Origin of the sequence: Lacticaseibacillus zhaodongensis (assembly GCF_009687905.1) — a bacterium.
GTDB lineage: Bacteria > Bacillota > Bacilli > Lactobacillales > Lactobacillaceae > Lacticaseibacillus > Lacticaseibacillus zhaodongensis.
Genome location: NZ_BLBG01000013.1, coordinates 1 through 56,930 on the forward strand (window position 1 = coordinate 1; position 56,930 = coordinate 56,930).

Annotated in this window: 63 protein-coding genes and 9 tRNA genes (1 of these 72 running past the window's edge); 65 read left to right on the forward strand and 7 right to left on the reverse strand. The window is 52.6% G+C overall.

Translation table 11 applies throughout. The annotated features are described in order from the left end of the window. The first annotated feature begins 85 nt into the window (after positions 1-85). The 13 genes from GN107_RS08700 to rpoC all read left to right on the forward strand — a co-directional run bounded on the left by GN107_RS08700 (position 86) and on the right by rpoC (position 11,714). A tRNA-Val gene (locus GN107_RS08700) sits at positions 86-158 on the forward strand. Between the two features lie 2 nt (positions 159-160). Then, a tRNA-Lys gene (locus tag GN107_RS08705) sits at positions 161-233 on the forward strand. 22 nt (positions 234-255) lie between these two features. Beyond that, positions 256-338: transfer RNA gene (locus tag GN107_RS08710), tRNA-Leu, on the forward strand. A 25-nt stretch (positions 339-363) separates the two neighbouring features. Continuing rightward, positions 364-436 (forward strand) — tRNA-Thr (locus GN107_RS08715). 16 nt (positions 437-452) lie between these two features. Beyond that, a tRNA-Gly gene (locus tag GN107_RS08720) sits at positions 453-524 on the forward strand. A gap of 39 nt (positions 525-563) precedes the next feature. Further along, positions 564-637 (forward strand) — tRNA-Arg (locus GN107_RS08725). Positions 638-642: 5 nt separating this feature from the next. After that, positions 643-716: transfer RNA gene (locus GN107_RS08730), tRNA-Pro, on the forward strand. A gap of 14 nt (positions 717-730) precedes the next feature. Continuing rightward, a tRNA-Gly gene (locus tag GN107_RS08735) sits at positions 731-802 on the forward strand. Positions 803-816: 14 nt separating this feature from the next. Then, positions 817-890: transfer RNA gene (locus tag GN107_RS08740), tRNA-Pro, on the forward strand. A 189-nt stretch (positions 891-1,079) separates the two neighbouring features. Then, positions 1,080-1,544 (forward strand): CtsR family transcriptional regulator, encoded by a 465-nt coding sequence (locus GN107_RS08745; RefSeq protein ID WP_155287486.1) that lies wholly within the window; start codon positions 1,080-1,082, stop codon positions 1,542-1,544. Positions 1,545-1,675: 131 nt separating this feature from the next. Continuing rightward, positions 1,676-4,162: an ATP-dependent Clp protease ATP-binding subunit gene (locus tag GN107_RS08750; RefSeq protein WP_155287485.1), complete on the forward strand. Its 2,487-nt coding sequence runs from the start codon at positions 1,676-1,678 to the stop codon at positions 4,160-4,162. Between the two features lie 275 nt (positions 4,163-4,437). After that, positions 4,438-8,046: a DNA-directed RNA polymerase subunit beta gene (rpoB, locus tag GN107_RS08755; protein WP_155287484.1), complete on the forward strand. Its 3,609-nt coding sequence runs from the start codon at positions 4,438-4,440 to the stop codon at positions 8,044-8,046. Between the two features lie 11 nt (positions 8,047-8,057). Then, entirely contained in the window at positions 8,058-11,714 is a 3,657-nt protein-coding gene (gene rpoC, locus GN107_RS08760) for a DNA-directed RNA polymerase subunit beta' (protein WP_155287483.1), read from the forward strand. Positions 11,715-11,792: 78 nt separating this feature from the next. Here the strand turns inward: rpoC and GN107_RS08765 are convergent, their stop codons facing one another. Beyond that, positions 11,793-12,188 (reverse strand): prepilin peptidase, encoded by a 396-nt coding sequence (locus tag GN107_RS08765; protein ID WP_155287482.1) that lies wholly within the window; start codon positions 12,186-12,188, stop codon positions 11,793-11,795. Between the two features lie 363 nt (positions 12,189-12,551). Between GN107_RS08765 and rpsL the strand changes: the two genes are divergently transcribed. The 3 genes from rpsL to fusA all read left to right on the forward strand — a co-directional run bounded on the left by rpsL (position 12,552) and on the right by fusA (position 15,713). Beyond that, the gene (gene rpsL / locus GN107_RS08770) at positions 12,552-12,965 is read left to right on the forward strand and encodes a 30S ribosomal protein S12 (protein ID WP_155287481.1); all 414 of its coding nucleotides are present in this window, start codon (positions 12,552-12,554) and stop codon (positions 12,963-12,965) included. Between the two features lie 57 nt (positions 12,966-13,022). Continuing rightward, positions 13,023-13,493 (forward strand): 30S ribosomal protein S7, encoded by a 471-nt coding sequence (gene rpsG / locus GN107_RS08775; protein ID WP_155287480.1) that lies wholly within the window; start codon positions 13,023-13,025, stop codon positions 13,491-13,493. 129 nt (positions 13,494-13,622) lie between these two features. Then, a complete protein-coding gene (gene fusA / locus GN107_RS08780; protein ID WP_155287479.1) occupies positions 13,623-15,713 on the forward strand; it encodes an elongation factor G in 2,091 nt (696 codons plus the stop codon). A 363-nt stretch (positions 15,714-16,076) separates the two neighbouring features. On the opposite strand, the gene GN107_RS08785 is transcribed toward fusA, so the two are convergent. Continuing rightward, a complete protein-coding gene (locus GN107_RS08785) occupies positions 16,077-16,631 on the reverse strand; it encodes a cysteine hydrolase family protein (protein ID WP_155287487.1) in 555 nt (184 codons plus the stop codon). Positions 16,632-16,972: 341 nt separating this feature from the next. Between GN107_RS08785 and rpsJ the strand changes: the two genes are divergently transcribed. From rpsJ to GN107_RS08975, 38 genes are all read left to right on the forward strand, one after another. After that, the gene (gene rpsJ, locus GN107_RS08790) at positions 16,973-17,281 is read left to right on the forward strand and encodes a 30S ribosomal protein S10 (protein WP_155287478.1); all 309 of its coding nucleotides are present in this window, start codon (positions 16,973-16,975) and stop codon (positions 17,279-17,281) included. Between the two features lie 26 nt (positions 17,282-17,307). Next, entirely contained in the window at positions 17,308-17,943 is a 636-nt protein-coding gene (gene rplC / locus GN107_RS08795) for a 50S ribosomal protein L3 (protein WP_155287477.1), read from the forward strand. A 23-nt stretch (positions 17,944-17,966) separates the two neighbouring features. Next, positions 17,967-18,590: a 50S ribosomal protein L4 gene (rplD, locus tag GN107_RS08800; protein WP_155287476.1), complete on the forward strand. Its 624-nt coding sequence runs from the start codon at positions 17,967-17,969 to the stop codon at positions 18,588-18,590. Then, positions 18,590-18,874, forward strand: a complete 285-nt coding sequence (gene rplW, locus GN107_RS08805; RefSeq protein WP_155287475.1) for a 50S ribosomal protein L23 — start codon at positions 18,590-18,592, stop codon at positions 18,872-18,874. Before rplD ends, rplW begins: the two co-directional genes overlap by 1 nt. A gap of 29 nt (positions 18,875-18,903) precedes the next feature. After that, complete coding sequence (rplB, locus tag GN107_RS08810; protein ID WP_155287474.1) at positions 18,904-19,743, forward strand: 50S ribosomal protein L2; 840 nt, start codon at positions 18,904-18,906, stop codon at positions 19,741-19,743. A gap of 26 nt (positions 19,744-19,769) precedes the next feature. Then, complete coding sequence (rpsS, locus tag GN107_RS08815; protein ID WP_155287473.1) at positions 19,770-20,051, forward strand: 30S ribosomal protein S19; 282 nt, start codon at positions 19,770-19,772, stop codon at positions 20,049-20,051. A gap of 17 nt (positions 20,052-20,068) precedes the next feature. Further along, entirely contained in the window at positions 20,069-20,422 is a 354-nt protein-coding gene (rplV, locus tag GN107_RS08820; protein WP_155287472.1) for a 50S ribosomal protein L22, read from the forward strand. Positions 20,423-20,435: 13 nt separating this feature from the next. Continuing rightward, a complete protein-coding gene (rpsC, locus tag GN107_RS08825; RefSeq protein ID WP_155287471.1) occupies positions 20,436-21,092 on the forward strand; it encodes a 30S ribosomal protein S3 in 657 nt (218 codons plus the stop codon). Positions 21,093-21,095: 3 nt separating this feature from the next. Then, positions 21,096-21,530, forward strand: a complete 435-nt coding sequence (gene rplP / locus GN107_RS08830; protein WP_155287470.1) for a 50S ribosomal protein L16 — start codon at positions 21,096-21,098, stop codon at positions 21,528-21,530. After that, positions 21,520-21,714, forward strand: coding sequence for a 50S ribosomal protein L29 (gene rpmC, locus GN107_RS08835; RefSeq protein ID WP_155287469.1), 195 nt, complete (start codon positions 21,520-21,522; stop codon positions 21,712-21,714). Before rplP ends, rpmC begins: the two co-directional genes overlap by 11 nt. A 16-nt stretch (positions 21,715-21,730) precedes the next feature. Beyond that, positions 21,731-21,994 carry a 30S ribosomal protein S17 gene (gene rpsQ, locus GN107_RS08840; protein ID WP_155287468.1) on the forward strand — a complete coding sequence of 88 codons (264 nt, stop codon included), beginning with the start codon at positions 21,731-21,733 and terminating at the stop codon, positions 21,992-21,994. A 31-nt stretch (positions 21,995-22,025) separates the two neighbouring features. Then, positions 22,026-22,394 (forward strand): 50S ribosomal protein L14, encoded by a 369-nt coding sequence (gene rplN, locus GN107_RS08845; protein WP_155287467.1) that lies wholly within the window; start codon positions 22,026-22,028, stop codon positions 22,392-22,394. 26 nt (positions 22,395-22,420) lie between these two features. Further along, positions 22,421-22,732, forward strand: a complete 312-nt coding sequence (gene rplX / locus GN107_RS08850; RefSeq protein WP_155287466.1) for a 50S ribosomal protein L24 — start codon at positions 22,421-22,423, stop codon at positions 22,730-22,732. 23 nt (positions 22,733-22,755) lie between these two features. Then, positions 22,756-23,298: a 50S ribosomal protein L5 gene (rplE, locus tag GN107_RS08855; protein ID WP_155287465.1), complete on the forward strand. Its 543-nt coding sequence runs from the start codon at positions 22,756-22,758 to the stop codon at positions 23,296-23,298. A gap of 14 nt (positions 23,299-23,312) precedes the next feature. Next, on the forward strand, positions 23,313-23,498 hold the full coding sequence (locus tag GN107_RS08860; protein WP_155287464.1) for a type Z 30S ribosomal protein S14: 186 nt from the start codon (positions 23,313-23,315) through the stop codon (positions 23,496-23,498). Positions 23,499-23,527: 29 nt separating this feature from the next. After that, entirely contained in the window at positions 23,528-23,926 is a 399-nt protein-coding gene (gene rpsH / locus GN107_RS08865; RefSeq protein WP_155287463.1) for a 30S ribosomal protein S8, read from the forward strand. A gap of 29 nt (positions 23,927-23,955) precedes the next feature. Next, complete coding sequence (gene rplF / locus GN107_RS08870) at positions 23,956-24,486, forward strand: 50S ribosomal protein L6 (RefSeq protein WP_155287462.1); 531 nt, start codon at positions 23,956-23,958, stop codon at positions 24,484-24,486. Between the two features lie 45 nt (positions 24,487-24,531). Beyond that, positions 24,532-24,891 (forward strand): 50S ribosomal protein L18, encoded by a 360-nt coding sequence (rplR, locus tag GN107_RS08875; protein ID WP_155287461.1) that lies wholly within the window; start codon positions 24,532-24,534, stop codon positions 24,889-24,891. 21 nt (positions 24,892-24,912) lie between these two features. Then, the gene (gene rpsE / locus GN107_RS08880; protein WP_155287460.1) at positions 24,913-25,416 is read left to right on the forward strand and encodes a 30S ribosomal protein S5; all 504 of its coding nucleotides are present in this window, start codon (positions 24,913-24,915) and stop codon (positions 25,414-25,416) included. Positions 25,417-25,429: 13 nt separating this feature from the next. Beyond that, on the forward strand, positions 25,430-25,615 hold the full coding sequence (rpmD, locus tag GN107_RS08885) for a 50S ribosomal protein L30 (RefSeq protein ID WP_155287459.1): 186 nt from the start codon (positions 25,430-25,432) through the stop codon (positions 25,613-25,615). A 33-nt stretch (positions 25,616-25,648) separates the two neighbouring features. After that, positions 25,649-26,089 carry a 50S ribosomal protein L15 gene (gene rplO, locus GN107_RS08890; protein ID WP_155287458.1) on the forward strand — a complete coding sequence of 147 codons (441 nt, stop codon included), beginning with the start codon at positions 25,649-25,651 and terminating at the stop codon, positions 26,087-26,089. Continuing rightward, positions 26,089-27,402 (forward strand): preprotein translocase subunit SecY, encoded by a 1,314-nt coding sequence (gene secY / locus GN107_RS08895; RefSeq protein WP_155287457.1) that lies wholly within the window; start codon positions 26,089-26,091, stop codon positions 27,400-27,402. The genes rplO and secY overlap by 1 nt, the downstream gene beginning before the upstream one ends. A gap of 21 nt (positions 27,403-27,423) precedes the next feature. Beyond that, complete coding sequence (locus GN107_RS08900; RefSeq protein ID WP_155287456.1) at positions 27,424-28,077, forward strand: adenylate kinase; 654 nt, start codon at positions 27,424-27,426, stop codon at positions 28,075-28,077. Positions 28,078-28,228: 151 nt separating this feature from the next. Beyond that, positions 28,229-28,447 (forward strand): translation initiation factor IF-1, encoded by a 219-nt coding sequence (infA, locus tag GN107_RS08905; RefSeq protein ID WP_125570993.1) that lies wholly within the window; start codon positions 28,229-28,231, stop codon positions 28,445-28,447. A gap of 25 nt (positions 28,448-28,472) precedes the next feature. After that, positions 28,473-28,589 (forward strand): 50S ribosomal protein L36, encoded by a 117-nt coding sequence (gene rpmJ / locus GN107_RS08910; RefSeq protein ID WP_003567518.1) that lies wholly within the window; start codon positions 28,473-28,475, stop codon positions 28,587-28,589. Between the two features lie 32 nt (positions 28,590-28,621). Next, positions 28,622-28,999: a 30S ribosomal protein S13 gene (gene rpsM / locus GN107_RS08915; protein WP_155287455.1), complete on the forward strand. Its 378-nt coding sequence runs from the start codon at positions 28,622-28,624 to the stop codon at positions 28,997-28,999. 27 nt (positions 29,000-29,026) lie between these two features. Next, positions 29,027-29,416, forward strand: a complete 390-nt coding sequence (gene rpsK, locus GN107_RS08920) for a 30S ribosomal protein S11 (protein ID WP_155287454.1) — start codon at positions 29,027-29,029, stop codon at positions 29,414-29,416. A 75-nt stretch (positions 29,417-29,491) separates the two neighbouring features. Further along, positions 29,492-30,430: a DNA-directed RNA polymerase subunit alpha gene (locus GN107_RS08925; RefSeq protein WP_155287453.1), complete on the forward strand. Its 939-nt coding sequence runs from the start codon at positions 29,492-29,494 to the stop codon at positions 30,428-30,430. A gap of 22 nt (positions 30,431-30,452) precedes the next feature. Beyond that, complete coding sequence (gene rplQ, locus GN107_RS08930; protein WP_155287452.1) at positions 30,453-30,833, forward strand: 50S ribosomal protein L17; 381 nt, start codon at positions 30,453-30,455, stop codon at positions 30,831-30,833. Between the two features lie 444 nt (positions 30,834-31,277). Continuing rightward, entirely contained in the window at positions 31,278-32,114 is an 837-nt protein-coding gene (locus GN107_RS08935; protein ID WP_155287451.1) for an energy-coupling factor ABC transporter ATP-binding protein, read from the forward strand. Beyond that, the gene (locus tag GN107_RS08940; protein ID WP_155287450.1) at positions 32,090-32,953 is read left to right on the forward strand and encodes an energy-coupling factor ABC transporter ATP-binding protein; all 864 of its coding nucleotides are present in this window, start codon (positions 32,090-32,092) and stop codon (positions 32,951-32,953) included. Before GN107_RS08935 ends, GN107_RS08940 begins: the two co-directional genes overlap by 25 nt. Beyond that, the gene (locus GN107_RS08945) at positions 32,946-33,740 is read left to right on the forward strand and encodes an energy-coupling factor transporter transmembrane component T family protein (RefSeq protein WP_155287449.1); all 795 of its coding nucleotides are present in this window, start codon (positions 32,946-32,948) and stop codon (positions 33,738-33,740) included. Before GN107_RS08940 ends, GN107_RS08945 begins: the two co-directional genes overlap by 8 nt. Before the next feature lie 17 nt (positions 33,741-33,757). Beyond that, positions 33,758-34,498: a tRNA pseudouridine(38-40) synthase TruA gene (gene truA / locus GN107_RS08950; protein WP_155287448.1), complete on the forward strand. Its 741-nt coding sequence runs from the start codon at positions 33,758-33,760 to the stop codon at positions 34,496-34,498. Positions 34,499-34,810: 312 nt separating this feature from the next. Then, positions 34,811-36,346 (forward strand): multicopper oxidase family protein, encoded by a 1,536-nt coding sequence (locus GN107_RS08955; protein ID WP_155287447.1) that lies wholly within the window; start codon positions 34,811-34,813, stop codon positions 36,344-36,346. Between the two features lie 6 nt (positions 36,347-36,352). After that, entirely contained in the window at positions 36,353-37,723 is a 1,371-nt protein-coding gene (locus GN107_RS08960; RefSeq protein WP_155287446.1) for an MFS transporter, read from the forward strand. 199 nt (positions 37,724-37,922) lie between these two features. Then, entirely contained in the window at positions 37,923-38,369 is a 447-nt protein-coding gene (gene rplM, locus GN107_RS08965; protein ID WP_155287445.1) for a 50S ribosomal protein L13, read from the forward strand. Positions 38,370-38,380: 11 nt separating this feature from the next. Beyond that, a complete protein-coding gene (rpsI, locus tag GN107_RS08970; protein WP_155287444.1) occupies positions 38,381-38,776 on the forward strand; it encodes a 30S ribosomal protein S9 in 396 nt (131 codons plus the stop codon). A 133-nt stretch (positions 38,777-38,909) separates the two neighbouring features. After that, positions 38,910-39,266, forward strand: coding sequence for a bacteriocin immunity protein (locus tag GN107_RS08975; protein WP_155287443.1), 357 nt, complete (start codon positions 38,910-38,912; stop codon positions 39,264-39,266). Between the two features lie 149 nt (positions 39,267-39,415). Here the strand turns inward: GN107_RS08975 and GN107_RS08980 are convergent, their stop codons facing one another. Together GN107_RS08980 and GN107_RS08985 are read right to left on the reverse strand one after the other, a co-directional pair. Then, the gene (locus tag GN107_RS08980) at positions 39,416-40,651 is read right to left on the reverse strand and encodes an ABC transporter permease (protein WP_155287442.1); all 1,236 of its coding nucleotides are present in this window, start codon (positions 40,649-40,651) and stop codon (positions 39,416-39,418) included. Continuing rightward, a complete protein-coding gene (locus GN107_RS08985; protein ID WP_155287441.1) occupies positions 40,644-41,543 on the reverse strand; it encodes an ABC transporter ATP-binding protein in 900 nt (299 codons plus the stop codon). The genes GN107_RS08980 and GN107_RS08985 overlap by 8 nt, the downstream gene beginning before the upstream one ends. Before the next feature lie 316 nt (positions 41,544-41,859). Between GN107_RS08985 and GN107_RS08990 the strand changes: the two genes are divergently transcribed. Further along, positions 41,860-43,017 (forward strand): cation:proton antiporter, encoded by a 1,158-nt coding sequence (locus GN107_RS08990; RefSeq protein ID WP_155287440.1) that lies wholly within the window; start codon positions 41,860-41,862, stop codon positions 43,015-43,017. Between the two features lie 67 nt (positions 43,018-43,084). Beyond that, entirely contained in the window at positions 43,085-44,005 is a 921-nt protein-coding gene (locus GN107_RS08995) for an aldo/keto reductase (RefSeq protein WP_155287439.1), read from the forward strand. A 60-nt stretch (positions 44,006-44,065) separates the two neighbouring features. Here the strand turns inward: GN107_RS08995 and GN107_RS09000 are convergent, their stop codons facing one another. Beyond that, positions 44,066-45,250: an amidohydrolase gene (locus GN107_RS09000; protein WP_155287438.1), complete on the reverse strand. Its 1,185-nt coding sequence runs from the start codon at positions 45,248-45,250 to the stop codon at positions 44,066-44,068. A gap of 269 nt (positions 45,251-45,519) precedes the next feature. Here GN107_RS09000 and GN107_RS09005 point away from each other — a divergent pair, with 269 nt between their 5' ends. Continuing rightward, on the forward strand, positions 45,520-46,380 hold the full coding sequence (locus GN107_RS09005; RefSeq protein WP_155287437.1) for a fructosamine kinase family protein: 861 nt from the start codon (positions 45,520-45,522) through the stop codon (positions 46,378-46,380). 63 nt (positions 46,381-46,443) lie between these two features. Here the strand turns inward: GN107_RS09005 and GN107_RS09010 are convergent, their stop codons facing one another. Then, positions 46,444-46,965, reverse strand: a complete 522-nt coding sequence (locus GN107_RS09010) for a GNAT family N-acetyltransferase (protein WP_155287436.1) — start codon at positions 46,963-46,965, stop codon at positions 46,444-46,446. Between the two features lie 203 nt (positions 46,966-47,168). On the opposite strand from GN107_RS09010, the gene GN107_RS09015 reads away from it, so the two are divergent. Together GN107_RS09015 and GN107_RS09020 are read left to right on the forward strand one after the other, a co-directional pair. Then, complete coding sequence (locus GN107_RS09015; protein WP_155287435.1) at positions 47,169-48,188, forward strand: DUF4767 domain-containing protein; 1,020 nt, start codon at positions 47,169-47,171, stop codon at positions 48,186-48,188. Between the two features lie 114 nt (positions 48,189-48,302). Next, positions 48,303-48,809, forward strand: coding sequence for a protein-tyrosine phosphatase family protein (locus GN107_RS09020; protein ID WP_155287434.1), 507 nt, complete (start codon positions 48,303-48,305; stop codon positions 48,807-48,809). A 91-nt stretch (positions 48,810-48,900) separates the two neighbouring features. On the opposite strand, the gene GN107_RS09025 is transcribed toward GN107_RS09020, so the two are convergent. Then, positions 48,901-49,632 (reverse strand): SDR family oxidoreductase, encoded by a 732-nt coding sequence (locus tag GN107_RS09025; RefSeq protein ID WP_155287433.1) that lies wholly within the window; start codon positions 49,630-49,632, stop codon positions 48,901-48,903. Between the two features lie 113 nt (positions 49,633-49,745). Between GN107_RS09025 and GN107_RS09030 the strand changes: the two genes are divergently transcribed. From GN107_RS09030 to GN107_RS09055, 6 genes are all read left to right on the forward strand, one after another. Beyond that, positions 49,746-50,216 carry a MerR family transcriptional regulator gene (locus GN107_RS09030; protein ID WP_155287432.1) on the forward strand — a complete coding sequence of 157 codons (471 nt, stop codon included), beginning with the start codon at positions 49,746-49,748 and terminating at the stop codon, positions 50,214-50,216. A 440-nt stretch (positions 50,217-50,656) separates the two neighbouring features. Beyond that, entirely contained in the window at positions 50,657-51,793 is a 1,137-nt protein-coding gene (locus tag GN107_RS09035) for a glycosyl hydrolase family 8 (protein WP_155287431.1), read from the forward strand. Continuing rightward, complete coding sequence (gene wsfD / locus GN107_RS09040) at positions 51,790-53,286, forward strand: glycan biosynthesis hexose transferase WsfD (RefSeq protein ID WP_155287430.1); 1,497 nt, start codon at positions 51,790-51,792, stop codon at positions 53,284-53,286. Before GN107_RS09035 ends, wsfD begins: the two co-directional genes overlap by 4 nt. Beyond that, positions 53,283-54,845: a hypothetical protein gene (locus tag GN107_RS09045; RefSeq protein WP_155287429.1), complete on the forward strand. Its 1,563-nt coding sequence runs from the start codon at positions 53,283-53,285 to the stop codon at positions 54,843-54,845. Before wsfD ends, GN107_RS09045 begins: the two co-directional genes overlap by 4 nt. A 4-nt stretch (positions 54,846-54,849) precedes the next feature. Further along, complete coding sequence (locus GN107_RS09050) at positions 54,850-56,118, forward strand: glycosyltransferase family 2 protein (protein ID WP_155287428.1); 1,269 nt, start codon at positions 54,850-54,852, stop codon at positions 56,116-56,118. Further along, positions 56,063-56,930, forward strand: partial view of a cellulose biosynthesis cyclic di-GMP-binding regulatory protein BcsB gene (locus GN107_RS09055; protein ID WP_308779533.1) — the beginning only. Its footprint extends 1,268 nt past the window's final position; the window shows 868 of its 2,136 coding nt (coding positions 1-868); the start codon lies at positions 56,063-56,065; its stop codon lies off the right edge, out of view. The genes GN107_RS09050 and GN107_RS09055 overlap by 56 nt, the downstream gene beginning before the upstream one ends.

Below are 56,930 nucleotides of genomic sequence, written 5' to 3' on the forward strand. Positions count from 1 at the left end.
GAACACAGAAGTTAAGCTTCTCTACGCTGATAGTAGTTGGTGGGAAACTGCCTGCGAGGGTAAGAAGTCGCCGCGCTCATTATATGGAGGATTAGCTCAGTTGGGAGAGCGTCTGCCTTACAAGCAGAGGGTCACAGGTTCGAGCCCTGTATCCTCCATTGAGCCGTTAGCTCAGTTGGTAGAGCAACGGACTTTTAATCCGTGGGTCGACAGTTCGAGCCTGTCACGGCTCATCCCAGTAGATACACAAGCCATGCGGGTGTGGCGGAACTGGCAGACGCGCTAGATTTAGGTTCTAGTGGTTAATTACCGTGGGGGTTCGAGTCCCTTCACCCGCAGTTTAGGCCTTATTGGCATAAATATGCCGACTTAGCTCAGTTGGTAGAGCACCTGATTTGTAATCAGGGGGTCGGGCGTTCGAATCGTCTAGTCGGCAGTAATCAAATAGTTATGCGGAAGTAGTTCAGTGGTAGAACATCACCTTGCCATGGTGGGGGTCGCGGGTTCGAATCCCGTCTTCCGCTTTTCTGTTGTTTAAATGATTACTAACAGTTTAATATCTTGCACCCATAGCGCAACTGGATAGAGTGTCTGACTACGAATCAGAAGGTTGTAGGTTCGATCCCTACTGGGTGCATTTAACGGGAAATAGCTCAGCTTGGTAGAGCACCTGGTTTGGGACCAGGGGGTCGCAGGTTCGAATCCTGTTTTCCCGACTTTTCATAATAATGCGGAAGTAGTTCAGTGGTAGAACATCACCTTGCCATGGTGGGGGTCGCGGGTTCGAATCCCGTCTTCCGCTTTTTTAATACTTTTCGGGAAGTAGCTCAGCTTGGTAGAGCACTACGTTCGGGACGTAGGGGTCGCAAGTTCGAATCTTGTTTTCCCGATAATACGATTGTTTACATATGCGCCTAGTCAGCGCTTTTTTTGTCCGCTAAAATGATTCTGAAAATACGGTCCATTGCAAAATGTTAGTTAGTAAAGTCACGCCCTAGCGACGTGGCTTTTTGCATTCGTGATGAAAGCCTGTATAATGAAAGTCAAGATTAGTCAAAGTATCGAACGGAGGTGGCGTCGTGCAGGCACAAAATATGTCTGATATAATCGAATCTTATTTGAAAACGATCTTAGAACAACAACGGCAGGTCGAAATCAGACGGGCCGAGATTGCAGAACGCTTTAATTGTGTGCCATCACAGATCAATTACGTGATCAATACGCGCTTCACCCCGCAACGCGGCTACGTTGTGGAGAGTAAGCGCGGTGGTGGTGGCTACATTCGCATTGTGAAGGCGCAACTGCGTGATGACCAGACGTCATTATCGGTAATGCGGGCTAATGTTCCCAGTCGTTTGCGCGAACGTGATGCGCAGGCGATGACGCAGCAACTGTTTGACGCTCAAATCATCAGTCAAGAAACTGGGAATGCAATGCTGAGTGCCATGAGTCACCGGACCTTGAACTTAGCCGATACTCGGCTGGAAGAAATGCTGCGGGCGCGGATGTTTAGAGCCCTGTTAGACAGTCTCCGTTTTGAATAAATAATAGTAATACCGACGGGGTTATTAAGTTGCTCCGTTTTTGAATTAGTTTTGATGACCATATCTGACTGCGATTCGTCAAGATTGCGGCCAGGTACGTGCAGGTGAGCTTACACCGAGGAGGACTTAGCATGGATAACTTATTTACGATTAGCGCCAAGAATGTACTTTCGATTGCGCAGAAACAAGCGCGGGTGTTCCATCACCATGCGGTTGGAACTGAGCACCTCCTGCTCGCCTTGACCATTGAGTCTGAAGGCATTGCCGGCAAAACCTTGCGGCAGCTTGGCGTCACCGAGGCGCTTGTCCACGATGATGTTGAGAGCTACACAGGTTACGGGGCATTGCCTAATAGTGCTACCGGAGCGGATGCTTACCTTCCATATTCACCCAAGGGTAAGGAAGTACTGGCTGGCGCAGGAGACGAGGCTAAGCGCTTTGGTGCTGCCAAAATTGGTACGGAACACATCCTGCTCAGTTTACTAACGGATGAAGATTCCATCGCCAGTCGCATTTTGGCAAGCAGCTTCTCACTCAACGCTAAAAAGCTGCGGAAGCTGGTCTTGAAGCGGATGGGCGTCAGCGAGAGCACGAGCAAAGCCAAGGCACCCCGGAGCAATGCCAACGCGCCGACTCCGACCTTGGATGACTTAGCGCGGGACTTGACCCAACTTGCACGGGAAGACCGGATTGACCCCGTCGTCGGCAGAGACGCCGAGGTCCGGCGGTTGATTCAGATCCTAGCGCGGCGGACCAAGAACAACCCCGTACTGATCGGGGAGCCTGGGGTCGGCAAAACGGCGATTGCTGAGGGTTTTGCCGAACGGATCGTCCAGGGCAAAGTGCCAATGGAGATGCGAACCAAACGCGTTATGATGCTCGACATGGGCTCACTGGTTGCCGGGACTAAGTATCGTGGTGAGTTCGAAGACCGCCTGAAGAAGATCATCGACGAAATCTACAAGAACGGTGAAGTCATTCTCTTCATTGATGAACTGCACACCCTGATCGGTGCCGGTGGTGCCGAGGGGGCTATTGACGCCTCAAACATTTTGAAGCCAGCCCTCGCACGGGGTGAACTGCAACTCATCGGGGCAACGACCTTGGACGAGTACCAAAAGTACATCGAAAAGGATGCTGCTTTGGAGCGGCGGTTTGCGACCGTTATGGTCAAGGAGCCAACGCAGGAACAAGCCGAAGAGATTCTGCGCGGTTTACGGCCCCGTTATGAGGAGCACCACGGTGTAACGATTAGTGATGCGGCACTGCACGCAGCGGTCGAGCTGTCGAACCGGTACATCACGACCCGCTTCTTGCCGGACAAGGCAATCGACCTGATCGATGAGTCAGCTGCCAAAGTGCGGCTTGATAACAGTGACCGGCCGAGTCCCGCTAGCAAGCTCGAAGACCAGTTGCGCAAGCTGGTCGAGGAGAAGGAGGCCGCAATCGGGGCGCAAGACTTCGAAAACGCCGCCCAGCTGCGGGAGCAGGAACAAGATCTCCGGGCCAAAATTGCCACGGAGCAGGCTAAGGCACCAAGTGATGGTGTGCGTAAGGACATTGTCGTTGGTGAGGAAGACGTTGCCGATGTCGTTGGTCAGTGGACCGGGATTCCGGTTACCCAGCTGACTAAGAAGGAAAGCGAACGGCTACTGCACCTCGAAAAGGTTCTTCACGAACGGGTCGTTGGTCAGGATGAGGCCGTTACGGCTGTGGCCCGGGCAATCCGCCGGGCCCGTAGCGGTCTGAAGGCACCTAACCGCCCAATCGGCAGTTTCATGTTCCTCGGCCCAACTGGGGTCGGTAAAACTGAGCTGGCCAAAACGCTCGCGGAGGCCATGTTTGGTAGCGAAGACGCCATGATCCGGGTCGACATGTCCGAATACATGGAGAAGTACAGTACCAGTCGCCTGATTGGGGCCGCACCTGGCTATGTTGGCTATGAAGAGGGCGGTCAGCTTACCGAAAAGGTCCGCAACAAGCCATACTCCGTTGTGCTTTTGGATGAGGTCGAGAAGGCCCACCCAGACGTCTTTAACCTTTTGCTGCAAGTGCTCGATGATGGGTACTTGCGGGATGCAAAGGGCCGGTCGGTCGACTTCCGGAACACTATTTTGATCATGACTTCGAACCTTGGTGCCAGCAGCATCAACCTCGACAAGAGCGTTGGCTTCGGTGCGAAGGCGGCTACTGATGATTATGGGGTCATGAAGGAACGCATCAACGGTGAATTGAAGCGCTACTTCCGCCCAGAATTCCTGAACCGGATCGACGAAACGATCGTCTTCCACAGTCTGGGCAAGCCGGAGCTGCGGACCATCGTCAAAATCATGGCGAAGTCCTTGCTCGACCGTGTGCGTGACCAGGGCATTGAGGTCTCAATGACCCCAGCAGCCGTTGATGCGGTTGCTAAGGCCGGCTACGACCCTGAATACGGTGCGCGGCCACTGCGCCGGGCACTGCAGCGGGACGTGGAGGATCAGCTCAGTGAGCTTTTGCTCGCGGGGACCGCTAAGGCTGGCGATACCATCGTGATTGGGGCCCACAAGGGGAAGATTACCTTTAAGGTCAAGAACCCTAAGCAGACCGAAGAACACGAACCGGTCAGCTCTAAATAATTTAATATTGACAACGGAGCGCAAGCGTGCTTGACAGAAGTTTTCCGGACTGTTAAGCTGTCTACAGTTGTGTTTCGTTACAGACAAGGTACCGCCGTGATCTATTGTCCATGGCTGGTACGAGAAGAGGTCAAAAGTAGCAGCAAGTGTCGCGCTACTTTTGTCTTTTTTTTGCCTAAAATGTCGTCACTTTTGGCGATGTAATCAAAATGTAATGTGCACAGTCCGCTTCTGGATTCTAATGCTAACCGCAATTTTATAGAGGGGTGAATAACTTGGCAGGACATTTAGTCAACTACGGTAAACACCGCACACGACGTTCCTACTCGCGAATCAAAGAAGTTCTTGAACTTCCAAACCTGATTGAAATTCAGACTAATTCGTACCAGTGGTTCCTGGACGAAGGCTTGAAAGAAATGTTCGACGACATCATGCCTATTTCAGACTTCCAGGGCAACCTGAGTTTGGAATACGTTGATTATCAGTTGCTCGAACCAAAGTACACGGTGGAGGAAGCTCGGCAGCATGATGCTAACTACTCCGCACCATTGCACGTAACACTGCGTCTGACCAACCACGAAACCGGTGAAATCAAGTCCCAGGACGTCTTCTTTGGTGACTTCCCACTGATGACCGAGCAAGGTACCTTCATTATTAATGGTGCTGAACGGGTTATCGTTTCCCAATTGGTCCGCTCACCTGGTGTCTACTTCAACAGTACTGTTGATAAGAACAGCCGCACCACATACGGTACGACCGTGATCCCTAACCGGGGTGCTTGGCTTGAATTTGAAACTGACGCCAAGGACATCTCCTACGTTCGGATCGACCGGACCCGGAAGATCCCAATGACCGAACTCGTGCGGGCCCTTGGTTTCGGTTCCGACCAGGACATCATCGACCTTTTCGGTGACAACGATTCCCTGATGCTCACCTTGGAAAAGGATGTGCACAAGGAAGAGAGCGACTCCCGGACTGATGAAGCCCTGAAGGATATCTACGAACGACTACGCCCAGGCGAACCTAAGACTGCTGACTCTAGTCGCTCACTGCTTTACGCACGTTTCTTCGATCCAAAGCGTTACGACCTCGCCAAGGTTGGTCGTTACAAGGTCAACAAGAAGCTTGCGCTCAAGAACCGGCTGCTCGGTGAGACCCTTGCAGAAACGCTGGCTGACCCTGACACCGGTGAAGTACTTGCCAAGAAGGGTGACAAGGTCGACCGTCAGCTCATGGACACCTTGACCCCTTACCTCGAACGCGACGACTTCAAGACGATCACCTTGCAGCCTAACTCCGATGGTGTTTTGCAGGACCCAGTTGAACTCCAGAGCATCAAGGTCTACTCCCACGTCACTCCTGACAAGGAAGTTAACCTGATCGGTAACGGCAACATCGATCCTAAGCTGAAGCACATCACCCCAGCCGACATCATGTCCGCAATGAACTACTTCCTGAACCTGCAGGAAGGCATTGGGAACACTGATGATATCGACCACTTGGGTAACCGCCGGATTCGTTCTGTTGGTGAACTGCTGCAGAATCAGTTCCGCATCGGTCTTTCCCGGATGGAACGGGTCGTGCGCGAACGGATGTCCATTCAGGACGTTACCACCGTTACGCCACAGCAATTAATCAACATTCGGCCAGTTGTTGCCTCCATTAAGGAATTCTTTGGTTCATCCCAGCTGTCACAATTCATGGACCAGACCAACCCACTCGGGGAACTGACGCACAAGCGTCGTCTCTCCGCCCTTGGACCTGGTGGTTTGACTCGTGACCGGGCTGGATATGAAGTTCGAGACGTGCACTACACCCACTACGGTCGCATGTGCCCAATCGAAACTCCTGAAGGTCCTAACATCGGGCTGATTAACAGTCTGGCAACCTACGCTGTTGTTAACCCTTACGGCTTCATCGAAACCCCATACCGGCGTGTTTCCTGGACCGACCACAAGGTTACCGACAAAATTGACTACCTGACTGCTGATGAAGAAGATAACTACATCGTTGCGCAAGCTAACTCCCCATTGAACGATGACGGCTCATTTGTTGACGACACCGTTCTGGCCCGGCACAAGGATGACAACATCGAAGTTTCACCAGAAAAAGTCGACTACATGGACGTTTCGCCTAAGCAAGTAGTTGCTGTCGCTACTGCCTGCATTCCTTTCTTGGAAAACGATGACAGTAACCGTGCCCTCATGGGTGCGAACATGCAGCGGCAAGCTGTTCCTTTGATTCGTCCCCACGCACCACTTGTTGGTACCGGGATGGAATACAAGGCGGCACATGACTCCGGGACTGCGATTCAGGCTAAGTTTGCTGGTACCGTTAGCTACGTTGACGCCAAGACCATCAAGATCCGGCGCGAAGACCAGGCTGAAGACACCTACACCCTGATGAAGTTCCGGCGTAGTAACGCTGGTAAGAACTACAACCAGACACCAATCGTGCGCCTCGGCGACCACGTTGATGTTGGTGAAATCATTGCTGATGGCCCAGCCATGGACAATGGTGAGCTGGCTCTGGGTCAGAACCCAGTTGTCGCCTTCATGACTTGGAACATGTACAACTATGAAGACGCGATCGTTCTGTCCGAGAAGCTGGTCCGTGAAGATGCTTACACCTCAATTCACATTGAGGAGATGGAATCTGAAGCGCGGGACACCAAGCTCGGACCTGAAGAAGTTACCCGCGAAATTCCTAACGTTGGGGATGACGCACTGAAGGACCTTGATGAGTACGGGATTGTGCGCATCGGTGCCGAAGTTCATGACGGTGACATTTTGGTTGGTAAGGTTACGCCTAAGGGTGTTACCGAACTGTCTGCTGAAGAGCGTTTGCTCCACGCTATCTTCGGTGAGAAGGCGCGTGAAGTTCGCGACACCTCACTGCGGGTACCTCATGGTGGTGACGGGATCGTGCAGGACGTCAAAATCTTCACCCGTGAAGCTGGCGACGAACTCTCTCCTGGTGTCAACATGATGGTTCGTGTTTACGTTACCCAGAAGCGGAAGATTCAGGTCGGGGACAAGATGTCCGGTCGTCATGGTAACAAGGGGACTGTTTCCGTTGTTGTCCCTGAAGAAGACATGCCGTACCTGCCAGATGGGACCCCAGTTGACATTTGCCTGTCACCAATGGGTGTGCCGTCACGTATGAACATTGGGCAAGTCCTCGAACTCCACTTGGGGATGGCCGCAAAGAAGCTTGGCATTCACATCGCAACCCCAGTCTTTGATGGTGCGCGTGAATCTGATGTTTGGGACACCGTTAAGGAAGCCGGCATGGCCTCTGATGGTAAGACGATCGTTTACGATGGCCGGACCGGTGAACCATTCGAAAACCGGGTTTCAGTCGGGGTTATGTACTACCTGAAGCTCAGTCACATGGTCGACGACAAAATCCATGCCCGTTCAATTGGACCTTACTCCCTCGTTACGCAGCAGCCTCTCGGTGGTAAAGCACAGTTTGGTGGCCAACGTTTCGGTGAAATGGAAGTTTGGGCCCTTGAAGCTTATGGTGCTGCCTACACCCTGCAAGAAATTCTGACCTACAAGTCAGATGACGTTGTGGGCCGGGTCAAGACCTACGAAGCGATTGTTAAGGGTGAACCAATTCCACAACCTGGTGTTCCTGAAAGTTTCCGGGTTCTGGTCAAGGAACTGCAGGCACTCGGTCTGGACATGAAGGTCCTTGACGCTGCCAAGCAGGAAATCGAACTGCGTGATATGGACGATGACGACGATGATGTTGTTAGCGTCGATGCGCTTGCTAAGTTTGCTAAGGAGCAGGAGGAGAAGAAGGCTAAGGACGAAAGTGCCCAAGCTGCTTCTGCCGAAAGCAAGTCTGCAGATAGCAAGACTCAAGATAAGGAATAGGAGGTTACCCTGTGATAGACGTCAACAAGTTTGAAAGCATGCAGATCGGTCTGGCTTCACCAGACAAGATCCGTAGCTGGTCTTACGGGGAGGTTAAGAAGCCGGAAACCATCAACTACCGGACACTCAAGCCAGAGCGTGACGGACTGTTTGATGAACGGATTTTTGGCCCGACCAAGGACTGGGAATGTGCCTGTGGTAAGTACAAGCGCATTCGCTATAAGGGAATTGTCTGTGACCGTTGTGGTGTTGAAGTAACGCGTTCTAAGGTTCGCCGTGAGCGGATGGGCCACATCGAACTCGCTGCTCCTGTTTCCCACATCTGGTACTTCAAGGGTATTCCTAGCCGCATGGGGCTTGTCCTCGACATGTCCCCACGTTCCCTGGAAGAAATCATCTACTTCGCTTCTTACGTTGTTATCGATCCTGGTGACACGCCACTGGCTAAGAAGCAGCTGCTCACCGAGCGTGAGTACCGCGACAAGCGCGAAGAATATGGCAACACGTTCAACGCCAAAATCGGGGCTGAAGCCGTTAAGGAACTGCTTGACGACGTTGACCTTGCGACCGAAGTTAAGGACCTGAAGGAAGAACTCAAGTCAGCTCAGGGTCAGAAGCGCACCCGTGCGATTCGCCGTCTGGACATTTTGGACTCCTTCCTGCAGTCCGGTAACAACCCGGCCTGGATGGTTATGGATGCAATTCCAGTTATGCCACCAGATCTGCGGCCAATGGTTCAACTCGAAGGTGGCCGTTTCGCTACTTCCGACCTGAACGATTTGTACCGGCGGGTTATTAACCGTAACAACCGGCTCAAGCGTTTGCTCGACCTGAACGCTCCTAACATCATCGTGCAGAACGAAAAGCGGATGTTGCAAGAAGCTGTCGATGCACTTATCGACAACGGTCGTCGTGGCCGGCCAGTTACCGGTCCTGGTAACCGCCCACTCAAGAGCCTGTCCCACTTGCTGAAAGGTAAGCAGGGCCGGTTCCGTCAGAACTTGCTTGGTAAGCGTGTCGATTACTCTGGCCGTTCGGTCATTGATGTCGGCCCTACCCTCAAGTTCTACCAGTGTGGTCTCCCCCGGAGCATGGCACTAGAGCTCTTCAAGCCATTCGTAATGCACGAATTGGTTAAGCGGAACCTCGCCAGCAACATCAAGAACGCCCGCCGGAAGATCGACCGCCAGGATGACGACATCTGGGATGTTCTGGAAGACGTCATCAAGGAACGGCCAGTTCTCCTGAACCGTGCACCTACACTGCACCGTCTGGGGATTCAAGCTTTCGAACCAGTGCTGGTTGATGGTAAGTCCATCCGTCTGCACCCAATCGTTTGTGAAGCTTACAACGCCGACTTTGATGGTGACCAAATGGCTATTCACGTGCCACTGTCTGACGAAGCTCAGGCGGAAGCACGTCTGCTCATGCTGGCTGCACACCACATTTTGACGCCTCGTGATGGGACCCCAATCGTTACCCCATCTCAAGATATCGTTCTTGGTAACTACTACCTGACGATGGAAGATGTTGGCCGGGTCGGCGAAGGTATGATCTTCAAGGACGCCAACGAAGTTCTGCTCGCACTGCAAAATCACGATGTGCACCTGCACACCCGGATCGGTTTGGCGGTCAGCTCCATGCCTGACAAGCCGTTCACTGATGAACAGCGGAGCAAGATCATGGTTACCAGTGTTGGTAAGGTTATCTTCAACGAAATCATGCCCCACGGTCTGCCATACCTGAACGAACCTTCAACCGACAATATCGTCAATGGTGTGAATGACAAGTACTTCCTTGCCAAGGGTGAGGACATCATGGACTACCTGCAGAACGCGCCAGTTATTCTGCCGTTTAAGAAGGGCTTCCTGTCCGACATCATTGCTGAGGTCTTCAAGACTTACAAGGTGCAGCGGACTTCTGACCTGCTGGACGACATGAAGACACTTGGTTACACGCAGGCTACTAATTCCGGCCTGACCGTCGGGATTGCCGATGTTCCGCACGTTCCCGAAAAGCAGGAAATTGTTGATGAGGCCCACAAACAGGTCGCAACCGTTTCTAAGCAGTTCCGTCGTGGTCTTATCACCGATGACGAACGGCACGAACGGGTTATCAGCATCTGGAACGCTGCGAAGGATGACATCCAGCAGAAGCTGGTTGATAACTTCGACCCGAAGAACCCTATCTCAATGATGAGTGATTCAGGTGCCCGTGGTAACATTTCTAACTTTACCCAGCTTGCCGGGATGCGTGGTCTGATGGCCGCTCCTAACGGTGGGATGATGGAAGTTCCAGTTATCTCTAACTTCCGTGAAGGTCTGACCGTTCTGGAAATGTTCATGAGTACTCACGGTGCCCGTAAAGGGATGACCGATACCGCTCTGAAGACCGCTGACTCTGGTTACCTGACTCGTCGTCTTGTCGATGTTGCCCAGGATGTCATTGTCCGGGAAGAAGATTGTGGTACCGACCGTGGTCTCGACGTTACTGACATTACTGATGGCAACGAAATGATCGAACCACTCGCCGACCGGATTCTCGGCCGTTACGCGCAGAAGTCAGTTCTTGACCCTAAGACCGGTGCTGTTATCGCCGCTAAGGGGACACTACTTGACGAGGACCTCGTTGCGCGGATCGTTGACGCCGGCGTTGAGAAGGTTACTATCCGTTCCGTCTTCACCTGCAACACCAAGCATGGTGTTTGCCAGAAGTGCTACGGTCGTAACCTTGCAACCGGTCTGCAGGTTGAAGTTGGTGAAGCGGTTGGTACAATCGCTGCCCAGTCAATCGGTGAACCTGGTACTCAGCTGACCATGCGTAACTTCCATACCGGTGGTGTTGCCGGTGGTGAAGATATCACGCAAGGGCTGCCTCGTATTCAGGAAATTTTTGAAGCACGTAATCCTAAGGGGCTTGCGGTTATCTCTGAAGTTGCCGGTACTGTTACCGCCATCGAAGAGAACCCCGCTGAGCACTCCCGGAAGATTACTGTTGAAGGGAAGAACGACACCCGGTCTTACGATGTACCGTACGCTTCTAGCGTTGCGGTTGCCGAGGGCGATACCATCAAGCGTGGCCAGCGCCTGACCGGTGGTTCAATTGACCCTAAGGAACTGATCAAGGTTACCGACGTTATGGATACCGAAAACTACCTGCTCTCTGAAGTGCAGAAGGTTTACCGTATGCAAGGTATCGAAATCAGTGACAAGCATATCGAAGTAATGGTTCGACAGATGCTGCGCAAGGTCCGTGTCATGGATCCTGGCGATACCGACATCTTGCCTGGGACGCTGCTCGATATTGGTGATTACTCTGACCAGAACAAGGCCACACTGGTTGGTGGGGGTATCCCTGCTACCGGTCGTCCAGTTCTGCTTGGGATTACCAAGGCTTCTCTGGAAACCAACTCATTCCTGTCTGCGGCATCATTCCAGGAAACCACCCGTGTCCTCACGGATGCTTCCATCCGCGGCAAGAACGACCCACTGCTCGGTCTGAAGGAAAATGTTATCATCGGGAAGATCATTCCTGCTGGTACTGGTATGGCAACATACCGCCACATGGAACCAAAGACCGTTGGTGCGGTTTCCGAAAACGTCTACTCCATCTCCGATCTTGAAAAGAAGATGAAGGACGACCAGCCTAAGGAAGACAGCAAGGACTAGTTCCTACCGTTTACCTGAAGTAAAAGCACGACTCACACTGCCTTTTGGGGCGGCGCGAGCCGTGCTTTTTTTGTGGAATCAAATCAGCAATATTTGGACCATAGTGCTGCCCAGGAGCAAGTAGGGTAAAAACGCTAGGCGCCGGCTGCCAGTTAGCAGCCCATACGTCAGTGCGGCCAGACTCGCGAGCAGTAACACGCACAGGGCGGGGATGGGGCCCCAGATGGCGCCAGTCGCGGCGAACGCGCACACATCCGCGGAACCTAGACCCCACTGGTAGTAAGCTGCTAATGCTAAAGGGAAGCACAGTAGGGCCGTGGGCAAAATGTGGGCAGGGGCTTGCAGACCTGCGAGCAAGATGATTGCCGCAGTCCAAATGTCGCACAGCGGGGCGGGGACGCTCTGCGCCTGTGCGTCCTCCAGGGCTAGCTGGGTGAGCCCACAAAAGTAGCATAAGCTGATGATCATCGTCATGATTTTGCCCTCCTCGAAGAGAATTCGCTAAAAGACGCTGGTTGTCCGGGAGAAATTCGGGTATACTACTACTTGTCGCTTATCCGGTGTGGGGATGCCAGCACGCACTTTTATGTGTTTAGCGGGATAATCCCCCTGATTTACGTTGACAAGCGGTCCGAAAGCTGGTTATACTATCAAAGGTGCTTTTTTCCAGTTTATTCGGGTCGCCCGACGCGCTGAACCATGCCGTCTGGGAGCTCATGCTTCTGGATGACGCCGACAGTTCGACCGCCTGGCTGGCCAATTTTTTATTCACAAAAATGAACCGCCTGGATGTGTGGACTTAAAATAGCACATAATTCGAAAGGAGGAACCTTGGAAATGCCTACTATCAACCAATTGGTACGTCAAGGTCGTAAATCTCACACAACCAAGTCCAATGCGCCTGCTTTGAACTTTGGTTACAACAGCAAGAACAAGTCCCTCGTCACAAACCCCGCACCACAGAAACGTGGTGTTGCAACTCGTGTCGGGACTATGACGCCTAAGAAGCCTAACTCCGCTCTGCGGAAGTACGCTCGTGTGCGTTTGTCCAACCTGATTGAAGTTACTGCCTACATTCCTGGTGAAGGCCACAACTTGCAGGAACACTCTGTTGTTCTTATTCGTGGGGGCCGTGTTAAGGATTTGCCTGGTGTCCGTTACCACATTATCCGTGGTGCGCTTGATACCGCTGGTGTTGACGGCCGTATGCAGAGTCGTTCTAAGTACGGTGCAAAGCGCCCTAAGAAGTAATTTCGTAACTCACAATAATAATGTCCCGCAACGCGGGAATTAGAGGAGGCAATCAGGATGCCACGTAAAGGCAATGTTTCAAAACGAGATGTCCTGCCAGATCCAGTTTACAATTCTAAGCTGGTAAGTCGCTTGATCAACCACTTGATGATTGATGGTAAGCGCGGTAAGGCTTCTACCATTCTCTATGATGCTTTTGACATCATTAAGGAACAGACCGGTAAGGAACCCGTTGAAGTATTTGAGGAAGCCATGAAGAACGTCATGCCTGTCCTTGAAGTTAAGGCTCGCCGTATCGGTGGTTCTAACTACCAAGTTCCAATCGAAGTACGTCCAGAACGTCGGACCACATTGGGTCTGCGTTGGATCGTGCAGTACTCTCGCCAGCGCGGTGAGCACACCATGGACGAGCGTCTTGCACGCGAAATCATGGATGCTGCTAACAACACTGGTTCAGCAGTTAAGAAGCGTGAAGATACCCACAAGATGGCTGATGCCAACCGGGCATTTGCACACTATCGTTGGTAAGAATTGGGGCTATTATATGCGGGTCATTCGCCATATAGTAGCCTTTTTCTTAAGTAAATATTTGCAAGACACACAGACACTCAATTTTTGCTACTAAGCAAACTAATTTGAGAGGAGAAAATTTTTCACATGGCGAACAAGCGCGATTTCCCACTTGAAAAAACCCGGAACATCGGGATTATGGCCCACATTGATGCGGGTAAGACCACGACTACCGAACGGATTCTTTATTACACCGGTAAGATTCACAAAATCGGTGAAACTCATGATGGTGCATCCCAGATGGACTGGATGGTTCAGGAACAGGAACGTGGTATTACCATCACGTCCGCTGCCACCACTGCCGTTTGGAAGGACCACCGTGTTAACATCATTGACACCCCAGGCCACGTTGACTTCACAATGGAAGTTGAACGTTCCCTCCGTGTCCTCGATGGTGCGATCACAGTTCTTGACGCCCAGGCCGGTGTAGAACCACAGACCGAAAACGTATGGCGTCAGGCTACCACTTACAGTGTTCCCCGCATCGTGTTCGTCAACAAGATGGACAAAATCGGTGCTGACTTCAACTTCTCCGTTCAGACTATCCACGACCGTCTCGGCGCTAACGCCCTGCCAGTTCAGATGCCTATCGGTGCTGAAGACAAGTTCGAAGGGGTCATTGACCTCATCGAAATGAAGGCCGACCTCTACGACGAAGACGCTCTTGGTTCAGAATGGGACGTTGTTGACGTTCCTGAACAGTACCTTGATGCTGCCAAGAAGGCACGTGCCAACATGGTTGAAGAAATCGCCGATGTTGACGATGCAATCATGGACAAGTACCTGAACGAAGAAGAGATCTCCAACGACGAGCTGCGTGCAGCTATTCGTAAGGCTACGATCAACCTGGAACTCTTCCCCGTTTTTGCTGGTTCTGCCTTCAAGAACAAGGGTGTGCAGATGCTGCTTGATGGTGTTGTTGACTACCTGCCAAGCCCACTCGACGTTAAGCCTTACAAGGCTACCGACCCAGATACTGGTGAGGAAGTTGAGCTGCTTGCAGGTGACGACAAGCCATTTGCTGCACTTGCCTTCAAGATTGCTACTGACCCATTTGTTGGCCGTCTGACTTACATCCGTGTTTACACTGGTAGTCTGGAAGCTGGTTCATACGTCCAGAACACTACTAAGGGCAAGCGCGAACGTGTTGGCCGTCTTCTGCAAATGCACAGTAACCACCGTCAGGAAATTCCTGAAGTCTTCTCTGGTGATATTGCGGCCGTTATCGGTTTGAAGGACACCACAACTGGTGACTCCCTGACCGAAAAGGAACACCCACTTGTACTTGAATCAATGGAAATTCCTGAACCAGTTATCCAGGTTTCCGTTGAACCTAAGTCTAAGGAAGACCGGGACAAGCTGGATGTTGCTATCCAGAAGCTTGCTGAAGAAGACCCAACATTCCGTGCCGAGACTAACCAGGAAACTGGTGAAACTCTGATCGCCGGGATGGGTGAACTTCACCTTGACATCATGGTTGACCGGATGCGGCGTGAATTCAACGTTGACGCCCAGATTGGTGCTCCTCAGGTTGCTTACCGTGAAACCTTCACCAAGACTGCTAGCGCTGAAGGACGTTTTGTTCGTCAGTCTGGTGGTAAAGGTCAGTATGGTGATGTTTGGGTTGAATTCTCACCTAACGAAGAGGGTAAAGGCTTCGAATTCGAAGACGCTATCGTCGGTGGTGTTGTTCCTCGTGAATACATCCCAGCTGTTGAGCAGGGTCTGAAGGAAGCAATGGCTAACGGTGTTCTTGCCGGCTACCCATTGATCGACGTTAAGGCTAAGCTCTACGATGGTTCTTACCATGAAGTCGATTCCAACGAATCAGCCTTCAAGATTGCCGCATCCATGGCACTTAAGAATGCTGCTGCCGCTGCTGGTGCTGTCATTCTCGAACCAATCATGAAGGTTGAAATTGTTGCACCTTCTGACTACTTTGGTGACATCATGGGCCAGGTTACCGCTCGTCGTGGTAAGGTTGAAGGTATGGAAGAACGCGGTAACGCTCAGGCTGTTAACGCGATGGTACCTCTTGCCGAGATGTTCGGTTACGCTACTACCCTTCGTTCAGCTACGCAGGGCCGTGGTACATTCACGATGACATTCGACCACTATGAGGCTGTTCCTAAGTCCATTCAGGCTGACATCATCAAGAAAAACGGTGGCGAGGCGTAATCAGCTGATTACCCTTGAACCTTATAAAGAGAGTGGACCACAATGCGGTTAGCTCTTGAGCATTAATTTAAAAATCGCCAATTCCCGAATTTTGGGAGTTGGCGATTTTTAGGTTAAGCGGAAAGAGCTGCATTGTGGTCCACGTTTACATGCTAGGAGAGTTAGCGACTTGTCGCTTACTCTCCTACATCCGTAGCGCAGCGGAGGTGGCCGACTCCTCACCATAATTACGAACGGTCAGGAGTCGGCCGGCAGCGATGGTCGTCTGTTAATTCAAAGCCACTCGCAATTGTGCGGGTGGCTTTTTTGTGCTCAGGTAGCAAAATTTGCCTAGGACTTGGTGGCTGGATTCTTCTATAGTAACTAAATGACTTTTGCACCAAGCGTGTTCTTGAAGTGGGCGAGGGCGAACTTTTGCCCGTCCGGGTTGAAGGTAGCAACGGCGTCCTGGCAGATGGTGATGTTGTAACCGAGGTTGTATGCGTCGATGGCAGTGTGGAGTACGCAGATATCCGTGCAGACACCAATAATCGTGACGTCGCGGACGTTGCGTTCACGGAGCCACTGGTCGAGTGGGGTGCCCGCAAAGCTGGAGTAGCGGCGCTTAGGAAAGGCGGTCACGTTTTGCTCGGCTTGGTGCTGCAAGAACCAAGTCTGCAGTTCGCCGTAGTACTCACGGCCCCAAGTGTTGAGCCGGTTGTGGGGTGGAAAAAGTTTAGTCTCGGGGTGGTAGGGGTCGTTTTCGACGTGCAGGTCAGTGGGCAGGTACACGAAGTCCTTACGCGCGCGGAATTCTTCAGCAAGTGCGACTACGCGCTGCTCGATGGCTTGGGCGGGCTTACCTGCAGTTAAACTACCCTTAGTGGCAACAAAATCGTTCGTGTAATCAACAATCAAAAGTGCTTGGGACATCAAGATTCCTTCTTTCGGAAAATCAAGGTAATTAACGATATTATACGTGTCTTGACACGCAAAATAAAGTTTGCGGGTAAAAAAGAAACCGCAACCAAATTCAAAAAGCAAAGCGAAATCCGAACGTAATAATAAATGTGCATAAACCCCTTGATACAGGCATTTTCTTACTGTATACTACTAGGAGTGCTGATTATTAGGGGCAACCTGTGTGCACCTAATGTTGTTGGCGCAGAGTAGCGAGGATGTGGAAGGTTGCGACACGCCCGGCCGCTTTGCCACGGCAGCGAGTTGGTAATTTTCATGGAGCTAGTCTACTAATGATAATAGACGAAGGAGGAACAACAATGGCAAAACAAAAGATTCGCATCCGGCTTAAGGCTTACGAGCACCGGATTCTCGATCAGTCCGCGGAGAAGATCGTGGAGACTGCTAAGCGCACTGGCGCGTCAATCTCAGGTCCAATCCCACTGCCTACCGAACGCACCCTTTACACGGTGCTCCGTTCACCACATAAGTACAAGGATTCACGTGAACAGTTCGAAATGCGCACGCACAAGCGTCTGATTGACATTGTAAACCCAACACCAAAGACAGTTGATGCACTTATGAAGCTCGACTTGCCAAGCGGCGTTGATATTGAGATCAAACTTTAATCTATTAGGAAATTGGAGGTGTACCCATGTCTCGTAAAGGAATCTTAGGTAAAAAGGTCGGCATGACCCAGGTCTTTACCGAAAACGGCGAACTCGTTCCAGTTACTGTCATTGACGTAACTCCTAACGTTGTTCTCCAGGTTAAGACCACAGAAACTGATGGCTACGAAGCCGTTCAGCTCGGGTTTGGCGACAAGCGTGAAGTTCTGACCAACAAGCCTGCCCAAGGGCACGCAAAGAAGGCGAACACCACCCCTAAGCGCTTCATTAAGGAACTCCGCGATGTCGCGCTTGACGATTACAAAGTAGGGGCCGAAGTTAAGGCTGACACTTTTGCTGCCGGCGACATCGTTGATGTTACTGGGACAACAAAGGGTCACGGTTACCAGGGTAACATTAAGAAGGACAACCAGTCTCGTGGACCTATGGCTCATGGTTCTCGTTACCACCGTCGTCCTGGTTCCCTCGGTGCTATTATCAACAAAGTCTTCAAGGGTAAGAAACTTCCTGGTCGGATGGGTAACAAGACTGTTACCATGCAAAACCTTGAAATTGTTTCTGCTGACCTTGATCACAACGTTTTGCTCGTTAAGGGTAATGTCCCTGGAGCAAACAAGTCTTTTGTCACCGTCCGGACCGCTGTTAAAGCGGCCAACAAATAATTACGAAGGGAGGACATTAACAGATGGCTAACGTTACTTTGTACAAGCAAGATGGTTCAGAAAACGGCACAGTTGAATTAAACGATGCTATTTTCGCCATCGAACCAAATGAAAACGTCGTGTTTGACGCAATCATCATGCAGCGTGCTTCTCTTCGTCAGGGTACCCACTCTGTAAAGAACCGTCACGAGGTTTCTGGTGGTGGCCGTAAGCCATGGCGCCAGAAGGGTACAGGTCGTGCCCGTCAGGGTTCAATCCGTTCACCACAGTGGCGTGGTGGTGGTATCGTCTTCGGACCTACTCCACGTAGCTACGCATACAAGCTTCCTAAGAAGGTTCGTCGCTTGGCACTCAAGTCCGTTCTTTCTAGCAAGGTTGCTGACAACGCACTTGTTGCAGTTGATGCTTTGAGCTTTGATGCTCCTAAGACTGCTGACTTCGCTAAGGCTCTTAAGGACCTTAACGCAAGTGACAAGACGCTGGTAGTTCTCGAAGCAGGCAACGACAACGCTGCACTGTCCGCACGGAACCTGCCAAACGTAAAGGTTGTTGAGGCTGAAGGCATTAACGTGCTCGATATCGTCAACGCCAAGAAGCTGCTCGTTACTAAAGCAGCTCTCCAGAAGATTGAGGAGGTGTTCGCATAATGGATGCACGCGATGTAGTTCTGCGCCCGATCATTACCGAACAAACTACCGCCGAAATGGAAAACCGCAAGTACACTTTCGAAGTTGCTCTGCACGCTGAAAAGACGGAAGTCCGCCGCGCAGTCGAAGAAATTTTCGGTGTCAACGTTGAGAAAGTGAACATTGCCAATGTTCGCGGTAAGAAAAAGCGCCAAGGTCGTTACGAAGGTATGACGCGTCGTCGTCGTAAGGCTATCGTAACTTTGACCCAAGACTCCAAAGAAATCAAAATCTTTGGTGAGTAATTCAAAATCCTAAATAGGAGGTAAAAATCGTGGCGATTATTAAGTACAAACCAACCAGCAACGGTCGCCGGAACATGTCCGGTTATGACTTTGCTGAAATCACCAAGAAGAAGAGCCCTGAAAAGTCTCTTCTCGAAAGCCAGAGTCACACTGCTGGCCGTAACGCCCAAGGCCACATCACCGTTCGTCATCGTGGCGGTGGTAACAAGCAGTTCTACCGTGTGATCGATTTTAAGCGGCAGAAGGATGGCGTAACTGCTAAGGTTACATCCATCGAATACGATCCAAACCGTACAGCTAACATTGCACTGCTTACTTACGAAGATGGGGTGAAGACCTACATCATCGCACCTAAGGGTCTCAAGGTTGGCGACAAGCTCGTTTCTGGTCCTGATGTTGATATCAAGATCGGTAACGCCTTGCCACTTGAAAACATCCCTGACGGAACAACCATTCACAACATCGAACTGAAGCCTGGTAAGGGTGGTCAGATTGCTCGTAGTGCTGGTGCTTCTGCTCAGTTGCTTGGTCACGACGGCAAGTACGTTTCAGTACGTCTTGCTTCTGGCGAAGTGCGGATGGTTTTGGCTGTTAACCGTGCAACCATCGGTGAAGTCGGTAACGCAGAACACGCCCTTATCAGCATTGGTAAGGCCGGTCGTAAGCGCTGGCTCGGATTCCGCTCAACCGTTCGTGGTTCTGTAATGAACCCTAACGATCACCCTCATGGTGGTGGTGAAGGTAAGGCTCCTATCGGTCACCCAAGTCCAATGTCCCCATGGGGTAAGAAGACTCTTGGTAAGAAGACCCGGAACCACAAGGCCAAGTCCGAGAAGTTCATTATTCGTCACCGTAAGCACAACAGCTAACAGCAACCGTTAAAGGAGGTCACATAATGGGTCGCAGTCTTAAAAAAGGACCTTTTGCAGATGCTTCACTTCTGAAGAAGATCGAAGCAAATGCAGATAACGACAAGAAGCCTGTCATCAAGACATGGTCTCGTCGTTCAACCATTTTCCCAAGTTTCATCGGGTTCACCATTGCCGTATATGATGGTCGCAAGCACGTTCCGGTATACGTTACCGAAGACATGGTTGGCCACAAGCTTGGCGAATTCGTACCAACACGCACCTTCCGTGGTCACGTTGTCGATGACAAGAAGACCGCGAAGCGCTAGAAAGGAGCAATCTAGACATGGCTGAAACAATTACGTCTGCAACTGCAACAGCGAAGACGGTGCGGATTGCTGCTCGCAAGGCGCGTCTGGTAATCGACCTCATCCGGGGCCGTGACGCCGCTGAAGCAATGGCTATCCTTGAATTCACGCCTCGCGCGGGTTCACCGATCATCGCTAAGGTACTGAAGAGTGCCATCGCAAATGCAGAAAACAACTTTGATCTCGACGCACAGAACCTGTACGTTAAGGATGCCTTCGTTAACGAAGGTCCTACCCTTAAGCGGTTCCGTCCTCGTGCCAAGGGTTCTGCATCACCAATTAACAAGCGCACCAGTCACATCACCGTGACTGTCGCTGAAAAAGAAGCATAAGGAGGGATAACGCGTGGGTCACAAGATTAATCCAAATGGATTCCGTGTAGGTGTCATCCGTGACTGGGAAGGCAAATGGTACGCCGATAAGGACTTTGCTACATTCCTTCACGAAGATATCAAGATCCGGAAATTCATCAACGAAAAGCTCGCAGAAGCGTCTGTCTCAACTATTGAAATCGAACGCGCAGCGAACAAGGTGAACATTTCTATCCACACTGCTAAGCCAGGAATGGTTATTGGTAAGGGTGGTTCCGAAGTCGAAGCACTGCGTAAGCAGCTTGCCGCACTTACGGGTCGGAACGTTCACATTAACATCGTTGAAATTAAGAAACCAGACCTCGACGCTAAGCTTGTTGGCGAGAACATCGCTAAGCAGCTTGAGCAGCGGGTTGCATTCCGTCGCGCAATGAAGCAGACCATGCAGCGGACAATGCGTGCTGGGGCCAAGGGTATTAAGACCCAGGTCTCCGGCCGTTTGAACGGTGCGGACATTTCCCGTCGTGAGCACTACAGCGATGGTACTGTTCCTCTGCACACCCTGCGTGCGGACATTGACTACTCTTGGCAGGAAGCTAAGACTACTTACGGTCAGCTGGGTGTAAAGACCTGGATCTACCGTGGTGAAGTCCTTCCTGAAAAGAAGAATTCTGCGAAGGGAGCGAAGTAACTGATGCTTGTACCTAAGCGAGTTAAGCACCGCCGTGAATTCCGCGGTAAGATGCGTGGTGCTGCCAAAGGCGGTACCGAATTGAACTTCGGCGAATACGGTCTGCAGGCTTTGGAATCCCACTGGATCTCAAACCGTCAGATCGAAGCAGCCCGTGTTGCTATGACCCGTCACATGAAGCGTGGTGGCCGGGTTTGGATTCGAATCTTCCCTCAGAAGTCCTACACCAGTAAGGGTGTTGGGGTTCGTATGGGTAATGGTAAAGGTGCACCAGAAGGCTGGGTAGCAGTCGTAAAGCGTGAAAAGGTCATGTTCGAAGTCGCCGGTGTTCCGGAAGACGTCGCACGTGGGGCCCTGCGTCTCGCTTCTGACAAGCTCCCAATCCGCACTAAGATTCTGAAGCGTGAGGAAGTAGGTGGGCAATCAAATGAAGGCTAAAGAAATTACCGCATTGAGCGCTGCTGAAATGCTTGATAAAGAAAAGCAGTACAAAGAAGAGCTCTTCAATCTGCGTTTCCAGCAGGCTACGGGTCAGCTTGAAAATACTGCTCGTCTGAAGCAGGTCAAGAAGAACATTGCCCGTATTAAGACAGTCCTGCGTCAGCAGGAAATGGACAAGTAGGAAAGGAGACTTAACCTTGGAAGAACGCAACAATCGTAAAGTTTATCAGGGTCGCGTGGTTTCCGCCAAGATGGACAAAACCATCACCGTTGAGGTAAGCACAACTAAGACTCACCCAACGTATGGCAAGCGCGTTAAGTACTCCAAGAAGTACTACGCCCACGATGAAGAGAACGCAGCCAAGACTGGTGATATCGTTCAGATCATGGAAACACGTCCGCTGTCAAAGCAGAAGCGCTTCCGCTTGCTCAGCATCGTTGAGAAAGCCGTTATTATTTAACAGAATTTCGTGACGAAAGGAGGACACAATAGTGATTCAACAAGAAAGTCGCCTCAAAGTGGCAGATAACTCCGGTGCACGCGAAATCCTCGTAATCAAGGTGCTCGGCGGTTCATTCTGCAAGACCGGTAACATTGGTGATGTCGTTGTAGCAACTGTTAAGCAGGCTACGCCAGGTGGTGTTGTCAAGAAGGCTGATGTTGTTAAGGCCGTAATCGTTCGTACCAAGTCTGGTGCACGGCGTGCAGACGGTTCATACATCAAGTTCGACGAAAACGCTGCTGTTATCATCAACGCAGACAAGTCCCCTAAAGGTACTCGTATCTTTGGACCTGTCGCTCGTGAGCTGCGTGACAATGATTTCATGAAGATCGTTTCATTGGCACCCGAAGTTCTGTAATTTTCCCCAGCAAGAGGAGGTGCAACATGTTTATCAAAACTGGTGACAAAGTCCGAGTTATGCGTGGAAAAGACGCTGGCAAGGAAGGCACCGTAACCAAGGTTCTTAAAGACAAGGACCGCGTGGTTGTCGAAGGTGTCAACATGATTAAGAAGCACGTCAAGCCATCCAACTCGAACCCTAACGGTGGGGTTCTGGACGTGGAAGCTGCTTTGCACGTGTCTAACGTAATGTTGCTTGACCCAGAAGACGGCAAGCCTACCCGTATCGGTAAGCAGGTCGTTGACGGCAAGCGTGTGCGCGTAGCTAAGAAATCTGGCTCCGCGCTTGACAAGTAAGCAGAAAGGAGGACCCAATTTTCATGGCTAACCGTTTACAAGAACGCTACAGCAAAGAAATCGCACCTGCACTTGTTAGCAAGTTCAACTACAAGAGCACGATGCAGACGCCAAAGGTTGACAAGATCGTTTTGAACATGGGTGTTGGTGATGCTACTCAGAACGCCAAGCTCCTTGACGAAGCAGTCGACGAACTTAAGCTCATCTCTGGTCAGCAGCCGCTGATCACCAAGGCGAAGAAGTCAATCGCGGGTTTCCGTCTGCGTGAAGGCATGCCAATCGGTGCGAAGGTTACCCTTCGTGGCGAGCGTATGTACGACTTCCTTGACAAGCTCATCAACGTTTCCTTGCCACGTGTCCGTGACTTCCGCGGTATTTCCGCAAAGAGTTTCGACGGTCGTGGTAACTACACACTGGGTGTTCGCGAACAGCTGATCTTCCCAGAAATTGACTATGATAAGGTCAACCGTGTACGTGGTCTGGATGTTGTTATCGTAACAACCGCTAACACTGATGAAGAAGCACTCGAATTGCTCAAGCAGTTCGGGATGCCTTTCGCTAAATAAAGGAGGTCTACCACTTGGCTAAGAAGTCTCTCATTATCAAGAACGAGCGCCCGGCTAAGTTCGCAGTGCAGGAATACACTCGCTGCGAGCGCTGTGGTCGGCCACACTCTGTGTACCGCAAATTCAAGCTTTGCCGGATCTGCCTTCGCGAGTTAGCACATGCCGGTCAGATCCCTGGTCTTAAAAAGGCTAGCTGGTAGTATTTACCTAGACAAAGGAGGTTTAATCAATGGTCCTGACTGATCCTATTGCAGATTACTTGACTCGGATCCGTAACGCCAACATGGTGCGTCACGAAAGTCTCGTAGTTCCAGCATCTAAGATGAAAGAATCTATGTCTGAGATTCTGAAGAACGAAGGCTTCATCCGTGACTACGAAGTCATTAAAGACGACAAACAAGGCGAAATCCGCATCTTCCTCAAGTATGGCAAGAACAACGAACGTGTCATCTCCGGCTTGAAGCGTATTTCAAAGCCTGGCCTGCGCACGTACGTCAAGGCTGATGCAGTGCCTAAGGTCCTTAACGGTCTTGGTATTGCTCTTATCTCGACTTCTGACGGTATTGTTACCGATCAAGAAGCTCGCGCTAAGAACGTCGGCGGCGAAGTTCTCGCTTACATTTGGTAATTATTAAATAAAAAAGGAGGTGCGAACCCGTGAGTCGTATCGGTTTAAAAGTTGTTAAGATTCCTACAGGGGTCACAATTTCCCAGGACGGTAACAATGTTACTGTTAAGGGTCCTAAGGGTGAACTCACCCGTGAGTTCAGTGATGTCATTACGATGACCGTTAAGGATGATGAAGTATCCTTTGCTCGTCAGAATGATTCACAGAAGGCACTTCATGGTACAACCCGCTCAAACTTCAATAACATGGTTATTGGTGTTACTGAGGGCTACCAGAAGACCTTGACTCTTGTCGGTGTTGGTTACCGTGCACAAATGCAGGGTAAGAAACTCGTACTGAACGTCGGCTACTCCCACCCAGTTGAGATGGAAGCACCAGAAGGCCTCAGTGTTGAAGTTCCTAGCACAACCAGCATTGTGATCAAGGGTATTAGCAAGCAAAAAGTTGGCCAGTTCGCGGCGGAAATTCGTTCCGTTCGCTCACCTGAACCTTACAAGGGTAAGGGTATTCGTTACGAGGACGAAGTTGTCCGTCGTAAGGAAGGTAAGACTGGTAAGTAGTACTAGGGTTGCCTAGTACGGGAAAATTAACAAGAGGTGAACATTGTGATTTCTAAGCCAGATAAAAACAAGACTCGTGCAAAGCGCCATGCGCGTGTACGGGGAAAGATTTCTGGTACGAGCGAGCGCCCACGCTTGAACGTATTCCGTTCCAATAAAAACATCTACGCTCAGTTAATTGATGACGTAGCGGGTGTGACGCTAGCAAGTGCCTCCACTCTTGATAAAGAAGTTAGTGATGACTTGAGTAAGACTGACGCAGCGGCTGCTGTTGGTGAATTGATCGCCAAGCGCGCTGTTGCTGCTGGTAAGAAAGACGTTATCTTCGACCGTGGTGGATACCTCTATCATGGACGCGTGGCTGCACTCGCTGAAGCCGCTCGCGAAAACGGACTAGAATTCTAGGAAAAGGAGGATATCCAACACATGGCAAATTACATCGATCCAAATCAGCTTGACTTGGAAGACAACGTTGTTTCCATCAACCGTGTCACCAAAGTTGTTAAGGGTGGCCGTCGCCTCCGTTTCGCCGTTATCGCGATTGTCGGGGACAAGGCTGGTCACGTCGGCTTTGGTACTGGTAAGGCTCAGGAAGTTCCTGAAGCTATCCGCAAGGCTGTTGAAAACGCTAAGAAGAACCTGATCGAAGTACCTATCGTGGGCACAACAATTCCTCACGAAGTAATCGGTCACTACGGCGCTGGTTCAGTTATGCTGAAGCCCGCTGTTGAAGGTTCTGGTGTTGCTGCTGGTGGTGCCGTTCGTGCCGTTATGGAACTCGCCGGTATCAACGATATCACCAGTAAGTCCCTTGGACGGAACACCCCTATCAACATGATCCGCGCTACCATGGAAGGCCTTAAGCAGCTTAAGACCGCCCAGGAAGTTGCAGATCTTCGTGGTGTGTCCGTTGCACACCTGCAAGACTAGGAGGTAGACAACAATGGCTCAATTAAAGATTACGTTGATTAAGAGCGCAGTGCACCGTCTGCCTAAGCAACGCAAAATCGTTAAGGAAATCGGTCTTGGCCGTGTTAACAGCAGTGTTATCAAGCCAGACAACGCCGCAACTCGCGGTGTGATTTTCCAGATTTCTCACCTGGTTTCTGTTGAAGAGATCAAGGACTAATTAAATACCTAGAACAAGGAGGTGCGAAATTTCATGAAACTGCACGAATTGACACCAAGTGAAGGCTCACGTCATTCCCGCAAGCGTCTTGGCCGTGGTACTTCTAGTGGTACTGGTAAGACCGCTGGTAAGGGTACTAAGGGTCAACTGGCTCGTCAGGGTGGTAAGACTCGTCTTGGTTTTGAAGGTGGCCAGATGCCACTGTTCCGGCGTATGCCAAAGCGCGGCTTTAACAACATCAACCGCAAGGAATACGCAGTCGTAAACTTGGGTGACTTGAACCGTTTTGAAGACGGTACTGAAGTAACTCCAGCTCTCCTTAATGAAGTTGGCTTGGTTAAGAACGAACGCGATGGCGTTAAGCTGCTCGCGAACGGCGAACTGACCAAGAAGCTGACCATTAAGGTTGCTAAGGCATCAAACGCGGCTAAGGAAGCTGTTGCCGCTGCCGGCGGTTCGATTGAGGTGATTTAATGTTTGCGACCCTCAAAAACGCGTTCAAGGTTAAGGACATTCGCAACAAATTGCTCTTTACCTTGGCCGTTTTACTGGTTTATCGCTTAGGAGCCCAGATTTCGGTACCTGGTATTAACGCTGCGGCACTGACCAAAATTGGTTCAACTGGACTGATTTCGATTCTGGATACTGTTAGCGGTGGGGGTCTGTCAAACTACTCCATCTTCGCGATGGGGGTTTCGCCTTACATCACCGCACAGATTGTTATCCAACTGTTACAGATGGATATTGTTCCTAAGTTCGTTGAGTGGAGTAAGCAGGGTGAAGTTGGCCGGCGCAAGCTGAACCAATGGACTCGTTACCTTACGATTGTTCTCGGACTCTTCCAAGCCATCGGGATTACCGCTGGATTCCAAGCTTTGTCACAGTATGGCTTAGTTAAGAATCCTAGCGTCAGCACCTTCATCGTTCTCGGGATTATCCTGACCGGTGGTACGATGCTCTTAACCTGGATGGGTGAGCAGATTACTGATAAGGGGCTCGGCAACGGGATTTCCCTGATCATCTTCGCCGGAATTGTTTCTCGCCTCCCAAGTGGTGTGCGGGAAATCTGGACCGACCAGATCACCAATAATGATCCGGCTGATCGCTGGCAAGGAATTCTGTTCATGGTTGCGTTGCTTGCTCTGATTGTAATCGTGGTTACCTTTGTAACTTGGTTCCAGCAAGCTAACCGTAAGATTCCGATTCAATATACTCGCCGCGTCACAAGCGCGGGCGACAACTCTTACCTGCCGCTGAAGATTAACGTTGCTGGGGTTATCCCAGTCATCTTTGCTAGTTCCTTCATTGTTACGCCGCAGACAATTCTGATGGCGTTCCAGAAGACCCATAGCGGTGATGGTTGGTACATCTTCCTGACAAACATCTTCAGTATGCAAAAGCCAGCTGGGATAGCAGTCTATACACTTTTGATTGTTCTGTTCACATTCTTCTATGCCTTCGTTCAGGTCAACCCTGAGAAGGTTGCGGAGAATCTGACTAAGCAGGGTAGTTACATTCCTGGTATTTGGCCAGGTAAGGGAACCGAGAAGTATATCTCTGGTGTCCTGATGCGCCTGTCGACTGTTGGTGCTTTGTTCCTTGGTTTCGTCGCACTGCTTCCGCAGCTTGCAGCCGCCATCTGGAACTTGCCCCAGTCGATTGGACTCGGTGGTACTAGTCTACTGATTGTTGTCATGACCGCCATTGAACTGGCTCGCCAGATTAATGGTTTGGTGATGAAGCGTGAATACGTCGGGTTCATTCGCGGCGATTTGATCAAGAAGTAGATTTAGAACGGAGGAAGAACATTGAATCTGATTCTTATGGGTCTTCCTGGTGCCGGTAAGGGTACCCAGGCAGAGAAGATTGAGGCAAAGTTCCCGATTGCCCACATCAGCACCGGTGACATGTTCCGTGCCGCAATTGCGAACGGAACTGAGCTCGGCAAGCAAGCCAAGTCCTTTATGGACAAGGGGCAGCTTGTTCCGGACGAAGTTACCGAAGGACTAGTCAAGGAGCGGCTTGGCGAAAAGGATACGGAAAAAGGCTACATGTTAGACGGTTTTCCGCGGACTATCGCTCAGGCAGAGGCATTGGAAACAATTACCAGTGACTTGAACAAGCCCCTTGATGCCGTCATCAACATTGATGTTGATCCGGCGATTCTGACCGAGCGTTTAAGCGCTCGTTTCATTTGCAAAACCTGTGGCGCAACTTACAATAAGCTGTACCACAATCCAAAGGTCGAAGGCACTTGCGATCGTTGCGGCGGACACGAATTCTTCCAACGCGATGATGACAAACCGGAGACTGTGCAAAACCGCCTCAAGGTCAACATCGAAATGAACACGCCCCTGCTTGATTTCTACGCTGATCGTAAGTTGCTCTTCAACGTTAAGGGTGACGCGGACATTGACGCGGTATTCGCAGAGATTGAATCAATTCTCGATGCACACAAGTAATTCGAGAATGGCATCGTCTGTCTGCAGACAGACTTGTTTTCAACGTGCGAAGAATGTGATACACTACAGCGGTGTGTCATACGGTCGACGTCCAGCGATTTTTTCGGGCGCATTTATATATTGACCAACCGGACGAGGAGGAAATAGTTCCGTGGCAAAAGACGATGTCATTGAAATTCAGGGCACCGTGGTGGATAACTTACCCAACGCGATGTTCCAAGTCGAGCTTGAAAATGGTGCCAAAGTTCTGGCTCATGTTTCAGGAAAAATTCGGATGCATTACATCCGGATTCTTCCTGGTGACCGGGTGACAGTTGAGCTGTCACCATACGATCTGACTAAGGGTCGCATTACGTACCGTTTCAAGTAGCCAAGACAGGAGGCATAGAACAACAATGAAAGTACGTCCATCAGTTAAAAAAATGTGCGAGCACTGCAAGGTTGTACGCCGTAAGGGTCGCGTTATGATTATTTGCTCTGCTAACCCTAAGCACAAGCAGCGCCAGGGTTAATTTAGAACTTAAAAAATAGGAGGTGTCATTACATGGCTCGTATTGCAGGTGTAGATTTGCCCCGCAACAAGCAGGTCGTTATCGGCCTAACTTACATTTTCGGTATTGGTAACAGTACCGCTAAGAAGATTCTGGCAACAGCCGGTGTTCCGGAAACCGTTCGCGTTTCTGACCTCACCCCTGACCAGGAAGAGAAGATCCGTGCTGAAGTCGAGAAGTACCGTGTTGAAGGTGATCTTCGTCGTGAAGTCAACCTCAACATCAAGCGCCTGATCGAAATCGGTTCTTACCGTGGCATTCGTCACCGTAAGGGTCTGCCAGTTCGCGGTCAGCACACCAAGAACAACGCACGTACTCGCAAGGGTAAGAAGGTTTCTATCGCGGGACGCAAGAAGACAACTACTGCATAAAGTAGTTTTAAGTTAGGAGGTTTATAGATGGCAACACGTAAAACAACTCGGAAGCGCCGTGTTCGTAAGCACATCGAAAGCGGTGTTGCTCACATTCACTCAACTTTCAACAACACTCTGGTTATGATTACTGATCTCCAGGGTAACGCTGTGGCATGGTCTTCTGCTGGTGTCCTTGGTTTCAAGGGCAGCCGGAAGTCCACACCATTTGCTGCACAAATGGCAGCTGAAGCTGCATCTAAGGAAGCTATCGAACACGGAATGAAGTCCGTTGAAGTAGCCGTTAAGGGACCTGGTTCAGGTCGTGAAGCAGCAATCCGCGCTATTTCTGCAGCCGGTATTGAAGTTACTGCTATCCGCGACGTTACACCAGTTCCACATAATGGTTCTCGTCCTCCAAAGCGGCGTCGGGTGTAATTTTGTATGCCCGTATGTCTCGTTTGGAGATTGGGTATGCTGACACACTCTCGTTCTGAAAGGGGTACACTTTAGATGATCGAATTTGAAAAGCCAAACATTACCAAAGTTGATGAAAACAGTAACTACGGTAAGTTTGTCATCGAGCCACTCGAACGCGGGTACGGTACGACACTCGGTAATTCGTTGCGGCGGATTTTACTTTCATCTTTGCCTGGGGCTGCGGTCTCAAGCATCCAGATTGACGGCGTGCTCCACGAGTTCTCCACAATTGACGGGGTGCTCGAGGACGTCACCCAAATCATCCTCAACATCAAGAAGCTTGCTTTGAAGATGCATGGTGATGACGATAAGACAGCGGAGATCACTGTTGAAGGTCCTGCAACCGTTACGGCGGCTGATATCAAGACTGATGCAGACGTTGACGTTTTGAACCCTGAGCAGTACATCTGCACGGTAGCGGAAGGTGCTTCATTGCACATGCGCATGACCGTGAAGACCGGACGGGGCTATGTTCCGGCTGATCAGAACAAGACCGATGATATGCCAATTGGCGTTATTGCTGTCGACTCGATTTTTACCCCAATTAGTCGGGTTAACTACCAGGTCGAAAGTGCACGTGTGGGTCGGCGGAGTGATTTTGATAAGCTCACGCTTGACGTTTGGACTAACGGTTCAATCAATCCCCGCGAAGCAATTGCTCTGGCAGCAAAGATTCTAACAGACCACCTGGCTATCTTCGTCAACCTGACCGACGAAGCCAAGAACACTGAGGTTATGGTCGAGAAGGAAGAAGATCACAAGGAAAAGATGCTCGAGATGACGATCGAAGAGCTTGACCTTTCCGTGCGTTCTTACAACTGCTTGAAGCGTGCAAGTATTAACACGGTTCAAGAACTCACCAACAAAACCGAAGCGGAAATGATGAAGGTGCGCAACTTAGGCCGGAAGTCACTCGAGGAAGTTAAAAACAAACTCGCTGACCTTGGTCTGAGCCTGCGCCAGGATGACTAATTCGTAAAGGAGGCCAAAATTCATGAGTTACCGGAAATTGGGACGTACCAGTTCCCAGCGTAAGGCACTTCTACGTGACCTTACTACTGATCTGATTATTAACGAACGGATCATCACAACGGAAGCACGTGCGAAGGAAATTCGCTCTACAACCGACAAGATGATTACGCTCGGCAAACGTGGTGACCTGCACGCTCGTCGTCAGGCTGCTGCATTTGTACGTCGCGAAGTTGCCGACGTTAAAGAAGAGGATGACACTGTTGTTGTTCAGTCCGCTCTGCAGAAGCTGTTCAGCGATGTTGCAAAGCGCTACGAAGGCCGCAACGGTGGTTACACCCGCATTCTCAAGACAAGCCCACGCCGTGGTGACGGCGCACCGATGGTTATCATCGAGCTCGTCTAAGTTTTGCTGACGGGTGTGCCTTTTCACCCGCCATATCTTCGGAGTTACACACTCCAGGACCGGATTCCCCCCGGTCTGAGCAAGCGGGCGGGAGAGCAATCGCTCGCCTACAAAGTAAAACCGAATTGACCCCCGTGGCCGATTCACTTTGATCATTTGATCGATGGAGCGTTACGATGATGGACACCATCAATCCCTGGTGGGTGTGGTGCTTATGCACCGGGAAGAAATTCCTCTTAGTCTAGCTTGCGAGTGCCGAGGCAACTCGGTCCTCCGTCATCGAATGATTTACATAATCACCTGTAGCCACTGTCTGGTCCCCCCAGATGGTGGCTTTTTGGGTGCAGTGGCAAGTATTGGTTCGGTGATACATCAATGTTAAAATAGTTGTTAGTTTTTATAACCGGCTTAAATGGCACGCGTGCATAACGGGGAGGATACCCAGTGGCGAACATCATTGACGTAAAAGATCTTGAATATAGCTATGCCGAGCAAAAGGCCCCCGCACTGCAGCACGTCAGCTTTCAAGTTGAGCAAGGTTCATGGGTGGCGGTAATTGGGCATAATGGCAGCGGCAAGAGCACGCTGGCTAAGAATATGCTGGGCCTGCTGGAACCTGCTGCTGGAACGATTAAGATTAGCGGCATGGAACTTAGTGAAGAGACAGTTTGGCAGATCCGCGCGCGGGTCGGAATTGTGTTCCAGAACCCGGACAGTCAGTTTGTTGGGGCAACTGTCGCCGATGACGTGGCGTTCGGGCTCGAAAACCGGGAAGTGCCGCGCCCGGAGATGCTGGAACGCGTTGAAGCGGCGCTTAAAGCCGTGGGCATGCAGGAATACGCCAACCGGGAGCCCGCGCACCTATCTGGTGGCCAGAAGCAGCGCGTTGCCATTGCGGGGGTGGTTGCGCAGCAGCCTGACATCATTATTTTGGACGAAGCGACCTCGATGCTTGATCCGGCGGGGCGGAAGGAAATTATCGCACTCATTCGGGAGCTGAAGGCCAAGTTAAACTTAACCGTGGTGTCGATCACGCACGATCTAGATGAAGCGGCGCTTGCAGATCAAATCATCGTCTTAGACTCCGGCAAGGTTGTGGAGACCGGTACACCGGCCACGATTTTTGCGCGGGGTAGTGCGATGGCCAAATTCGGTCTGGATGTTCCGTATTCTGAACGGGTGAAAGAGGACCTGACCGCGGCTGGCTTGCCGATGCCGAACACGTACATGAGTGAGGAAGGACTGGTGGATTACCTATGGACATTACGTTCGACCATGTGAGTTACACCTACCAGGCCGGAACGCCCATGGCTGGTATCGGGCTGGACGACGTGTCGCTACGCATCCGTGGGGGCGACTACACGGCAATTATCGGACACACGGGTTCTGGTAAGTCAACGCTCCTGCAGCACCTGAACGCGCTGCTCAAGCCCAGTGCGGGTACCGTCACGATTGGGGACCGCGTGATTACCAGTGATACCTCCAACAAGAACCTCAAACCACTGCGGCAAAAGGTCGGGATGGTGTTTCAGTTTGCCGAGAGTCAGTTGTTTGAGTCCAGCGTGGAGCGCGACGTGGCGTTTGGTCCGCAAAATTTTGGCGTTCCGGCAGCTGAGGCGCTGGCCTTGGCCAAAAAGAGTGTGGCGCAGGTCGGACTGCCGGAAACGGTACTCGCGAAGTCGCCCTTTGATCTGTCCGGTGGGCAAATGCGGCGGGTCGCGATTGCCGGGGTGCTGGCGATGCAACCTGAAATCCTCGTGCTTGATGAGCCAACCGCCGGGCTTGACCCCGCTGGGCGCCGCGACATGATGCAACTGTTTGCCAAGCTACACGCTGATGGGCAAACAATCGTGTTGGTGACGCACCAGATGGACGACGTTGCTGACTACGCTGACCGGGTGCTGGTGATGGACCAGGGCAAGTTAGTTAAATCCGGGACGCCCCAGGACGTGTTTCAGGATGCAGACTGGTTGACTGCGCATCAACTAGGGCTGCCGCATACCGCCAGTTTCGCGCTGAAGTTGCAGGCCCGGGGCTTTAAGTTTGCGCACCTGCCGCAGACAGAGGGCGAACTGATTGCCGCGTTGCGGACGCAGCTGGGAGGTGCCGACCATGAATAAAATGATTCTCGGCCGGTACATTCCTGGCGACTCGCCGATTCACCGCTTGGATCCGCGGACCAAACTGCTGGTGACCTTCTACTACATTGCCATTGTGTTCTTGGCGAACAACTGGCAGAGTTATCTCTTTGTGGGCGTCGTGACGCTAGCAATCATTCCGCTGGCCCAAGTTAGCTGGCGCTTTTTCATCCGTGGCTTGATGCCCATCCTGTTTCTGATTATCTTCACAGTTTTGCTCCAAGTATTCTTTACCACTGGCGGTCACGTCTATTGGCACTGGGGCTGGCTCACAATCAGCAGTTTGGGGCTCACGAATGCCGTGTTTATCTTTCTGCGGCTGGTCCTGATCATCTTTATGTCCACGCTACTCACCTTGACTACGCCGTCGCTGTCACTGGCTGACGCGGTGGAGTCACTGCTCAAGCCACTGCGCACGGTGCACTTTCCGGTCACGGAGGTGGCGCTCATGCTCAGCATTGCGCTGCGCTTTGTGCCGACGTTGATGGACCAGACGACCAAAACGATGAATGCACAGCGCGCCCGTGGGGTTGATTTTGGTAGTGGCGGGCTGATCAAACAGGTCAAGTCGATCGTGCCATTGTTTATTCCGCTCTTCGTTTCCGCTTTTTCGATGGCGGATGACCTGGCAACGGCGATGGAAGCGCGGGGCTATAACGATGGCAATCACCGGACCCGTTACCGGGTGCTACGATACGGGCGCGGGGATGTAATGGCCGCTGGCGTGATGGCTGTACTCACCGCGGGCTTGGTCCTGCTGCGTAAGTAAGGACATGGAGGATTGAATTGACACACTACAAAATAACCCTGGCTTATGACGGGACGAATTTTGCCGGTTATCAGGTGCAACCGGAGCAGCGGACCGTGCAGGGGGTGCTAGAGAAGGCCCTTAGCAAAATGGCAAAGCAGAAAGTGCACGTTGATGGCAGCGGCCGGACCGATTCCGGGGTCCACGCGCTCGGACAGGTAATTACCTTCGATTTCCCGGGAAATATTCCCGAAGCAAACATGCTGATGGGTTTAAACAGTATGATGCCACTAGATATCATCATCAAAAAGGTCGAGTACGCGCCCGTTGATTTGCACGCGCGCTTTTCCGCTAGGGGTAAGCGGTATATGTACCGGGTCGCGCTGGGCAAGTACACGGACCCATTCAAACGTTTGTACACCGGCCACTATCCATACAAGGTGGACCCGGAACGAATCAAAATTGCCCTGCAAGATATTGTCGGCACCCATGACTTCACGAGCTTTGCGGCCAGCGGTGGGGTGATCAAGGACAAGGTGCGGACGATTTATGAAGCCACCTGTCGTTATGATGAGGCGAACAACGAGCTCATCATGGAGTTCTACGGCAACGGCTTTCTCTACAACATGGTGCGGATTTTAGTTGCCACTGCGCTGGAAATCGGTAATGGGCGCCGTGACCTGCACGACTTCAAGCGCCTGATCGAGGTGCGCGACCGCCAGCAGGCTAGGGGCACGGCACCGGCGTCCGGACTTTATTTGAAAGAAGTATTTTACTGATTATTACTTGCACAGGTCAGCCGGGTTAGCGGCTGGCCTGTTTTTGTTATTGGGGGGAACTTAGCATGACACCGGCCGGATTCAGCCGCAACGGTGCCCACTTTAATAACAGCCACTGTCTGCACAATAATTAGGGACTACTAACTAACAGTTGCCGTTGATCCGCAATGTATCCGTGGAGATCGACTTTCCTGAAAACAGTAAAAATAACTTGGCCCTAAACGTGCTAAAATGTGACTGTAGTTGTTAATAAATCAAAACGGAGTGGTCGCCAGAAGCAAATCCCGCGCGGCCAACAAAGGAGCGATTAAGATGGCAGACAAGGTGTACAAGGATTATTTCTTTGATGAACCGGCTTACGATTATCATGATGGTGGTTATGTCCCATTAGTTGAGCCTGATGTCCCGCAGAGCAAGTTGGGAGTGCCCCCAATGCTGAAGCCGGACAAAGAGGAGGGTAATGATGTGTACTACACCATTACCGCGCAAGCTGGTGAAACGCAGATCATGCCTGGTGCCAAAACCAAGACTTGGGGTTACAACGGAACGCTGCTTGGTCAGACGGTGCTGTACAAGGACGGCCAGCACGTACACGTTACGCTCAAAAACGAATTGCCAGAACTCACGACCTTCCACTGGCACGGCCTGAACGTGTCCGGACCAATCGTTGACGGTGGTTGCCACGCACCGGTTTACCCTGGTGAGACCAAGCACATCGACTTCACGGTGAACCAGCACGCGGCCATGACTTGGTTGCACGCGCACCCGTGCCCATCAACCGCCGAACAGGTTTGGCACGGCTTGGCCGGTGTGGTTTACATTGAAGACAAGCACGAGGCTACACTCAACCTGCCGCGGAACTACGGCGTTGATGACATTCCGGTTGTATTGCAGGACCGGCGCTTCCACGAGAACAACCAGTGGGATTACCAGGCTGATTATGATCCCGATGGTGTTGCCGGCCCAACCGCAATGATCGATGGGACCGTTAATGCCTACTTTGACGTCACCACCCAGCGCGTCCGTTTGCGCTTCCTTGATGGTGCTAACCGGCGCGAATGGCGGCTGCACTTCAGCGACGATCTGGAATTCGTGCAGATTGCTGGGGATGGCAGCTTGCTGCCGGACGCCGTGCACATGACTAAGCTGATGCTCACTTGTGCTGAACGGGCCGAGGTTGTTGTCGACTTCAGTAACTACAAGGCTGGCGATGTCGTCACACTCTACACCGACGATGTGCCGATCCTGCGCTTCCGGATCCACGATTTTGCCAAAAATGACACCCCACTACCAGAGCACTTGTTTGATGTCCACGCACCCAAGGTTGAACCCGGCACCCCAGTTCGCAAAATTGTGATGTCCGGCATGGACGAGTCCGTTGCGATTGATGGCAAGAAGTTCGCCATGCAGCGCATTGACGCGGAACAGCCAGTTGGGCAGGCCCAGTACTGGGACGTTACTAACAGCAATGACAAGCCCGGCATGGTGCACCCATTCCACTGTCACGGCACCCAGTTCCTGGTTCTTTCCCGCAACGGGAAGGCACCATACCCGAACGAACACGGCTTCAAGGACACGGTCGGCGTCAACCCCGGTGAGACGGTCCGGATTTTGGTCCGCTTCGACCTGCCTGGGGTTTACATGTACCACTGCCACATCATTGAACATGAAGATGGTGGCATGATGGCCCAAATCGAGGCTTACGAAGCAGACAAGCCGCGGCCAAAGTACAAGCTGATGGATATGGACACCTTGATGCACGCGCTTAGTGAAGAGCGGGGCATTCCTGAATCTGAACTCTGGATGGGCGGAATGGAGTCGTATGCAAAAATGGGAATGAAGATGTAATTTGGTATGAATACAAAATTAGCTCCGGCAAAACGCACCGCGTTCATTGCAACGCTTCTGATCGGCACTTTTTCAATGTCGATTTCGCAGTCCTCATTGAGCACCGCTTACCCGGCGTTCATGCGGACCTTTCACCTCGGCAGTGATACGGTTGCCTGGCTCACCACGGGCTTCATGCTCGTGATGACGCTGATGATCCCGGTCAGTCCCTGGCTACTACACAACGTTCCGTTTAAGCGTCTGTTTCAAGCAATTGAAATCATCTTCGCACTCGGAACGGCGTTATGTGTCTGGGCACCGAGCTTCACCGTCTTAATGAGCGGCCGCTTACTCGAAGCGGTCGCGGTCGGGGTGATTTTTCCCAGTTACCAAACCGTGCTGCTGGCAATCACGTCTGAGAATCAGCGTGGTTCAGTCATGGGCACAGCGGGGCTCGTGATGGGTTCGGCCCTCGCGGTGGGGCCCATCATCTCCGGGGTCCTGCTCACGTGGTTCCCGTGGCAGGCATTGTTCATCTTCTTCCTGCTGGTTGCACTTTGCGTGCTGGCGGCGTCGACGGTGACAATCCAATCGGTGATTCCGCACACGCCCAGCCGGCTGGACTGGGTCGCGGTCATCCTCGTGGCCAGCTTCCCGCTGCTGCTGTACACCCTGACGGTGATGGCAAAAGAGGGCCTTACGCCACGCACGATGCTCCTGCTGATTGTCGGCCTATTCATGGCAGTCGCATTTATTTCCCGGGAACTACGCGGCAAACACCCGATGTTGCAGCTGCGCGTGTTCACTAAGGGCATTTTCACCAAGGCTGTCCTGATGACGGGGATTTCCTACATCGCACTAATCGTCACCACTATCCTGATGCCGCTGTACTTCCAGACCTACCTGCATGTGACGCCGTTAGTATCCGGCGTGTCACTGGTGCCAGCCGCGGTTATGCTCAGCATAATGAACCCGATCAGTGGGCGGATGCTGGATGCATTTGGTCCGCGGCGGGTTTCCGTCGTGGGGATGGTGCTCATTGTGGTCGGCTTTGGGCTGCTCGCAATTTTGGCGCCGCACCTGAATCTGTTTGGCGCCATCATGCTGGCAGTCTGCACCGAAGTCGGCAACGCGTTCGTCATGATGCCAGCCGTAACGGCGGGAGCTAATGACTTGCCCGCCAAGTGGCTTGCGGATGGGACTGCGGTCACAACGACTTGCCGCCAATTGTTTGGCTCGGCAGGCGTACTGCTCGCGACCGTGGCGCTGACGTTGGCCCAAACCCACCTGCACAGCGTTGTCGGTGGATTTGCGGTCGCTTTCGGGATTTTCGCTGTCATCGGAGTGGCCGGATTACTGCTGGCAATGACCCTGCCTGGAAAACGCAACGCTGCTTGATTCACAAGCCAGAGCTGGTATAATCGGCACAATGGGCTTTCGAATCCGAAACAATATCAGTTTAATTAGTGGTACACGCCCGGAGCCGTTGACGTAGACCGTTAATTTTGCTATTCTAGACGTTGGTATTGTTTGCCCCACGTAAGCCCCGGAATCTTACTCGTGTCAAACAAACACAGAAATTTGGAGGAAACTCATAGTGCGCACAACATTTTTGGCTAAGCCAGAAGACATCGAACGCAAATGGTATGTTATTGACGCAACCGACATTGCACTTGGTCGGCTCGCATCTACGGTAGCAACCATCCTGCGCGGTAAAAACAAGCCCATTTACACACCTAACGTAGATACCGGTGATAACGTTATTGTTATCAACGCATCCAAGGTTAAGCTTACAGGTCGTAAAGCAACTGACAAGATTTACTACCACCACTCACAGCACCCAGGTGGTCTTAAGAAGGAAATTGCTGGCGATCTCCGTGAACAGAACCCTGAACGCTTGATCGAATACGCAGTTAAGAAGATGCTCCCTACCAAGAACACTCTTGGTCACCAGCAGTTCCTGAAGCTGCACGTGTACGGTGGCGCTGACTACGAACAGGTAGCTCAGAAGCCAGAAGTACTTGACATCAAGGATCGTATCTAAGGAGGATATTCATGGCAGACGTTGTAGCATACAGCGGCACAGGCCGCCGCAAGAATTCCGTTGCTCGGGTACGCCTTGTACCTGGTAGCGGTAAAATCACGATGAATGGTAAGGATGTACGTGATTACCTTCCATTCGAAACTTTAGTTACCGATATGAACCAGCCATTTGATCTCACCGAAACCAAGGGCCAGTACGACGTTATTGTTAACGTCAATGGTGGTGGTTTCACAGGTCAGGCCGGCGCAGCTCGTCACGGTATTGCCCGTGCTTTGCTCACCGTTGACCCTGACTTCCGTGCTGCCCTCAAGAAGGCCGGCATGCTCACACGTGACCCTCGTATGAAGGAACGTAAGAAGCCAGGTCTCAAGAAGGCCCGTAAGGCTAGCCAGTTCTCAAAGCGTTAATCTTTGGGTCCTGTTACTTGCCAAGAAAAAAGCATCCCGTTACCGGGGTGCTTTTTTTGTTGCTTAGCATTAGTTGGACGGCTATAGTACGGGGTTGTAAGGACCTCAAAAAAATCTGGGGGGTAAGGGAAACATGGAACACGATGAATTAAATTTGGTAAGCCCCAAGCAGCATTTATCAGAAGCGAAGCAGCGTGAGCAGGTTTCTGGTCTAATTCATGAGCTCTACAATAGCCTGGCTGAACAAGATGATCAGCAGACCGTGGATATCCGTGATTCGTTAATGAAAGCTTACCAGCACATTGACCGGCGGGATCCAGTCGTGGTGGCTAACAAGCTGACGAATTACCTGTATTTTCTCGGATCCGCGGAGAATCTTAGCTTCACGAGCGCGCAGGACGCGTTGATTACCCAACTGAGTCAGATTGGGCAGCATGCGGGTCTGAATGGGTCATATCGGGCTTGGTATGGCGACAAGGGGCAGTTCTAACCGCAATTATTTAGTAGAAATGAGCAAAAAAAGCTGGGCACACTTTCATTGGCAAAGTGGGTCCAGCTTTTAGTTAATGACCAATTGCTGACAGCGTACCTGCGGGGAACACCATAATCACCGTGATAGCGGCATTGGTGGTTCTGCAATCATTTTGCTCGCAGCAGGGTCAGGCTCTTGCGCAGTGCCTTGAAAATGCCGCCCTCACTGTAGGTCAGCACGTTGCTGGCATAAACGTGCTCTGCGAAAATTGTGAAAATGCCGAGGAAGAGGACGCTAATTGCAACGCTGAGTAGTGCCGGTCCTAATGTTACCTGACCGACACCGTAACGTGCCGGCATCACCAGAGGACTGAGGAAGGGGATGTAGCTCATGGTGCTGATTACGGGTCCGTTAGCGCCGGCGGTAGACAGGGAGGCAAAATAGCCAACCATTGCCAGCAGTAATACCGGCTGCAGCGCTTGGCCTGCCTGTTCCTGATTGGCAACTAGTGAGCCACACATGGCGGCGAGCACGGTGTAGCTCACAATGCCAATTAAGAAGAACACGATGGAAATAAGCACGAAGCTCCAGCCGATTTGCGCCCAATCAAAACCGTTCAGCAGCTCCTTGACCGCCGGAATCGAGTCGCGCAGGAACCACGCCCCAGCAGTCATGACGGCGTAAATCAGGATTTGCAGGCCGAGCAACGCGGAGACACCAAGGATTTTGCCATAGAACTGGGTCTGCGGCCGAATTGCAACCAGAATCGACTCCTCGATTCGCGAACCCTTTTCCGTAGCGATTTCGGAAGCAATGATACTGCCGTAACTCATGAGGAACATATACATGAGAAAGCCGACAACGGTGGAGAGGATTTGCTTCATACCGTCACTCTTGCCAGTCGTGGCCTGCATTTTGCCACTATCAGTAAAGGTAACTGAGCGGGTCGTGACCTTGGGGGTTGCGAGCAGGCGGCCAAGTTGTTGCTGCGACAAGCCCAGCGATTGCGCAACGGTCAGCGTGTTCAAGCTCGCTAGCGCCTGTGTTAGCTGGCTGGTCGAAATGCTCTGGCCGTCATCACGACGATAAAGCTTGGCCTGAGCCGTTGTTTTGACTACCAGCATCCCGTCAGCGTCTTTGTTGCTTAACTGGCGCCGGCCCGCCGCCTCGCTGCGCACCGGGACGTATTTCTGATTGTCATCGTTTTGTTTCTGCAGCGCGCTGGTGATTGGTGTTGGGGCCACCACGACTACGCGGGCCGGCTGGGACGTGGAGGACATGTACCAGGTAATCCCGCCGATCAGGACTGCCGCCAGCAGCGGCATGAGCGCCATGAACCACCAGGAGAAGCCATGCAGGTTCTTCCGCAGTACCTGGCCGGCAATTAAGTTTAGTTTACGCATCCGCTGCACCAGCTTTCATCCGGAAAATTTCGTCGAGGCTCGGGGCTTGCTGCGAGAATTCGCGAATGTAGCCGTCCCGACTCACAGCTTGGAAAATTGCCCGGCCCGCCGCCGCATCGGTCAATTCTAGGCGGAAATGCTCACCGTGCTGGCTGACCGCGGCCACACCGGGCAGCGCGCGCAGTTCCGCGGCGGTCAGCGCCGGCTGCTCAAGGGTGATGCGGGTCCGCCCATAAGCGGCTCTGATCTCATCGACTGTGCCATTGAGCACCGTGCGCCCATTTTTGAGCATCACTAGCCGGTCCGATAGGGTTGCCACGTTGCTCATGTCGTGACTAGAAAAGATGATGGCAGCACCACTTTCCTGCAGGGCGTGAATGCCATCCTCTAGTAGGCTGGCGTTGATCGGGTCCAGCCCGGAAAACGGTTCGTCAAGAATGAGCAGCCGCGGTTGAAAGATCAGTGCACAGATCAACTGCACTTTCTGCTGGTTACCCTTGGACAGGTCCTTGACCTTATCCGTTTTCTTCCCCTTAACCTGGAAGCGGTCCAGCCAGCCGGGCAGGGCGGCGTTAACTTGCGCCCTGGTCATCCCGTGCAGCTGACCGAAAAACTGAACCTGCGCTTCGATGGTCATTTTGGGGTATAATCCGCGTTCTTCTGGCAGGTAGCCGATCAGGTCCCGGTTGATCTGGGTGATTGCTTGGTGCTCCCACAGCACCTCGCCCGCATCGGGCCGGATGAAACCCAGAATCATGCGGAACGTGGTCGTCTTGCCCGCCCCGTTTTGCCCGATCAAGCCAAAAATCTCCCCCGGGTTGACGGTAAATGATTCGTCTTGTACCGCGGTCTGCTGCCCAAAGCGTTTAGTAATGCCTTTTAGCTCTAACATTGTGTGCCCCCTCCCGGAACAATTAGCTAACCATCATGACATTACTGGATTATGAAAGCGTAGTCAATAAGCGGTAGATGTGTTGCTGGAAAAATCATAATAATATTTATTTACGGCCTGGAAATTGCGGCAATGGTCACGTAGTCGCTGCTATCAGGCGCAGCACGTGTGTGGACTATTACTGGCTATTTTGCTATACTATTAACCAACAGTTATTTTACGGTTGAAGCAGTGCTTCAAGGACTCACTCTATTCGGGGCGGAATAGAGAGTTCTTGGAGCACTTTTTTGTTACTTATGGACGTGGAGGAATACATTTGGCTTTTTTAGGAAGTTTGGTTTTGATTCTGATTGCGACGACGCTGGCTGGTCAACTCAGCACGCGCGTGGGTATACCGGCGGTACTGGGACAGCTGCTCGTGGGGATTGTGATCGGTCCCGCAATGCTCGGGTGGGTGACGACCACCACTTTTGTGCACGATACCGCCGAAATTGGGGTCATTATCTTGATGTTCTTGGCCGGAATCGAAAGTGATGTGGGTCTGCTCAAACGCTACCTCAAGCCCAGCGTGCTCGTGGCGGCGCTGGGAATTCTGCTGCCAGTGGTGATGACGGCAGGCGTGGCGCTGGCGTTTGGCCTGTCCGCAATGGAGAGCATCTTTATCGGTGTGCTGTTTTCAGCAACTTCGGTTTCGATTTCGGTGGCCGTCATGAAGGAACTCGGCGTCTTGTCCGGTAAGGGCGGCGCCACGATTCTCGGGGCCGCGGTGGTCGATGACGTGGTGGCGGTCGTGCTCTTGAGCATCATGGTCAGCGTAATGGGCACCCAGTCGGCGCACGCAATGCCGCTCGCCTTGTCCTTCGTCCTACAAATCCTCTACTTTGCTGGGACCTTCGTTGTGGTCCGCTACGTTGCCCCGATTATGGCGCGGCTCGGGAAACGGCTGGCGCTGCCGGTCGGCCCGACGCTGATGGCCATGATTCTGTGCTTGGGGATGGCCTATGTGGCGGACCTGGTCGGGCTTAGCGCGGTCGTGGGGGCTTTCTTCGCCGGCATTGCAATCGGGCAGACGTCTGTGCGCCACGAAGTTAACCGTTCCATCGAGCCGATCGGTTACGCGGTGTTTATTCCTGTGTTCTTCGTCAGCATCGGCCTCAACATGCGCTTTTCAGGTTTTGTCGCCCAGCTGGCCTTCATCGTGGTCATGAGCCTAGTCGCCATCATCAGCAAAATGCTCGGTGCGGGGGCTGGGGCCAAGCTGGCAAAATTCAGTAATGGTGAGGCCGCCTTCGTGGGGGCGGGGATGGTATCCCGCGGCGAGATGGCCCTGATCATCGCCCAAGTTGGGTATCAAGCCCATCTGATTGCAACCGGGACCTATTCCGCGCTGATCACGGTGATCATCATCACGACGATTGTGGCACCGTTCCTGCTCAAGGTGACCGCCAAGCACCTGCAGAATCAGTCCGTGTAGAATGTAAGCCCTAGCATTGCATTTTGCCCAGGATTACAATGAAACCAAACGCAAAAGGAGTGATTCGATGAGCACAATTCAAATTGGTAAGAGTGCCGTGCGGACGACGCGGCTCGGCCTCGGCACGAACAAGGTCGGTGGCACCAGTCGTGCGGGCGTTGACCAGGAAAAAAGTGGCCGGGAGGTGATCCGCACCGCTTTGGATAATGGCATTCAGTTGCTGGACACCGCCTATATGTACGGCAAGGGCCGCTCCGAAGCCGTGATTGGTGAGGTGCTCAAGGACTACGACCGCAGCAAGGTGGTTATCGCCACCAAGGCCGCGCACGACCCGCAGAACGACATGCAGCCGAACAACGACCCGGCGTTTCTGAAGCAGAGTGTTGATGACGCGCTGCAGCGGCTGCAGACCGACTACATCGACATTTTCTACATTCACTTCCCCGATGCCAGCACGCCGAAAGCGGAAGCGGTCGGTGCCCTCGCAGACCTGAAGCAGGCCGGCAAAATTCGCGCTATCGGTGTCTCGAACTTTACGATGGCACAAATCAAGGCGGCGAATGTCGACGGCAACGTTGATATCGTCGAGGACCAGTACAGTTTGATTCACCGCGAGCCTGAGGGCGAAGAGATGGCCTACCTCAAGGCCAATCAGATCAGCTTTGTGCCTTACTTCCCACTGGCATCGGGCCTGCTGACTGGTAAGTACGGTGAAGCGGACCGCGCACGTTTTGCACGCTTCGTCGCGGGTAAACAGTTCGATGCCGCACTCGCCGGGGTGGATGTGCTGCGGCGGGTTGCCGCGGCGCACGACGCGGCCGTGATTCAGGTGGCCTTGGCCTGGTACCTGCAAGCGCCCGGCGTGGACGTGATGATTCCTGGTGCTCGCAACGCGGAGCAAGTTCGCGGAATCGTTGGCACGCGGGATGTGCAGCTGAGTGAAGCCGAGTGGAATGCAATCGATACGGCGTTTGCCAGTTTCAAGTGACTAAAGAAAGGGTGGCGGCGGAAGCCGGCACCCTTATTTTTTAGCAATTTATTGGGCAAATTACACTCCGAGGTAGACCAGTGTTGCCGTCCCCATCACCTGCGCCGCCGTTAGCAGGCAGCTTTCGTCCATCATGAAGCTGGAACTGTGGTGCGGGTGACTTTTGCCGTCTGCCACGTCGCAGCCAATGTAGATGAAGGCACTCGGGCGTTCCTGCGCGTAGTAGGCAAAATCCTCGGAGGGGTCTTGGGGACCGCAGTCGGTAATGGCCGTGACACTGGCCAATTTTGCCTTCTTCACACTGGCAACCACAGCCTTAGTGAAGTCGGGGTCGTTGTAGAGGACGGGGTAGTTGTCGTCGTAATCCAGCTTGGCGGTGACACCAAACATCACCTCCACGCCGTGCACGAGTTGCTCGATCTGCGTGCGGATGGTTTTGCGGGTCGTTTCCTTCATGATGCGCACGTCGCCCTTGAGCGTGACGCTCTGCTTGATGGCGTTGAAGGAGCCGACCCCGTCGAAGGAACCAATCGTTACGCTCGCGGTATCGAAGGGGTCGATGCGGCGGGAGACGACGGTCTGCAGCGCCGTGACGAAGTAGGAGCCGGCAACGATGGCGTCGTTAGCCAGGTGCGGCATGGAGGCGTGTCCGCCGCGGCCGGTGAAAATCAGGGTGAAGTTGGCCCGTCCGGTTTGAGTTTCCGCCAGGTGGTAGTTGAAGCTGCGGGTGGGCATGCTGCTCATGACGTGGGCACCGAGGACATTATCGATGCCGTCCAGGACGCCGTCTTTGATCATACTTTTGGCCCCACCTGGGGAGACCTCCTCGGCCGGCTGGTGCAAAATCCGCACCATTCCACTTAATTGGTTCCGCCGCTTGTAGAGCTCCCGGGCCAGGATCATCAGGTAGGCGGTGTGCCCATCGTGCCCGCAGGCGTGCATCACCCCGGGATTCTGCGACTTGAACGGCAGGTCGTTATCCTCTTGCACCGCCAGCGCGTCAAAGTCGGCGCGCAGGGCGAGTCGCTTGCCGGGTTTGCCGGAATTGATGTCGACCACGAAGCCGTAGCCATCCCCATAGTTGACCGTTTGCATCCCGTTGCGGCGGTAGAAGGACTTAATGATTTTGGCTGTCTCCTCTTCGTGGAAGGAAACTTCCGGGTGCGCGTGCAGCATCCGCCGCAGTTTGATTATCTCCGGCTCGGCTTCTTTTAGCGCGACCATGAGCTCCGTTTGTAGTGTCATCGTGATTCATCCTTTCTGAGTTTACTCTGTCTTCAGTTTATTACTGCTGGAACAAAATGAAAACGTTTGCCGATGTTTGCGGCAGTGAATGCCTGGCTGGCGGGGTTAGTAAATGGGCTGCATCTAAGCGCGGTGGCAAAATTGGGTGGTGAGCGCAAAAATCGTTATTACGGTTAACACTTTTTGCAGTGCAGACTTCTCCACCGTAATAATTGCAGCCCGGCTTTGCGTTATCATGGGGGTGCGGATGTTAGAGAGGATGGATAGCAATGCTAGATAATAAGTGGCTCCAGCAGCTGCCAGTGCAGCCAGTGCAACAGGTTGTACCCGTTGGCGGCGGGGATGTTAACGAGGCTTACCGCGTGCAGGCGGATGGACAGACCTACTTTCTGCTCGTGCAGCCACACATGGCCGCTGATTTCTATGCGGGTGATATTGCCGGCTTGGCTGCGTTCGCCCAGGCGGATGTGTTGGCCCCGCGGGTCTTGGGTCACGGCCAGATCGACGGGGATGCCTTTCTGCTGCTTAGCTACCTAACTAGCGGTCACGGCAATCAGGCTGACCTCGGCCGCTTGATGGCACACTTGCACTCTTTTGCGAGTCCGGACGGGCGCTTTGGTTTTGAGCAGCCTTATGCCGGGACCAGCGTCAGTTTTAGCAACGACTGGGTCGCGACCTGGCGGGAGCTGTTTGTGAACCAGCGGCTGGACAAGCTGGCTGACCACATCGTGCAAAAGGGCTTGTGGACGGAGCAGGAATACGCCATGTATCCCCTGGCCCGCAAGGTGATCACCACGGCCTTGGCGCACCACGAAAGCAAGCCGGTATTACTGCACGGCGATTTGTGGAGTGGTAATTGCATGTTTACCGCGGACGGACGCCCGGCGCTGATCGATCCGGCGGCGGTGTACGGGGACCGGGAGTTTGATATTGGCGTCACGACCGTCTTTGGCGGTTTCAGCGCCGACTTCTACTCCGCTTACCAGGAATCTTTGCCGATGGCGGCTGGCTGGCAGCAGCGGCTAAACTTCTACCGGCTGTATTACCTGATGGTGCACTTGGATAAGTTTGGCAGTGGTTACGCCGATGCCGTGGCAAGTTTGCTGCAGCAGGTGATTGCTGGCGAATAGGTCGTTAAAAAAGCGTGTGGATATCTTCGTAGATGTCCACACGCTTTGCTGTTGTCTTGGTATTTACCTGAGCACCAATTCGTAAACGTAGCATTCGACAACTGGTTCCTCAAAGTCCCACTTGACGGTGCCCCGCTTTTGAAAGCCGAGTTTCGCCAGGATGTGCTGCATGACCTGGTTAGTAATCTGGGTGTCCACCCGGACTGAATCGTGGTCTTTAGCAGCTTCATCAATCAGCGCCTGCATGAAGGGGACGCTGAGGTGCTTACCCTGGAACGCAGCGCCGAGGGCAACCCGGTGGATGGTGCTGTACGGATGCTGTCGCTGCCAATGGGCGTCCTGCAAGTTGTCGTAGACTGGCTCGGCGGCGTCATCTAAGTTCGCGTAGCCAGCAATTTCGCTGTCGACAAGCAACACTCGCCCCGTGCCGACCGCGATGTCCGCGTTGATGTCGGCAGCTGCCGGGTACTCCGCCTGCCACTGCGGGATGCCCTGCTTTTTAAGCAGGGCGCGGGCGTCAGCGATGATTGTCATGACGGCCGGTAAGTCGGTAGCGGTGGCCGGACGCAGTTTGATGTCTTGCATGGAATTGATCCTCCTCAAAAACTAATGGCTATATCCTACCATAATTTTATTTGTAGTGTTCTTGAATTATTTTTTCATCACCAGGGCCGAATTGGCGTATTATCGTCCTGGAAGACGTGCTGCGACTGCCTTGTTTACGCTGTTGGGGGGGAGTGCAGTAGTAGTCGGCGGGTCTTTAATACAACGCTCTGAGGAGGAGTAAAATGAAATCTGCAAAAATTGGGTTAACGGTAGCAATCGCCGTGCTGCTGCTCGCCGGCTGTGGCGCGCAGTCCAGCAAGGGTGGCAGTGCTGCCCAGTCGCAGCGCCAGGCAAAATCTAGTTCGGTTAAGAAACACAAACCAACTAAGGTAGCTAAAAAGACCAGCTCTAGTCAGTCTACGCGCAATCAAAAGACCACCAAGCAGGCTGCGACCCCGTGGACCCAGGCCAAGTCGACACAGCTCGCGTCCTTCATGAACAGTTGGGGTCAGACAATGAAGCAAAGTTACACGGCTTACACACCCGGACACAGCGTCAATTTCTACGGCACCTCTGAGCCTGATGGCATGAACTCAGAACCACCTGCAGTTAATAATCACAAAATTGCGATTCAGTGGTCGCAGGACGGTAAGGTCGGCAGTAATGTTTACGCCTTAGTTGCGGTGTATTCCGACGCCGAAACTGCTGATTATGCAGCCGAGCACCTGTACTTCTTCACCATCTATAACGGTCAGCCTGTCGTCTTGGTCACGATGCAGAATCAGGGGATGCCGAATAACTACCTGAATTTTGACGTGACCGCGAATAAGGAGCTGCAACAAGGTTTTGCCGCCATTGTTAACGGCAAGTCCAGTGAGCCCACGACGGTCGCAAGCACGACGAGCAAGTACAACGCGCAGCAGTTGCAACTCATTGCGCGGGTCGGCTTTGAGGGCTTGGCCCCAGACGGTGGCACAGGCCTATCCGCAAGTGCAGTTAGTCAATCCTTGCACGACCTAGACGGAATCCATATCAGTGGTAGCGGTACAAGCACAAAGGGCTCATCGACAATCGGTACCGCCGTTTCGACAGTTGAGTACACGGTGGTTGGCGACGTGATGAAGATCAATCACCCTGCCACGGCTGCTGGTAGTGATGGTTGGTCAGCCAGTCTTAAAATCAGTCAGGTTGGCCCGCTTATCTTCTCGGGGACGAACGCGGCGCTCGCACAAAAGATCATTGCGGGCATCCAGCCGGAATAGGTTTTAGCGGCAGCCAGGCAATAGGGACCGCATTTACCCTGTTGACTCAGTTGCCCTGCATAAGTGTCCCTGGAGAATGGATTTAGTAGTGAAGACAGTGCGAAAGGAGAGCCCATGCAAACACATGTATATAGTTTGGACCTCAGAAGTTACAAACTGTTCACCCCGGTACATCGCTTGACCGATGTCATTATTATTCGCGGCGGCTTTGACACGCCGGCTGATAACGATGAGATTACGGTTGACCGCCAGTACACCCGGACGCTGCGGGTCAATGCGGATGACCTCAGCCAATCAATTCCGGGACAGCCGGCCGCGCTACTGACCGCCGAGGGGGCCACCCGCATCGTCAAATTCATCGAGCAGGCGGTTGCGGATAGTCATGACCTAGTTGTTCACTGCTTTGCGGGGGCATCACGAACCGGTGCGGTGGTTCAATTAACAATGTTTAACTATCACCTGCCGTTGACCCACGTTCAGTTGTGGCGCGCGCTCCGTGCCACCAAATCCAAGGTGGAAGAGGTCACCACAAAGGCTGATTTTGAGCGCTTGTACCAGCCAAATCCCCTGTGGACACGGTTGCTGCAGCAAGCCTATGCCAAGTATCATGACGAAGCATAATTGCAAACGCGTAGTTGCTAACCTTAATTAGTAAAAGTCACCGCACTCTGTCCCAAAACGAAGAGTGCGGTGGCTTTTGTAGTTATTGGCCTTAGCTATCCTGCCGGGTGGCCGCAATGTCGATCTCGCGGATATTCACGTCCTGAGGCATCTGGTAGATAAAGTTAACGGCTTCAGCGACGTGCTTCGGGTCGAGCGTGATTCCGCCCATGGAGTCTTTCCACGCTTGGTAATCCTTCAGGGCACCCTGGTCGGTAACGTGGGTGAGGAGCTCAGTTTCAGCGGCGCCGGGGGCAACCATTGCCACGCGGACGTTCTTGCCGGAAACCTCTTCGCGGATGGTTTCGCTCAAGCCGTGGACCCCGAACTTGCTGGCAACGTAGGCGGCGTGGTTGACGAAGGTCTTCTTGCCGGCGAGGGAGGAGATGTTGACGACAGTTCCGTGCTCGCGCTTAGTCATCTCTGGTAGGACAATTTGCATGCCATTTAAAACGCCCATGACGTTAACGTCCAGCATCTGCTGCCACTGCTTGGGGTCCTGGTTCATGACGTTGCCCAAAAGCATCACGCCAGCGTTGTTAACTAAGAGGTCGGTTTGGCCGAATTCCTTTTCGGCGGTTTCAATAGCCGCTCTAAATGCCGCCTGGTCGGTTACGTCAACGCCCGCAACGCGGACGTTACTGAAGTCGAGGGGCAGAGCCTTAATGCGCGCAACGCGCCTTGCCAGCAGCAACATTGGGTAGCCCTGCTGGTTGAAGTTTTGCGCCATTGCGGCCCCAAAGCCTGATGATGCACCGGTAATAACGATTAATGGTTTGTTCATGAATATTCTCCTTTGTGGTCCGGAGTAACAATTAATTGTTGCCATCCGGACTGCGTTTTTGTTATCCTGAGCCCAGTCTAAATGCTCAAGTATACTTGAGGGCAAGGAGAATTATGCAAAAATATTCGATTGGCACCATCGCTAAAAAATACCACATCACCGTAGCCACACTCCGTTATTACGACGACATGGGGCTCTTGCCCTTCGTGAAGCGTAACGGCAGCGGCCAGCGGGTCTTTACGGACGATGACCTGGGTTATCTCGAGGTGATCGACTGCCTGAAGCGCTCGGCCATTCCGCTGCGTGACATCCGTCAGTTCATGGAATGGTGCGTGGCGGGGGATGCAACCTTGCCGCAACGTTACAAATTCATGCTCGATCAGGAACAGGCCCTCGAGCAGCGGATCCAAGTTCTGCAGGCCAACCTAGCGTTCCTACGCTGGAAGAAATGGTATTATGCCCACGCGAACGCGGCCGGAACGGAGCAAATCTTCTTCGAACCGGGAACCACGCAGGTGGACCCGAAGTGGCGGCAGCAATATCTGGCACAGCACGAGGCAGGTGCTGGCATTCAGCCCGATTAGGGTCTAGACCGGAGCATAAACGCCGAAAAAATTATTAAGATTTAACGCGCGGTGGAGTGGATAAGTGTGCAGTCAGATGGAATAGCTGCTGGGCCTGGCGGTAACGCATTCCGGATTGATACCCCTAAAATCCGCACCACGGGCTGGTAACGCCCAATTTGAACATCCAGAACGTACACTTAGCGTGCGTTCTGTTTTTTTATCCTTTAAGCGGCCCAACATGTGCCTGAATAAGTCGGAATTATCAATTGAAGTCGTTTGCGTATCTTTATTCAGTGAGCTTACTTGTGAAATATATCTACAAGCCCCGCATACCGATAATGAGCGTTGCATTTACGTAAGACTACAGTCTAGAATTGAATTGTAAGTTATGACTGCACGTCATGAAATTGTACCCAATTGCTGACAACACATCATAATCGTACGCCGGGGGGATTGCATTGAAGCGTTTAATCAGTTACGTATCATTGTTTCTGGTTCTGATTTTGAGTGCGTGTGCCGCCAAAGCGGTTCCGCAAACTACTAGTCCCAAGAGTGCACCGCGGGGCTTTTTGGCCAATGGCGCCAGTCTGCAGTCCCAACGTGAACGTGAATTAAATACATATATTAAGCGTAATTTTGTGCACCGCGCCGGGTTGATCACTAGCATTAACGCGGAGCAGGGTGCGGATGCTAAGCAGGCTTCGGGGCATGAGTACTTGCTGGAATCCAGTAGTCTGTGGCTGGCGCACCTGGTCATGACCAAACAATATGCGCAGTTCCGGCGCTTTTACCGGGTGACTAAGCGGACCTTTTACAACGGGACCTGCTTTAGTTACCGTTACAACCCTGAGACCAAGAAGCGCTTTGATACTAATGCCACCGTTGATGATTTGCGGGTGCTGCGGACACTGTTGATGTATGACGAGGTGCGGCATTCACGGCATTATGCGGGTGAGATCAGTCGCTTGTACAAGCGACTGGCCCCGGCCGTGATTCCAGAGGGACAGCTGCGCGATTTTTATAGTCAAGCCAGTCACAAAGCCGGTCCCAACGTCAGCAGCGCCTATTTTGATTTGCAGACTTTGCGTTACCTTGAAAGTGGGAGTAAAGCCGGCCGGCGCGCATACCGGCGGCAGGTCAAGGTCATTACCGGGGCCTACCTGGGTGACGCCTTTCCGCTGTATGCGTCCAGCTACAACTGGGCCGGAAATGAGTACAGCAATAAGAATATCAACACGTCCGAGGCCCTTGAGACCCTGCTGCAGCTGGCGCGGGTGGATAAACTCCATGCGGCCTCATTGGGCTGGCTGAAGCAGTGCGTGGCGAGTGGCTTTTTGCCGAACACGTTTAGCACGTCTGGCGTGATTGTGGACCGGAATCAGTCCGTCGCCAACTGGGCGCTCTGCGCGCAAATTTTTGCGGTCATTGGAAACAAGACGGAATACCGCAAGGCGATGGCGCGCGTCTGGGACGAACAGGTGACAATGAAGTCCCCGCTTAAAGGTGGTTTTGGGGTCGTAACCACAAACACAGCTTTTTCCTATAACAATTTGAATGCGCTACTCGCCGCGGACTGTGGGGAGGTGCGGCCATGATTTGGCTACGAAACAGCTATTGGCGCGGCCTTAATTGGTTTAAGCGCCACGTTTCGCCGGCCGCATTGGCGGTGTTGCTATGCATGCTCATTGCCGGCCCCTACCTGTTCTTTGCGCCGATTCACGGTTACGCGGATAATGGCGACTTTTGGCGTGCCATCTATCCGAACGGGATTTACCCCTTCAAGCAGACGCGCTCCGGCTACTTCAGCTACATCGCACCACGGTACCACATCATGCAGTATTACAACGCGAACAAAATGCTGGTGTACAGCTCACAGACGCTGTTCATCCGCTTTGCTGTACTCTTAAACCAGCTGTTCTATAGCAAAACTATTTTTGACATCCGTTTTCTGGGTGGGCTCTACTTTGCTTTGTTCTTGGGCGCGCTCTACATGTTGACGGTGGCCTTGACGACTCCCCAGCGGCGGCTACGGAGTTACCTGATCGCCATCATGGTGGTTGTCGTGTTCGGTGACACGGCGCTGATGCTCTACTTCAATTCCTTCTTTGCTGAACCTGTGGGCTACATCGCTTTGTTGTATGCAGTGGCGGCGTGGCTGTTGGTCAGTCGCAAACATTACCGCCGCAAGTGGCCCCTGCTGCTGACGTACTTGCTTAGCGTGCTTATTTTCATCACTAGTAAGCAGCAAAATGCCCCGATTGCGCTTAGCTTCATGCTGGTAACTGCCGGACTGTTCCTGTTGCCGGGGGCGCGCAAACGCTCGGGCCTAATTGTGGCCGCAATCGCCGTGATTGGCTTGTCCGGCGTGGTGACCTACGCACTGATTCCACAATCATTTAACGACATTAATATGTACCAGACGTTTACCACGGGGGTTTTGCAGGAAAATCGGGCTCCCGGCAAGGCCATCGACCGGAGCGGGATTGATCGGCAGTACGCACTGATGCGCGATCAGCAGTACAATCCACCTACCTACGCGCCAGTTCTGCCCAGCGGTAAGGCAACCAGCAAGCACCTAACTAGTAAGCTAAGCATGGCCTGGGTGCTGCAGTATTACGCCCGCCACCTGCACCAGTTTGTGGAGTTGCTCAACGTTGCGACTAAAAACGCAATGCGGGTGCAGCCGACAATGGTGGGGGATTACACGCGCGCATCGGGAGCCAAGCCCTTGCAGCAGGCGCATTATTTCACGGCGTCCAGCCTGCTGTTTTCAACCTTCTATCCGCGTAAGTTTACTTTTGGCATCATGATGAGCATTGCCCTGATCATGGTGTTTAGCGTGGGGATGTATGCCGACATCAAAACGGGAACGAGCGAGGGCCAGCTGCGCTTCTTTCTCATTCTGGGGCTGCTCAGTATCATCATCTTTGTGCCGGTGGTTTCGATAGTTGGTGACGGGACCGCGGACCTCGCCAAGCACCTGTTTAACGTGCCGATTGCAGTTTACCTGCTGCTCGTGATTATGATTGCGGACAGCTTGAACGGCCGATTGTGGCACGCTTATCGGGAGGAGGCTGCTGATTCATGAAGCATCTCAAAATGTTCCTGCTCTTGTGCTTTGTCCTCCTCAGTACGCTGCTGCTGCGGCCGCAAGTGGTGCACGCGGCAACGGCGCCTAACATTCTGCTCGTCTATGATTCGCTAAACGCGGGGGACCGGAAGCAAAATAACGTTGCGGCGATGCAGCGGCTGCTGACTAGTGCGGGGGCCACGGTGCGCTTGAGTAGCGTTAGCAACTACCAGCGCGGCGGGCTTGCCCGGGGCGATTACAGTGGTCTCGTGACCATGATCAATTGGGATGATGTGCCGGTAGCTAATCGGGTCTTCCTGCGGGAACAGCGGGACTTTACCGGTCCGCAACTCCACGTTGGCGGCAATCTGACCGCTGGGGAAGTCGCAAAATTGCACGCCCACAAGCAGACCCTGTACCGGCGGCAACTGCAGGGAAGCTTGCCGCATGGTAGCACGCAGTTACTGCCCTACAGCACCGCTGTGAACGTGCTAACGGATCTGCCCGCCGGTGCGCGGACGTACGGGACGTTGCGGATTCAGGGTGCGAGCGGGACTTATCCTTTTGCCTATCAGTATCAGCAGGCGGCGTTCCTACCGTATTTTGACGGGCAGGGGCTCAGTTTGCTGGCAGCGGAGCGACTCGTTGCCCAAATGTTTGCTTCGCAAGTGCGGACGTACCGGCCACTACTGACGATTACCGGTGTGACGCCATACAGCAATCTGAGCTTACTAAAACAAACGGCCGCGTTCTTGGATGCACACGGAATTTCCTTTGCTGTTAGTGCCGCGACCGTGACGAATAACACGGAACTACCGGAATTTGCGCGGTACGCGGCCGCACTGCGCTCAGTCCAAGCCGCTGGTGGGGTCGTCTTCGTGCGGATGCCGCAAGTCGGTGCGCCTGGTGCCCAAAGTGGCCCCTTGCTGAATGCAAACATGACCACTGCCATCACCGCTCTGAGCCAAAAACACGTCTTTCCCGTGGGCTACAGTCTGCCAACCTACTTGCAACTGGATGCGGTGTTTAAACGCTCCGCACTGAGCGGCGCAAACACGGTGCTCCAGCTCGCTAACCCCGCGCTGCAGGCCTACGCGCAAAAGAGTGACCGCACGCAGGCGTACAAACGGGCTTACACCAGCGTCAGCGCGGCGAGCCTGAACCGGAACAAGTCTGGCCGGCCACTGAGCGCACGGATGCAGTCTTTTGCCCTGCCGACTGCAGTCACCTTCAAAATGCCAGACAGCGCCAAGGAATTGGCTGGCTTGCGGCGGCGGGTGGCTGATTTTAATTTTGACTGGGAAAACACCGCTGCACTCAATACTAAGCTGACGGTCGCAACGCTTGTACTTGAGCACAGGCATGGCCAGTACTACATGAATGGGCGCCTGCAGGCTGGCAACTACACGCCGGTGGCTAAACCCCCGGTGACCGAATCGCTACCATCACGAATCAATAATTTCTTTGCGATTCAAAGTACCTTCTTGTGGATTTTCTTTGCAATTACCATTACCGCGATGGTCGGGTTGCTAGTTTTAGGTCGCAAAGTGTACTTGCAGATGTACCGGCGCAAATAGGGGGGTGATCACGATTAACATCTTGGACTTTTGTCTATTCATTTCAATTCTGGCGATTTGGGGCGTGCTGATCGTCAACGTAATTCTGACCATCGCCGGTTATACCTATTACCTGCGCTGGACGCGGCGACCGAAGCCTTCACTTGCTGGGCTGCAGGAGGTACCCTTTGTTTCCATCATGGTCCCAGCGCACAACGAGGGCATCGTGATCGTCAAAACGGTGCTGGCCCTGCTGCAGTTCGATTACCCGCATGACCGCTACGAGATCATTGTGATCAACGACAACTCCAGCGACAACTCGGCCGCCCTCTTGAAAAACTTGCAACAGCTCAACCCGGGCCGCAACTTGGCGGTCATTAACACCGATGCCAAAACTGGGGGTAAGGGCAAGTCGAACGCCCTGAATATCGGCTTGAAGCGGGCTAAGGGGAGCGTCATTTCGATCTACGATGCCGATAACACGCCTGAACACGGTGCGCTGCGTTACCTGGTCGCTGAGCTCATGAGCAATGCCGAATACGGGGCGGTGATTGGCAAATTCCGGACGCGCAACAAGAGTGCAACGCTACTGACCCGTTTCATCAATGTTGAGACCTTGTCCTACCAGTGGATGGCGCAAGCGGGGCGTCAGCAGCTGTTTCACCTGGGCACCATCCCCGGTACGAACTACGTCATTCGCCGCTCACTGCTTGAACGTGTCGGCGGCTGGGACGTTAAGGCGCTGGCAGAGGACACTGAGATTTCATTTCGGATCTACCAGCTGGGGTACCGGATCGGTTTTCAGCCGCACGCCGTGACTTGGGAGCAGGAGCCGCAAACGCTGGACGTCTGGTTCCATCAGCGCACGCGCTGGGTCAAGGGCAACATCTACGTCATCGTTAAAAACGCCGGCAAGCTTTTTACCAGGGCGGGGCGGCACATTCGCTTTGACCTGCTTTACTTCCTAGCAATCTACTTTTTGCTCATGGTCGCGCTCATTTTGTCCGACACTGTCTTCGTGCTTTCGGTTGCCGGGGTGGTGCACTCAAACCTGGTGGGCTTTAGTAACAGCTTGTGGCTCGCGGCAATCCTCACCTTTATCCTCAGCACCTATTTAACAATCACGACGGAGAAGAGTGAGATGACCCTCAGCAATTTGTTTGTAATTTGTGGCATGTATATTGTTTACAGCCAGATGTGGTTGGCTGTGGCGGCACACGGAATGGTGGGGTATATTCGTGAACAAGTCTTTCATCAACAAGCAAAATGGTATAAAACTAAGCGTTACAAATAGAATTTTGATGGTGGTATTGGGTCTGCTACTACTACTGAGCGTGAGCGGGCGCCCGCAAACTGTAGCCGCAGCCAGCAAGCCTGCGGGCGAGCAGAGCTACACCGAAATTTTCCAAAATCCAACGGCAACGTTATCGGGAAAGTCTGTGCAAACGGAGCTGTACTTTAGCCGCGAAGATTATTGGGACGTGAAGAAAGTTACCTTGAGCCTGAACTTCCAAATTTCGCAGCTTGCCGCGCGCTCGACCTCAGACATTACCTTAGCCTTGAATGGCATTAAGTTCGCCTCGTTCCGGCCGGCGAAGGAAACTGGACTGCAGACTAAACAAATTGAGATTCCCCTGCGACTGCTGCAGGGGACCAATACCCTCCAAGTAGCTGGGCAGATTCAAACTCGTCAGGGTAACCATTACGATTTGGCCCAGACACCTGCCAATTGGCTCAGCATATACTCCGGTGCGAACGTTAACTTTCAATACAATCTCAAACCGGCGGACAACAGCGTTAAATCGTTCTACGCCCACTTCACGGGGATGGACACGATTGCTAATCATAATTCAGCAATCGTGCTGCCACAGAACGCTAGTGACAGCGAATTGCAGGCCAGTCTTTACGCACTGAGCGGTATTTCCCGGGTGATAACGACGACCGATACGAAGTTGCCGCTGCTACGGGCGGGTAACAGTGCGCTCAAAAACACGCATTACCAGCTGTTTGTGGCCAAGTACGCTGACCTCCCTGCTGCGGTGCGCAAACACGTCGCTCCGGAGGCTGTTGCTAATACGGGCGCGCTGCAGGTTTATACAGAAGGAC

Excerpts from the sequence above, each read along its gene's own strand:
- GN107_RS08750 (WP_155287485.1), top strand. The coding sequence starts at position 1,676 with ATGGATAACTTATTTACGATTAGCGCCAAGAATGTACTTTCGATTGCG.
- GN107_RS08765 (WP_155287482.1), bottom strand. The coding sequence starts at position 12,188 with ATGACGATGATCATCAGCTTATGCTACTTTTGTGGGCTCACCCAGCTA.
- rpsL (WP_155287481.1), top strand. The coding sequence starts at position 12,552 with ATGCCTACTATCAACCAATTGGTACGTCAAGGTCGTAAATCTCACACA.
- rpsG (WP_155287480.1), top strand. The coding sequence starts at position 13,023 with ATGCCACGTAAAGGCAATGTTTCAAAACGAGATGTCCTGCCAGATCCA.
- fusA (WP_155287479.1), top strand. The coding sequence starts at position 13,623 with ATGGCGAACAAGCGCGATTTCCCACTTGAAAAAACCCGGAACATCGGG.
- rpsJ (WP_155287478.1), top strand. The coding sequence starts at position 16,973 with ATGGCAAAACAAAAGATTCGCATCCGGCTTAAGGCTTACGAGCACCGG.
- rplC (WP_155287477.1), top strand. The coding sequence starts at position 17,308 with ATGTCTCGTAAAGGAATCTTAGGTAAAAAGGTCGGCATGACCCAGGTC.
- rplD (WP_155287476.1), top strand. The coding sequence starts at position 17,967 with ATGGCTAACGTTACTTTGTACAAGCAAGATGGTTCAGAAAACGGCACA.
- rplW (WP_155287475.1), top strand. The coding sequence starts at position 18,590 with ATGGATGCACGCGATGTAGTTCTGCGCCCGATCATTACCGAACAAACT.
- rpsS (WP_155287473.1), top strand. The coding sequence starts at position 19,770 with ATGGGTCGCAGTCTTAAAAAAGGACCTTTTGCAGATGCTTCACTTCTG.
- rplV (WP_155287472.1), top strand. The coding sequence starts at position 20,069 with ATGGCTGAAACAATTACGTCTGCAACTGCAACAGCGAAGACGGTGCGG.
- rplP (WP_155287470.1), top strand. The coding sequence starts at position 21,096 with ATGCTTGTACCTAAGCGAGTTAAGCACCGCCGTGAATTCCGCGGTAAG.
- rpmC (WP_155287469.1), top strand. The coding sequence starts at position 21,520 with ATGAAGGCTAAAGAAATTACCGCATTGAGCGCTGCTGAAATGCTTGAT.
- rplX (WP_155287466.1), top strand. The coding sequence starts at position 22,421 with ATGTTTATCAAAACTGGTGACAAAGTCCGAGTTATGCGTGGAAAAGAC.
- rplE (WP_155287465.1), top strand. The coding sequence starts at position 22,756 with ATGGCTAACCGTTTACAAGAACGCTACAGCAAAGAAATCGCACCTGCA.
- rpsH (WP_155287463.1), top strand. The coding sequence starts at position 23,528 with ATGGTCCTGACTGATCCTATTGCAGATTACTTGACTCGGATCCGTAAC.
- rpsE (WP_155287460.1), top strand. The coding sequence starts at position 24,913 with ATGGCAAATTACATCGATCCAAATCAGCTTGACTTGGAAGACAACGTT.
- rpmD (WP_155287459.1), top strand. The coding sequence starts at position 25,430 with ATGGCTCAATTAAAGATTACGTTGATTAAGAGCGCAGTGCACCGTCTG.
- rplO (WP_155287458.1), top strand. The coding sequence starts at position 25,649 with ATGAAACTGCACGAATTGACACCAAGTGAAGGCTCACGTCATTCCCGC.
- secY (WP_155287457.1), top strand. The coding sequence starts at position 26,089 with ATGTTTGCGACCCTCAAAAACGCGTTCAAGGTTAAGGACATTCGCAAC.
- rpmJ (WP_003567518.1), top strand. The coding sequence starts at position 28,473 with ATGAAAGTACGTCCATCAGTTAAAAAAATGTGCGAGCACTGCAAGGTT.
- rpsM (WP_155287455.1), top strand. The coding sequence starts at position 28,622 with ATGGCTCGTATTGCAGGTGTAGATTTGCCCCGCAACAAGCAGGTCGTT.
- rpsK (WP_155287454.1), top strand. The coding sequence starts at position 29,027 with ATGGCAACACGTAAAACAACTCGGAAGCGCCGTGTTCGTAAGCACATC.
- GN107_RS08925 (WP_155287453.1), top strand. The coding sequence starts at position 29,492 with ATGATCGAATTTGAAAAGCCAAACATTACCAAAGTTGATGAAAACAGT.
- rplQ (WP_155287452.1), top strand. The coding sequence starts at position 30,453 with ATGAGTTACCGGAAATTGGGACGTACCAGTTCCCAGCGTAAGGCACTT.
- GN107_RS08940 (WP_155287450.1), top strand. The coding sequence starts at position 32,090 with ATGGACATTACGTTCGACCATGTGAGTTACACCTACCAGGCCGGAACG.
- GN107_RS08945 (WP_155287449.1), top strand. The coding sequence starts at position 32,946 with ATGAATAAAATGATTCTCGGCCGGTACATTCCTGGCGACTCGCCGATT.
- GN107_RS08955 (WP_155287447.1), top strand. The coding sequence starts at position 34,811 with ATGGCAGACAAGGTGTACAAGGATTATTTCTTTGATGAACCGGCTTAC.
- GN107_RS08960 (WP_155287446.1), top strand. The coding sequence starts at position 36,353 with ATGAATACAAAATTAGCTCCGGCAAAACGCACCGCGTTCATTGCAACG.
- rpsI (WP_155287444.1), top strand. The coding sequence starts at position 38,381 with ATGGCAGACGTTGTAGCATACAGCGGCACAGGCCGCCGCAAGAATTCC.
- GN107_RS08975 (WP_155287443.1), top strand. The coding sequence starts at position 38,910 with ATGGAACACGATGAATTAAATTTGGTAAGCCCCAAGCAGCATTTATCA.
- GN107_RS08980 (WP_155287442.1), bottom strand. The coding sequence starts at position 40,651 with ATGCGTAAACTAAACTTAATTGCCGGCCAGGTACTGCGGAAGAACCTG.
- GN107_RS08985 (WP_155287441.1), bottom strand. The coding sequence starts at position 41,543 with ATGTTAGAGCTAAAAGGCATTACTAAACGCTTTGGGCAGCAGACCGCG.
- GN107_RS08995 (WP_155287439.1), top strand. The coding sequence starts at position 43,085 with ATGAGCACAATTCAAATTGGTAAGAGTGCCGTGCGGACGACGCGGCTC.
- GN107_RS09000 (WP_155287438.1), bottom strand. The coding sequence starts at position 45,250 with ATGACACTACAAACGGAGCTCATGGTCGCGCTAAAAGAAGCCGAGCCG.
- GN107_RS09005 (WP_155287437.1), top strand. The coding sequence starts at position 45,520 with ATGCTAGATAATAAGTGGCTCCAGCAGCTGCCAGTGCAGCCAGTGCAA.
- GN107_RS09010 (WP_155287436.1), bottom strand. The coding sequence starts at position 46,965 with ATGCAAGACATCAAACTGCGTCCGGCCACCGCTACCGACTTACCGGCC.
- GN107_RS09015 (WP_155287435.1), top strand. The coding sequence starts at position 47,169 with ATGAAATCTGCAAAAATTGGGTTAACGGTAGCAATCGCCGTGCTGCTG.
- GN107_RS09020 (WP_155287434.1), top strand. The coding sequence starts at position 48,303 with ATGCAAACACATGTATATAGTTTGGACCTCAGAAGTTACAAACTGTTC.
- GN107_RS09025 (WP_155287433.1), bottom strand. The coding sequence starts at position 49,632 with ATGAACAAACCATTAATCGTTATTACCGGTGCATCATCAGGCTTTGGG.
- GN107_RS09030 (WP_155287432.1), top strand. The coding sequence starts at position 49,746 with ATGCAAAAATATTCGATTGGCACCATCGCTAAAAAATACCACATCACC.
- wsfD (WP_155287430.1), top strand. The coding sequence starts at position 51,790 with ATGATTTGGCTACGAAACAGCTATTGGCGCGGCCTTAATTGGTTTAAG.
- GN107_RS09045 (WP_155287429.1), top strand. The coding sequence starts at position 53,283 with ATGAAGCATCTCAAAATGTTCCTGCTCTTGTGCTTTGTCCTCCTCAGT.